Source organism: Arthrobacter sp. ISL-85 (genome assembly GCF_018613675.1).
Lineage (GTDB): Bacteria > Actinomycetota > Actinomycetes > Actinomycetales > Micrococcaceae > Arthrobacter.
In genome coordinates this window covers 1-57,671 of sequence record NZ_JAGGPQ010000015.1, presented here as the reverse complement: position 1 = coordinate 57,671, position 57,671 = coordinate 1, and the positions used below count along the sequence as shown (strand labels likewise).

Below are 57,671 nucleotides of genomic sequence, written 5' to 3'. Positions count from 1 at the left end.
CGGCCGCTGCGTCGGGGCCGTTGCCGTAGGGGGCGGGTACTTCTGCGGACGCGCTGGAATCGGAACTGCTGCTGGAGGCCATGGGAGAAGCGTAGTGCGGTACCCGCCGGACTAGCCACCGCAGGCATCCCGCCAAAAGGTGATTAGCGTCATAGCCGGCGCCCTGTGAGGGGTACCAGGTGTCGCCGGGAACCGCGAGCGTGGGTGACCCGGAGGGCGCGGCAGGTTAATGCTGTGTTACGCACGGCGCAGGCACAAGCATCGGCGCCGAATGATTAGTACAGTGAAGATGAATTGCTGCCGGCTTTCCCCTTTGCGCGGACCCGGAGCATGGACGTTGACCGGAGAAGAGGCCATCATGGACCGCCAGCAAGAGTTTGTCCTGCGCACAATCGAAGAGCGCGACGTACGTTTCGTGCGCCTGTGGTTCACCGACGTCGTTGGGTCGCTGAAGTCCGTGGCGTTGGCACCGGCCGAAGTTGAGGGTGCGTTCGAGGAAGGACTCGGGTTCGACGGTTCCTCCATCGAGGGCCTGGCCCGTGTTTTCGAATCCGACATGCTGGCCCAGCCGGACCCCGCAACCTTCCAGATCCTGCCATGGCGCGGTGAGACGGAGCAGACCTCCAGGATGTTCTGCGACATCCTCACCCCCGATGGCGAACCCTCCGCTGCCGACCCGCGGAACGTACTCAAGCGGACCCTGGCCAAGGCAGCAGACATGGGGTTCACCTGCTACACCCACCCCGAAATTGAGTTCTACCTGCTCAAATCGCACGAGCCGGGCCCGAACGGCGCTCCGGTGCCGGTCGACGAGGGCGGCTACTTCGACCATGTGCCGGGCGGCGTGGCCCAGGACTTCCGGCGCACCGCGGTGACCATGCTGGAATCCGTCGGCATTTCCGTGGAATTCAGCCACCACGAGGCAGGCCCGGGCCAGAACGAAATCGACCTCCGTTACGCTGACGCCCTGCAGACGGCAGACAACATCATGACGTTCCGCACCGTCATCAAGGAAGTGGCACTGCAGCAGGGCACATACGCCACGTTCATGCCCAAGCCGTTCACCGATCACCCGGGGTCCGGCATGCACACGCACTTCTCGTTGTTCGAAGGTGACAGCAACGCGTTCTTCGAGGCCGGAGCAGAGTTCCAGCTTTCCAAGACGGCACGCCAGTTCATTGCCGGCATCCTCAAGCACGCCCCGGAATTCACGGCCGTCACCAACCAGTTCGTCAACTCCTACAAGCGCCTGTGGGGCGGCGGCGAGGCACCCAGCTACCTCAGCTGGGGCCACAACAACCGCTCCGCGCTGGTCCGCGTGCCGTTGTACAAGCCAGGCAAGGGCCAGTCCGCCCGGATCGAGTACCGCGGGATCGATTCCGCAGCCAACCCGTACCTGGCCTACGCCGTCCTGCTCGGCGCCGGCCTGAAGGGCATCGAGGAGGGCTATGACCTGCCGGCAGCAGCCGAGGACGACGTCTGGTCGCTGAGCTCCGCGGAACGCCGCGCCATGGGCCACGATCCGCTTCCAGCCAGCCTCCATGACGCCATCCGCTCCATGGAGGACTCGGAGCTGATGCCGCAGATCCTGGGCGAGCAGGTCTACGAGCACTTCCTGCGCAACAAGCGCGCCGAATGGCAGGACTACCGGCTGCAGGTGACGCCCTACGAGCTGCAGCGCAACCTCGGCATCCTCTAGGTGCCCGGCGTGAGCCTGGCACGCCGCCTGATCGCGGCCGGATTCAGCGATCTGGAGAAGGGCGAGCGGTTCCTAGCCGCGCGCGAACTCGAGGGGCTGGACCCGGACAGGCTTTTTGCCGGGCTGCAACTGGCGGCCAGTCCGGACACCGCCCTGCAGTCGCTGGTCCGGCTGATTGAAAAGCACCCGCAGCTGCGGGACCTGGCGGCCGCCGACACGGAGACCAGCGAGCCGATGTACCGGGTCCTGGGCGCCTCCGAGGCCCTGGGGGAGTTCCTTATCAGGCACCCGGAACACCTGGAGGCCTTCCGGGTCCGGGCCAGTCCCGAGCCCCTCCCCGCCGACCCGGTCCGGCTGCGCGCCACGCTCCTGCAGGCCGTCGGCGCCGACCCCCGCGCCGCACGTCCCGTTGCCGCCGTCACCGGCGTGGACGCTTACGCCGCCCTGCGAACCGCGTACCGGCGCGGGCTGGTGGACCTCGCCGTCAAAGACCTCTGCGCTGCGGATCCGCTGGACTTCCTGCCCTCGGTGGGCGGTGAACTGGCTGACCTGGCCGCTGCCGCCATTGAGGCTGCCCTTGCCGTCTCCCGTGCTGAAGCGGCGGAGCAGCACAGCGCTGCCGACGTCGCCGACGTCGGGCTTGCCGTCATCGGCATGGGCAAATGCGGAGCCCGGGAACTGAACTACATCTCCGACGTCGACGTCATCTACGTGGTGGACCCGGGCAGCCTGGAGGACGCGCACGCCAACACGATTGGCACGGTGCTGGCAAGCGGCATCTCACGGGCCATCTCCTCCGTCGCCAGGGAACCCGGCCTGTGGGAAGTGGACGCGAACCTGAGGCCCGAGGGCAAATCGGGTCCGCTGGTCCGCACCCTCGCCTCCCACGAGACGTATTACGCCAGATGGGCCGAGAGCTGGGAATTCCAGGCGCTGCTCAAGGCCCGTACCATTGCCGGCGACGCCGCACTGGGCCAGGCCTACGAGGAAGCCGTGGCACCGCTGATCTGGAGTTCGGCGGGGCGCGACGGCTTCGTGGAATCCGTCCAGGCGATGCGCCGCCGGGTCACGGAGCACATTCCGCCCGCGGAAGAGCAGCGCCAGATCAAGCTGGGCCGCGGCGGACTGCGCGACGTCGAATTCACCGTCCAGTTGCTCCAGTTGGTGCACGGCAAGGCGGATGAGACATTACGACGGCGGGACACCACCTCTGCGATCGCTGCCCTGTCAGCGGGCGGTTACATCGGCCGTTCCGATGCGGCAGCCTTCGACAACGCCTACCGCTACCTGCGGCTCCTGGAACACCGTATCCAGCTGTTCCAGCTGCGCCGCACCCACCTCATGCCGGTGGCGGAACCGGCGCTGCGCTCGTTGGCCAAAGCCGTGCTGGGCCCGTTCTCCAACGAAAGGCCCAGTCCGGACTCCCTGTTGTCCACATGGCAGCGGACCAAGCGCTCGGTCCGGGAACTGCACGAGCGCATCTTCTACCGGCCGCTGCTTAACACGGCCGCCAAACTGAGCAGCGAAGACGCCAAGCTGACCCCAGAAGCGGCGCAGGGCCGGCTGGCGGCGCTCGGATACCGGGACCCCCGGGGCGCCATGCGCCACATCGAGGCCCTGACGGCCGGTGTAAGCCGCCGGGCCGCCCTGCAGCGCCAGCTCCTGCCGATCCTGCTCGACTGGCTCGCGGAAGGCGTGGACCCCGACGCCGGCCTCCTCGCCTTCCGAAGGGTCAGTGAGGCGCTGGGCACCACCCACTGGTATCTGGGCCTGCTCCGCGACTCCAATGCCGCCGCCGAACGCCTGTGCCACATGCTGTCCAATTCCCGGCTGATCGCGGACCTGCTGGAGGTCTCGCCGGAATCCGTGGCATGGCTGGGACAGGACAAGGACCTGCTGCCCGTGGGCTTCGAAGCCCAATGGCAGGAGATCATCGCAAAGATGTCCCGGCACGAGGACCCGGAAAGTGCCATGCGCCTGATCCGGCTGATCCGGCGGCGGGAAATCCTGCGCATAGCGATCGCCGATTCCGCCGGCCTCCTGGACCAGGACCACGTGGGCAAAGCCCTGGCGGACACGGACCGGGCTGCGGTCCTGGGCGCCCTGCGGGTGGCGGAGGGAATTGTTTCCAGGGCCGGTCCGCTCAAAACCACGGTGCTGGTGGTGGCCATGGGCCGCCAGGGCGGCCGCGAGATCGGCTACGGCTCCGACGCCGATGTCATGTACGTCCACCGCGCGCTGCCGGGCTTCTCCGACGCGGAAGCGCAGGAACAGGCCTCCCGCATCGTGGCGAAAGTGTCCAGCCTGCTTACCCAGCCGCTGAAACCGGCCATCATGGCAGAACGCGTCCTCCAGATGGACGCCGACCTCCGTCCCGAGGGCAAGAACGGCGCCATGGTGCGCTCCCTGGACTCCTTTGCCGAGTATTACCGCCGCTGGTCCCTGATCTGGGAAGCGCAGGCCCTGCTGCGGGCACGCCCCATGGCCGGTGACGATGCCCTGGCCGCTGACTTCCTCAAGCTGATCGACCCCATCCGGTACCCGGAAACTGTGGCGGAGCAGGACGTGCGCGAAATCAGGCGCATCAAGGCCCGGGTGGAGTCGGAGCGGCTGCCGCGCGGCGCCGACCCCGCACGGCACCTGAAACTGGGCCGCGGCGGCCTCAGCGATGTTGAGTGGCTGGTGCAGTTGCTGCAGCTCCAGCACGCTGGCAAACATCCCGAACTGCGGACCACCTCCACGCTGGAAGCCCTCGCCGCGGCCGTGGAACTTGGCCTGCTGGACGCCGCCGACGCCGGGCTCCTTGCCGAGGCCTGGCGGTTGGCCAGCCGCATCCGGTCCGCCAACGTCATCTGGAACGGCAAGGCCTCCGACCTCCTGCCGTCTTCGCGGCGCGACCTTGAGGCCGTGGCGCGCTGGTGCGGTTACGAGCCCGGGCACGCAGCCGCGCTGGAGGAGGACTACCTGCGGGTGAGCCGGCGGGCCCGGGCAGTCTTTGAACGCGTCTTCTATGGGCACTGACTGGGTCTGGCTCATTTCGCTGCGGGACCTGGACGCAGATGCCCGCGCCATCCAGTTCGGCGCCGTCGCGGAGATGTCGCTGCTGCCCGGCCAGGAGCGTTTCGTGGGTGACCCCCTGCGCATGGCCCTGGCAGGACTGGCGGACGAATCACGGCGCCCCTACGTGGTGGAAGCCGGCGGTGAGGCAGTGGGCCTGTTGACCCTCCAGACGGGAGCGGCAGGACTCGCCGGCTGGCCTGACGACCAGTCAGCCTGGCTGCTCCGGGGATTCCTCATCGACGGGCGGCACCAGGGAAAAGGGCTGGGTACCCTTGCAGCTGCCGCTGCTGTGGAAGCTGCCCGCAAACTCACCGCCCGGTGCCAAGGCTCCGAGACCGGCGTCGTGCTGTCCGTCAATGACGAAAATACTGCGGGAATGGCAGCGTACCGCCGCGCTGGTTTCATCGATGCAGGGCCCTACCTGGGCGGCTCCGCGGGGCCGCAGCGGACCATGTTCCAGAGCTTTGCCGCCCCCGGGGCGGCGTAACGCGCCGCACCGCCATTGCGCTCAGCAAGCGTTTGCCCGATTATGTGGATGGCGGTGTTCTTCAACCTTGTTTGGGGGGAAGGCTGGACAGTCTTCGTCTCGGGGGGCATCCGTCAGGGGGTCCGGCTCCCGGTCTCAGCACGTCTGGAGGCGGGCCCCCACCTTCACGGTCTCCGGCCGCGGCCTTGAGCGCCCGGGCAACGCGAAAGGCGGCCACCGGATTGAACCGGTGGCCGCCTTTGCCGCTTCAGGAAGCGGTGGTGCTAGACGGCGTAGTAGAGCTCGAACTCGTAAGGGTTCGGGCGCAGGGACAGCGGGCGGATCTCGTTCTCGTACTTGTACTCGATCCAGGTGTCGATCAGGTCCTGGGTGAACACGCCGCCGGCCTGCAGGAACTCGTTGTCCTCGGCCAGGGCCTCCAGTGCCTCTTCCAGCGTGCCCGGAGCCTTGGGGATGTCTTTGGCTTCTTCGGCCGGGAGCTCGTAGAGGTCCTTGTCGATCGGTGCCGGCGGCTCGATGCGGTTGCGGATGCCGTCGATGCCGGCCATCAGCTGGGCGGCGAACGCCAGGTACGGGTTGGAGGAGGGGTCCGGCGCGCGGAACTCGATGCGCTTGGCCTTGGGGTTGGTGCCCGTGATGGGGATTCGGATACCGGCAGAGCGGTTGCCCTGCGAGTAGACCATGTTGACCGGAGCTTCGAAGCCCTTGACCAGGCGGCGGTAGGAGTTCACCGTCGGGTTGGTGAAGGCCAGCACTGCGGAGGAGTGCTTCAGCAGGCCGCCGATGTACCAGCGGGCGGTGTCGGACAGGCCGGCGTAGCCCTTCTCGTCGTAGAACAGCGGCTCGCCACCGTTCCACAGCGACTGGTGGCAGTGCATGCCGGAGCCGTTGTCACCGAAGACGGGCTTGGGCATGAAGGTCACGGACTTGCCCCAGGCGTCTGCGGTGTTCTTGATGACGTACTTGAACTTCTGCAGGTCATCGGCAGCGTGGGTCAGGGTGGTGAACTTGTAGTTGATCTCGGCCTGGCCGGCGGATCCAACTTCGTGGTGGCTGCGCTCGACCTCGAGGCCGGCTTCGTCCAGGGCAACACACATGGCGTCGCGCAGGTCAGCCTGCTTGTCCGTGGGGGAGACCGGGAAGTAGCCGCCCTTGACCGGGGTCTTGTAGCCCAGGTTGCCGCCCTCTTCCTCGCGGCCGGTGTTCCAGTGGGCTTCCTCGGAATCGATCTTGTAGAAGCTGCCCTGCGGGGAGGACTGGTACTGGACGTTGTCGAACACGAAGAACTCGGCTTCCGGAGCGAAGAACGCGGTGTCGGCGATGCCGGTGGAGGCCAGGTAGGCTTCAGCCTTCTCGGCAACGCCGCGGGGGTCGCGGTGGTAGGGGTCGCCGGTGCGGGGGTTCACGATCGAGAAGTTTAGCGCGAGGGTCTTCTCCATGCGGAAGGTGTCCAGGAACGCGGTGGTGACGTCCGGGATCAGCTGCATGTCAGATTCGGCGATGCCCTGGAATCCGCGGATGGAGGACCCGTCGAAGAGCTGTCCGTTGACGAAGAAATCAGCGTCAACACTCTTCGCGGGGACGTTGAAGTGCTGCTGGACGCCCGGGAGGTCGGTGAAGCGGATATCGACGAACTTTACATCTTCGTCCTTGATGAACTTGAGGACTTCGTCCGCAGTCTTGAACATCTATGCTCCTAACGCATATGTAAATATCTGGCATGCAAGCCATGGGATCCAGCGCAATCCAAAATCAGGGAGAACGCACGGTTGTCCCTGTTGCCTGTACCTGCCGTGGGATTGCTTGAAACTGCTAACAGACTATGGATCCGGCATTTCCCGTCCGTGTCCGCATTGTTTCTGGCAGGTTACAGAATGCCCTGCTACGACCACCGTACCGTCCGTCCACAGTGTGGTCGAGCCGCATCCACAGTGTGGGCGCGCTGCCGCCGCGCCGCTCGGTAAACTTGGACGGTGGTAGATCGCAAAGACATTGGCTCATGGCTCACCGGACCGGATACCTCCGGCATCTCGAAGTATCCGGGGGAGCGCCTGGGCCTGCCGGAGTCCGGTCCCGGTTCCATTGCCCGGGCAGGCAGGCGCATCGTGGCCATCTGCATCGACTGGGGCATTGCACTGCTGATCAGCAACTTTGCCTTTGGTGGCGATTCCTGGGCCACATTGGCGGTCTTCGCCATCGAACAGATCCTGCTAGTGGGAACCCTCGGGTACAGCATTGGCCACCGCATCATGGGCATTGCCGTGATACGGCCGGGAGGCGGCACTCCGGGGCCGCTGGCTGGTTTGGTGCGGGCGGTGCTCCTCTGCCTGGTCATCCCCGCCGTCATTTTCGACCCGGACCAGCGCGGCCTGCATGACAAGGCCAGGAACACACTCCTCATTCGGCGGTAAGGCCCGCGCCGGCGCCCGTCCTATGCGCCAGGCATCTCCTTGGCCCGCCGCTGCCGGCGGAAGGCCGGCGCGTTCGTGACAACCACACCGCCGATCACGATGGCGCCACCCACCAGCTGCGCGGCTGTGTGGACGTGCCCGGCGAGAATGGTGAGGACCGCGGTGAAGACGGTGATCAGGTTGAGGAATACGCCTGCGCCGCCTGCCGGCAGGACCGTCAGGGCGCGGTTCGACAGCACGTAGGACAGTACCGATGGGAAGACGGCGATAAAGAGCAGGGACGCCAACGTACTGTCTGTCGCGGGGAGGGCCAGGCCGCCCGTTGCGAAACGCACCGGGGCGAGCAGAGCCACCGCCACAGCTGCCTGGACGGCTGTAGCCGTAATGGGCGGGATCTTCGGTGCCAGGCGGCCGATGACCGTGTAGGCCGTCCAGACAACCACAGCGCCCACCATCAGCACCTCTCCCGTGCCAAACGCGGTGGTGGCCAGCCGGCCAACATTCCCTCCACTTATGACGATGAGGACGCCCACCAGGGCCGTCAGGACGCCGGCCACTGCCAGAGGCGTCAGCCGTTCGCGGAGGAAGAGCGCGGCCGCCAGCGTGATCAGCGCGGGATTGAACGCGTTGATCAGCGACGCATTGAACGCATCGGTGTGTTCCAAGGCAAAGTACAGGAGAAGGTTGTAGCCGAGCAGCCCGAACACGCCGAGCGCCAGCAGCCACGGCCACGCAGCCAAAACTGACCGCCAGCAGGGCCGCTCCACAAGCTGTGCGATCAGGAGCAGCGGCACCAGCGCGATGGCCCACCGCAGGAAAACCAGGCTCAGGGGGTCGATGCTGTGGACGGCACCAGCGCCCACAACATAGTTGCCCGCCCAGAACAGCGTTGCCCCCAGCAGGGAAAGGATAGCGGCCAGCCGCTTACGGCCCGGGGCGGTCGCGGGCAGCGCTTCCGCCGGGTGCGATGGGCGTGCGCCCAGTTCCTGTTCAACGGGTTCCATGGTGGCGGGCCTGATCCGCTAGGCGCGGCTGGGCTCGAGGGCGGCTGATGGTTCCGCGGTCCGGGCCGCGCTAAGATATCCGCGGCGTCCGGCCCAGCGCTCGAACAGCAGGGTGGCGAACGGGAAGATGGCGGAGGCACCGGCCAGCACGGCCACCAGGAACGGCCAGCGCTGCACCCGCCACAGCATGAGCGCGGCAATCCCGTAGCCGATGAAGAGGGCACCGTGGACAGGTCCTGCCACCTGGACGCCGAACTCCGTGGCGCCGGCGATCCACTTGACATACATGCCGGCCAGGAGCGCCGCCCAACTGCAGGCCTCGGCCACGGCGAGGATACGGAAGGCGCGGATCACTGTTGTCCTGAGGTGCATGGTCTTGTCCTGTCGTGGTTGATGCGCGGGCCACAGGTGGTGAAAGGCCCTGGTGGAGTCGGTGCGGGCACACCAAAAAACGCCCCGGCTGCCGGCAGTGCCGGTACCGGGGCGTTCCACCAGCTAGCGTCCGCGGTTGGGACGGGCCTTGTAGGGATCGATGCCCTTGGGAATGGGAAGCCTGGTGCCCATGGACGCGATGCGCTTGGACACCGTGCTGACCTCAAGTTTGGTCAGTTCGTTCTTCATCTTGCCCATCTGCTTGGCCACCTGGCTCAGCGGCACCTGGCCTTCGCCGCGGCCAGTCTGGATGGTGTGGACAGGAACGTTGGGCAGGATGCGCGCCAGGCGTTTGCGCTCGGCATCGAGCAGCGGCTTCACCCGGTGGGTGGGGCCTTCACTGACAAGGACGACGCCGGGACGGCCCACAGCGCGGAACACGGCATCCTGCGTGCGCGGGTTGACGGCCACAGGCTGTTCTTCGGTGATCCAGCCGCGGCGGAGCGTGCCCAGGGCAGCGCCGGAGGCGCCGGGCTGGTTTTCGATCTGCGCGAAGGCAGCACGCTCGGCGCGGCGGGACAGAATGAAGGTTGCCGCCAGCAGACCGAGCGGAATACCGATGATCAGGCCCGTGATCCAGTTATCCAGCCAGAAACCTACCAGGAAGCTCACGGCCACGACACCCAGGAAGACCGCGAGCATCAGCCACGGAACCATGGGATCGTGGCGGCGGGTCATGGTGAAGACCTCGCCGATCTGCTTGAGCCTGCTGGGCTTCTTGGCTTTGGCTTCCTTCGGCTTGCGCGTGAACATGCTGCGCTTCACCGCGCTTGAGCCCGCGGAAGAGGAGTTGCTGGAGTCAGGGGATTTCGCCATAGTGCCTCAATTCTACGTGACTTAAACCAAAGGGCCGGACGCCGGAATCTTCCGGTGTCCGGCCCGCGGCCACGTTCGAAGGTGAGGTCAGGAGTGGCTGGCGAGGAGGGTGCTGGCTTCCTGGCGGGTGGTGCCGGAGTCCTGGATGCCGTCGGCGATGTGGGCGAGTTCGGCGGGGATGTCGCGGCCTTTTTTGCGCATGGCGGTGGCCCAGAGGCGGCCGGCGCGGTAGGAGGAGCGGACCAGGGGTCCGGACATGACGCCGAGGAAGCCGATGTCTTCGGCTTCGTGCTGGAGGTCCACGAATTCCTGGGGTTTGACCCAGCGGTCCACGGGCAGGTGCCGTTCGGAGGGGCGGAGGTACTGGGTGATGGTGATCAGGTCGCACCCGGCGGCGTGCAGGTCGCGGAGGGCTTCGGAGATTTCCTCGCGGGTTTCGCCCATGCCCAGGATGAGGTTGGACTTGGTGACCATGCCCAGGTTCCGGCCCTGGGTGATGACGTCCAGGGAGCGTTCGTACCGGAACGCGGGGCGGATCCTTTTGAAGATCCGCGGGACGGTTTCGACGTTGTGGGCGAAGACTTCGGGCTTAGAGTCGCAGATCGCCTGGATGTGGTCGGGGTTGCCGGAGAAGTCGGGGATGAGCAGTTCCACGCCGGTGCCGGGGTTCAGTTCGTGGATTTTGCGGACGGTTTCGGCGTAGAGCCAGACGCCTTCGTCTTCGAGGTCGTCACGGGCCACGCCGGTGACGGTGGCGTAGCGGAGGGCCATGGACTGGACGGAGCGGGCCACCTTGGTGGGTTCGAACATGTCCACGGGGGAGGGTTTGCCGGTGTCGATCTGGCAGAAGTCGCAGCGGCGGGTGCATTCGGAGCCGCCGATCAGGAAGGTGGCTTCCTTGTCTTCCCAGCATTCGAAGATGTTGGGGCAGCCGGCCTCTTCGCAGACGGTGTGCAGGCCTTCCTTCTTCACCAGGTTCTTCAGGCCGACGAACTCCGGGCCCATTTGGACCTTGGCCTTGATCCACTCCGGCTTGCGCTCCACCGGGACCGCAGCGTTGCGCTGCTCGATCCGCAGCATCTTCCGGCCTTCAGGTGCCAATGTCACAGTAGAGCTCCTTCAGGGCTCGAAACCAATGCTTCTTCGTGCTTGCGGAATTCCTCTATAAACCGTCCCGCGATGTCCGCGGGATGGATGTCCTTGCCCGTTTCCAGGGACATGGTGGTCACCCCGGCGTCGGTAATGCCGCAAGCAATGATCTGGCCATAGGGTGCCAGGTCATTGCTGCAGTTGATGGCGACGCCGTGCATGGTGACGCCGTTCAGGACGCGGATCCCGATCGCGGCGATCTTGCGGTCCGGGCCTTTGGAGTCGGCCGTGATCCACACGCCCGCGCGGCCCTTGATGCGTTCGGCGTTGATGCCGTAGTCCGCCATGACAGTGATCATGATTTCTTCAAGGCGCTCCACGTAATCCCTGATACCGGAGCGGTTCTTCAGCTTCAGGATGGGGTAGGCAACCAGTTGGCCGGGGCCGTGCCAGGTAAGTTTGCCGCCGCGGTCCACAGGGACGACCGGCGTACCGTCAAAGGGCCGCTCGTGGTCCTCGGTGAGTTTGCCGGCCGTATAGACGGCGGCGTGCTCCAAAAGAAGGACTGTGCTGGGCGCACTTCCGGCGACAACCTTTTCATGGAGTTCGCGCTGGGCATCCCAGCCCTCCATGTAATCAACGAAGTCGGGGGCAAGACCCAGCTGTGAAAACTCAAGAGTCATGGCATCCAGCTTAGACCCCGGAGTCACACCGGCCCGGTTTAGTGTCCAAGCTCACCGGTTGCACCCTTTATGACTGCGGCCCCGCCAGGGGCTGTGGATAACTTCTGCAGCCGGGTCCAAACTGGGCTAGACATGGACCATGGACGATGCAAAGGCACCCGAGGTTCCCGGTTACGACGTCGGCCGGTTGCTGGGGCGGGGTGGCAGCGCGGACGTGTGGCTGGCCAGAGAACAACGTACGGGCAAGGAATACGCACTCAAATGCTTCCGCGCCGCACGAACCAGGACGCACAGCAGGACTGCCGTCACCGAGGAGGACGTGCGGCGGGAGATCCGCATCCTGTCGGTCCTGGACCACCAGCACCTGGTCAGGGCCCACCACGCGTTGCACGTGACGGAACCCGGCAGCGGTACGGCCTTGACCATGGATTATGCTGCCGGCGGTTCGCTGGCGCAGCTGGTGTCCGCCCGCGGCAGGCTCAGCGTAGGGGAGACGGTCACAGTCCTGACGCCCATCGCCCAGGCCCTGGCCTACCTCCACGGAAAAGGCTTCACGCACTCGGACGTCTCGCCGGGAAACGTCCTGTTCACCAGGCACGGAAAACCGATGCTCTCCGACCTCGGCGTCGCCCGAATGCTCGGTGATCCGGGCCCCACCGGGACCGCCGGGACGCGTGGCTTCCTTGACCCCGCCCCGGTCGACGCAGTTCGCGCCGGTCTCCAGCCGGAACGCGATGTGTACTCAGTGGCTGCCCTGGGGTGGTTCTGCCTGACAGGTGAAGCGCCGGGACGTACGGCCGACCGCCCGCCGTTGTCGCTCCTGGTTCCCGGCGTCCCAAAAGACCTCGCCGCCGCCCTGGAGGCAGGACTGAACGATGAGCGGCGGCGTCGCCCTGACGCGCTGGCGCTGGCCACGGCCGTATACCGCAGCGCCGAACCGCAGCCCGTGGACCTCTCCGACGCCGTCCACCCCACTGTCCTGCCTGAGTTGTTGACCCGGCATCACCTTCCGGCTGCTTCAAAGGGAAGCGGGCTGCGTATAAAACTCCAGGCGTTGCGCCGCCGCGCGGCGACATCCCGCTGGTCTGCATCACGGTCACCGGCAGGGAACGCAACGGCGCCACCGGCAGGGAACGCAACGGCGCCACCGGCAGGGAGCGGAACCCCATCGCCGGCAGGGATTAAAACGCTGCCGGGGCCGAAAACCGCTGCTCCTTCCCGCGGAAAACACGTGGACGCGCCCACGGGCGGCCAGGCGCGGCGGGTGCTGCTGCGGTCTGTCCTGCCGCTCCTTGCCGCGGCCGCTGCGGTGGTGTGGTGGCTGTCGGCATCCGCAGGGGATGACAATTGGGCCGGGGGCGCCGGAAACGGGCTGCCACCAGCAGCTGCCCCGGCAACCGCGGCCGGTGCCGGTGGAGCGAACGACGCTGCTGTCCCGGTGGACGCTGCGCGGCAGCAGGCCGAAGCAGCTGATCCCGTGGCAGCTGTGCAGGGACTGGCGGCGGTTCGTGACTTCGCCTTCAGCAGCGGGAGTGTGGAACTGCTGGCGGATGTGAACGCCCCGGGATCACCCGCAGCTGCGGCTGACCAGCGAATTGCCAGCCAATTCGCGACGTCCGGCCAGCGCTTTGCCGGATTCAGCACCACGCTTTCAGGGCTGACAGTGGAAGACGGGGCCACCGAGATGCACGCCGTGGTGCGGGCGGTGTCCGCTACGTCCGGATACCGGACGATGAACGCTGAAGGCACGGTGCTGGCCACGGGAGCACCGGGGGCGCCACAGCTGCTTCGGCTGGTCCTGGTGTCCGTGGATGGGCGGTGGCGGGTCAGTGACATCCTGCCGGGCCATGAGCCTCCCGCGCCATGAACCTCCGGGCCCTGGACGGGCACAGCGGTTGTCGGATTCCCTCGTGCAGGGCTATACGGTACCGGCCTTTCCGGCCACCCAATGGGCAGCGTCTGGCAGGCCCCCGTGCTGCCACGTGAATCCGGCGGCTGTAAGGAGTGCCGGCTCCATCCGCTGGCTGTACAGCAAAAGCTCCTCACCAAGACCGGGCATCACGGTGCGAAGCACAGGGGCCGGAACCCGCAGCACGGCGGGGCGGTGCAGAGCGTGGGCCAGCGCCGCCACGATGGTGTTAACGTCCGCCTGCTCCGGTGCGGCCAGGTTGACGGGGCCCGAGACCGGGGAGTCCAGGAGGAACAGGAAGGCAGCCGAAACATCGGGAAGCGTCACCCAAGGCCAGAATTGGCGCCCGTTGCCGAACGGCCCACCCACACCCAGGCGCAGCAGCGGAAGCAGCTTGCCCAGCGCACCGCCGGAACGGCTGAACACCAGCCCGGTCCGGGGCGTCACCACCCGAACCCCCGGGGGCGCCATCAACGCGGCCTGCTCCCACTCAACACAGATTTGGGACAGGGTGCCGGAGCCCGCTGCGGCATCCTCCCGCAGGACTGTGTTGCCCGCATCGCCGTAGTAGCCCGAACCTGACTGGCTGATGAAAGTCGCCGGTGGCATATCGGCCCGTGCCATGGCCTTCACCAGCGTCCTGGTTGGTCCCAACCGGGAACTGAACAACTCCTCCACGCGCCTCCGCGTCCACGGCCTGTCACCGATGCCGGCACCGGAAAGGTTCACCACGGCGTCAACACCGGCCAACACCCCGGGATCCAGGACGCCGGCCGCCGGGTCCCAGCGGACTTCGGCGGCATTGGCAGGGGGCCGCCGGACCAGCGTCACCACCGAGTGGCCGGCATTGCGGAACGTTGCGGACATGGAAGTGCCAATGAGCCCGGAGGCGCCGGCCATGACGATATGCATGGTCCATCACACCACGGCATCCCGGCCTGTGTACCTCCCGCGGGGCAGGGGAGGGGATGACTATGATCAAACGATGACCTCTTCGAGCTACTTCCGTTTCCCGCATTTGCACGGCGATCTGGTCACCTTCGTGGCCGAGGACGACGTGTGGATTGCGCCCCTGGACGGCGGCCGGGCCTGGCGTGTCTCGTCGCTCCAGCTTCCAGCCCGCAACCCGCGTTTCACCCCCGACGGCAAGCGCCTGGTGTGGAGCGTAGTCCAGGGAACGGCGCCGGAGGTTGTGTCCGCACAGGTGGACGGGGGCGGGTACCGGCAACTCACCTACTTCGGCCACAGCACCACAAAGGTCAAGGGCTTCACCACCGGCGGCTCCGTGGTGGTCACCAGTGCTTTCCGCCAGGCCGAAAGCCGGCACACCCACGCCTACAGCGTTCCGCTTGAGGGCGGGTGGGCCCAGGAACTCCCGTACGGGCCGGTGGAGTCCGTTGCCTTCGGTCCGGAGATTGGCGATGAACGGCCTGTAGTGCTGGCCAGCGTACTCTCCCGCGAACCCGCGTGGTGGAAGCGGTACCGCGGCGGGACAGCCGGAAAGCTGTGGATCGACCGCGACGGCAACGGCGAGTTCGAACGCCTGCTGCCGGACCTCGACGGCAACCTTGCCGATCCCCTGTGGGTGGACGGCCGTATCGCCTTCCTGTCCGACCACGAGGGCTGCGGCAACCTGTACTCGGTCCTTCCCAGTGGAAAGGACCTGCGCCGGCACACCGACCACCAGGACTTCTACGTCCGGCATGCAGCCACGGACGGCAAGCGGGTCATCTTTGAATCCGCCGGCGAACTTTGGGTCCTCCAAGACCTTGGCTCGGACGCGGTAAAGCTGGACATCACCCTTGGCTCCGCCTCACAGACCAGGCGCCCCGCATTGCTCGACGCCGTCAAGCACCTGGGCGCGGTGGCGCCGGATGCGGCGGGCGCCGCCAGCGCCGTGGAGTCGCACGGCACCATCCACTGGCTGCGGCACAAGGACGGTCCGTCCCGCATCATCGAGGCTACCCCGGGAGTCCGTGGCCGGCTGCCAAGGCCGCTCGGGGACGGCCGCATCGCCTACATTGCCGACCACGGCGGTGTGGAAGCGCTGCACATCAAGGACATTGCTGCACCAGTTCCGCACGCCGTTGGGCAGGTGGACGGGCAGGCCGGCGATTCCCGGACCGCTGCCGCCAACGCTCCCGCCAGTGGTTCGGCAGAGGCAGCAGCAACCGGCAGGGAGGAGGCTGAGGCAGTCAGCCTTCCGCAGCCTGTTCCTGCGTCCGGCGCCAACCCACCGGCGGTAGCCCCGGCCCACGTTCCCTCCGATGACGAGCAGCAGGCTGACGTTGCACCACAGGCCGCAGCACCCGCGGCTGACGTCGAGGCAACCTCTGCGGACACGGGGATCACGGTGCCGACGCCGTCGCGTGCCAGTTCACTGGAGGCAAGCCCCGACGGCCGCTGGGTTGCCCTGGGGACCTCCTTTGGCGACGTGTACATCATGGACACCCGCAGCGGAGACCTCTCACGGGTAGCCAGCATCGGGGAAGGCAGCATCTCAGAACTGGCCTGGTCCGCGGACTCGCGCTGGTTGGCCTGGTCCGAGCCGGTCACGTCCTTCGGTTCGCGCAGCCGGCTGCGCCTGGCCACCGTGGACCGGCTCGACGCCGACCCCGTGGAGGTAACCGACGGCCGCTTCCGTGACGCCTCCCCGGCCTTCACGCCTGACGGAAAATTCCTTGCCTTCCTGTCCAACCGCAGCTTCGACCCCGTGTACGACGGACATTCGTTCGATCTCTCCTTTCCCAGCCCCATCAAGCCATACCTGGTGGCACTCGCGGCTGAGACGCCGTCGCCCTTTGGCCCTTCGGTTGATCCCGCGGGGAACCCCGAAGCAGACGGGGATGGCCCGGAGTCAGGGGAAACCAAGGAAATCCCCGTGCGGGCTGTCAAGGTGGACGCGGACGGCCTGGCCCACCGCGTGATCAGCGTTCCCGTGCCGCAGGGCAACTACAGCTCGTTGAAGGCTGTTGATGGTGCTCTTCTGTGGCTCGACTCCGTCCTGGCCGGCGTGACTGGCGACGGGAAGGCCAGCCAGGAGGACAAGGACGCACGTCCCAGCCTGGTCCGGTACGACATCGCGCGGCGCAAGCAGGCCACGCTGGTGGATGCCGTGGACAGCTATCGTCTTTCCGGCGACCGCAGCAGGGTGGTACTTGTCGCTGACAAGCAGGTGACCGTGGTTCCGTCGGACGCCAAGGCGGACGAGGAATCCGGGAAAGTGGTCAAGGTGGACCTGGGCCGCATCCGCGTGTTGATGGATCCGCTCAGCGTTTGGGGACAGGCATTCGACGAGGCCTGGCGCCTGCAGCGCGACTTCTTCTGGACCGAAGACATGGCCGGCCAGGACTGGGAATCCATCCATGCCCGCTACCGCCCCCTGGTGGAACGGCTGGGCTCGCATGATGACCTGGTGGACCTTTTGTGGGAACTGCACGGCGAACTGGGTACATCCCACGCGTACGTGCGCCCCGCCGCGGTGACCGAACGCGGCAGCCGGGGGCAGGGAAGGCTCGGCGCCGACCTCGCCCACAGCGCCCGCGGCTGGGAAATCACCCGCATCCTGGCCGGCGAGTCCTCGGACCCGCTGGCCACCTCCCCACTCACCAGGCCGGGCGTCGGTGCCAAGGCGGGGGATGTCCTGCTGGCCATTGACGGCGTCCCGCTGTCCGAAAACGTCACCCCTGCCATGCAGCTGGTGGGAGCCGCCGGCCGCGCCGTGGAGCTCACCCTCCTCAACGGCCCCGGACATGCCGGTGCTGAAGGCACCCAGCGCCGGGTCGCCGTCGTGCCCGTCAAAGATGAGGAGCGCCTGCGGTACCAGGAGTGGGTGGCCGGCAACCGGCGGACCGTCCGCGAGGCCTCCAATGGAACCTTCGGCTACCTGCACATCCCGGACATGATGGCCAACGGTTGGGCCCAGCTCCACCGGGACCTGGACACGGAAACCGCATTCGATGGCCTGATCGTCGATGTGCGCCGCAACCGCGGTGGACATACTTCCCAGCTTGTCGCCGAACTCATCGGCCGCAAGGTCACGGGATGGAGCATGCCGCGCGGGGAGAAGCCACGCACGTACCCGCACCACGCGCCACGGGGTCCCGTGATCATCCTTGCGGACGAATTTGCAGGCTCCGACGGCGACATCATCACCCAGGTGTCCAAGCTGCGGGGCATCGGCCCCGTGATCGGAACGCGCACCTGGGGCGGCGTAGTGGGCATTGACAACCGGTTTGCGCTGGCGGACGGCACCGGCGTCACCCAGCCACGTTACGCCAACTGGTTTGGCGGTGGCGTCGGCTGGAGCGTGGAGAACTACGGCGTCGATCCGGACATTGAGGTGACCTACCCGCCGCACGCGTATGCCGCGGGACGCGACCCCCAACTGGAGTACGGCATCGGGGCGCTGAAGGAAATGATCCAGGAACTGCCCACCGACCGGCCCCCGGCGCGCTCCGGTTACCGCCGGTTGAAGCCCGCGCCGCTGCCGGCCCGCCGGCACGAAGGCTGACCCCGCCGGCAACAACGAAGGCCCTGCCCGCCCGGATGTCCGGGAGGGCAGGGCCTTTGCTGTTGTGCTGGGTGGTGCAGCCTAGGACTGCAGCGTGGCGTCGAGGGTGATCTCGATGCCGGCCAGGGCCTGGGATACGGGGCAACCCTTCTTCGCGGCCTCGGCGATGCGCTGGAAGTCTTCCTGCGAGATGCCGGGGATGCGGGCGTTCAGGGTCAGGTGGCTGCCGGTGATGCCAGTGCCGGGCTGGAAGCCAACTTCTGACTTGGTGTTCACTTCCTCGGGCGTAAAGCCTGCCTGGCTGAGTTCGTGGCTGAAGGCCATGGAGAAGCATGCCGAGTGGGCAGCGGCGATCAGCTCTTCAGGGCTGGTCTTCCCGCCGGCAGCTTCGGTGCGCGCCTTCCAGGTGACCTCGAAGGTGCCCAGGCCGGAGCTGTCCAGGGTGGTGTTGCCCGAGCCTTCAGTCAGGCTTCCGGTCCATACGGTGTGGGCGTTGCGTGTTGTAGCCATGTCTCTCCTCGACGTCGGTTCGATCCGGGTCCGGCATCCGCGGCCGGGCCCACCGTTTCCCATCCTAGGGATCCGGCCCCCGCCTTGCACGGATAATCCGCTCTCAGAGGATTATGACCGGGTGGCCGAACCAGGGCGGTTACTGCCAGATGGTGGCGATGGCGATGTTGATCAAGGCCAGGCCGCCGACGCCATGGGCCACGCCGGTGGACACGGGCTCCCCGTTCTTGACCTTGCGAGTTCCGATAACGGCCAGGACTGCAACCACAACGGCGATGACGAACTTGATGCCCAGCTTGGCGTAGTTCAGGTCGCCGAAATGGGCAGGATCCTGGTTGTGCAGGACGGGCAGGATGCCCATCATGGCGATGCCGGTGAGGAGCTGCAGGAAGGCGCCGTCACGCTGGCGCGGGTGCACCGTAGGGGTCCGCATGGTGGCGATCCAGTAGCCCACGATCATGGCGGCGCCTACGACGTGCAGGAACACCAAAATGTTGAGGAGAATAGTCATGGCTTCAGCTTAGCCAGTGTTTTCTACGCTGCGTAGCAAAGCCACGCGGGCGGCCATGCCCGGCCGCTGGCGGGCTGCTTGTGGTTAAACCGCGACGGCGGCCCCGGCTGGGGGAGGTATCCCACCCTTGCCGGCGCCGCCGTCGTTGATGTCCCGGAGAGGTTACAGTCCCAGGTCTGCTTCGAACGCGCCTTCTTCGAGGCGTGCCTTCAGGGTCTGGAGGAACCGGCCCGCGTCAGCGCCGTCCACCAGGCGGTGGTCGTACGTCAGCGACAGGTACATCATGGAGCGGATGGCAATCGAGTCATCGCCGTTTTCGTCAGCGACCACAACGGGGCGCTTGACGATGGCGCCGGTACCCAGGATGCCAACCTGCGGCTGGTTGATGATCGGGGTGTCGAACAGGGCGCCCACCGAACCGATGTTGGTGATGCTGAACGTGCCGCCGGACAGTTCGTCCGGACCGATCTTGCCGTCGCGGGTACGGGACGCAACATCGGCGATCTTACCGGCCAGCCCGGCCAGGTTCAGGTTGCCGGCGTCGGCGATGACCGGAACCAGCAGGCCCTTGTCGGTGTCGACGGCGATCGCCAGGTGCTCGGCGTTGTGGTAGGTGATTTCCTGCTTGTCCTCGTCGTACGCAGCGTTGAGCTTGGGGTGCTGCTTGAGGGCCTCCGCCACTGCCTTGGCGATGAACGGCAGGAAGGTCAGCTTGGTGCCGTTCTGGGCCTGGAACGAGTTCTTGGCCTTGAGGCGGAGCTTGGCCACCTTGGTCATGTCCACTTCGTGGACCTGGGTCAGCTGCGTGGAGACCTCGAGGGACTCGCGCATGCGGCGGGCGATGACCTGCCGGATGCGGGGAGCCTTCTGGGTGGTGCCGCGCAGCGAGGAAACCTGTCCTCCGCCGGCCGCCGGGGCGGACGCAGCAGGGGCTGCGGCCGGAGCGGCTGCGGGAGCAGCCTTCGCTTCAGCGGCGGCAATGACATCCTGCTTGCGGATGCGGCCGCCAACTCCGGTGCCGGACAGCGAAGAAATCTCCACGCCGTGCTGGTTGGCCAGCTTGCGGACCAGGGGAGTGACGTAGCCGGACTCGGAACCTGAGGCCGGTGCGGCTTCCCGGGCTGCCGGAGCAGCAGGGGCCGGGGCGGGGGCAGCCTGCTCGGGGGCCTGCTGTGCAGGTACCGCCTGGGCCGGTGCGGTCTGTGCGGGTGCCGCCTCCGCGGGTGCGGTCTGTGCGGGAGCCGCCTCCGCCGGTGCGGGCTTGGGGGCTTCCTGCTGGGGAGCTGCGGCCGGTGCCGGTGCAGCCTTGGGAGCTGCGGCAGCGGGAGCGCCGGAGCCGATGACTGCGAGCACGGAACCAACCTCGGCGGTTTCGTCTTCGTTGACCTTGATTTCCTGGAGGGTACCGGCAACGGGGGACGGGATCTCGGTGTCCACCTTGTCAGTGGAAACCTCGAGCAGGGGCTCGTCCACCTCGACGGAGTCGCCAACGGCCTTAAGCCAGCGGGTGACGGTACCTTCGGTGACGCTCTCGCCAAGGGCGGGGAGGGTTACCTCGTGGCTTTCGCCACCGCCGGCCGCGGGAGCTTCCTGGGCCGGGGCTTCCTGGGCAGGAGCCTCCTGGGCCGGTGCTGCTTCAGCGGGCGCTTCCTGGGCGGGAGCCTCCTGGGCCGGTGCCGCAGTGGGAGCTTCCCCGGCGGCCGCGGAGCCGCCGCCGGAGCCGTCGCCGATGCGCACCAGCGGCGCACCTACCTCGGCGGTCTCATCTTCAGCGACCAGGATTTCTTCAATCACGCCAGCTACAGGAGAGGGGATTTCAGTGTCTACTTTGTCGGTGGAGACTTCGAGCAGCGGCTCGTCCACCTCTACCCGGTCACCTACCTGCTTGAGCCAGCGGGTGACGGTTCCTTCGGTGACACTCTCACCGAGGGCGGGCAAGTTAACGGATTCAGACATGTCGTCCCCGTTCTCCTTATTGATCTTTAGTGCGAATGATTGCTGCCTTGTTGGAAGCCTAGTGCACCCGGTCTGTGCGACCGGGTGCACCTGGCCTGGTAATGCTGGGGGAACTAGCCGTGCAGCGGCTTGCCGGCCAGCGCCAGGTGGGCTTCGCCGAGGGCTTCGTTCTGGGTGGGGTGTGCGTGCACCAGCTGCGCCACATCCTCCGGGTAGGCTTCCCAGTTCACGATCAGCTGGGCCTCGCCCACCTGCTCGCCCATGCGGGCACCGATCATGTGGACGCCCACCACGGGGCCGTCCTTCTGGCGGACCAGCTTGACCAGGCCGGAGGTGCCCAGGATGGAGCTCTTGCCGTTGCCGGCCAGGTTGTATTCCTGGGTCTGCACCTGGTCTTCACCGAACTTTTCCTTGGCAGCCTTTTCGGTGTAGCCGACGGTGGCGATTTCGGGTTCGGAGTAGGTGACCTTGGGGATGTTGATGTCCTCGACAACCACCGGCTTGAGGCCCGCGATTTCCTCGGCCACGAAGATGCCCTGCTGGTAGCCGCGGTGGGCCAGCTGCACGCCGGGGACGATGTCGCCGACCGCGTAGATGTTGCCGACGCCGGTGTGGAGGCGCTCGTTGGTGATGACGAAGCCGCGGTCGATGGTGACGCCGGCTTCCTCGTAGCCCAGGTTCGCAGTGACGGGGCCGCGGCCCACGGCGACCAGCAGCAGGTCCGCCTCGAACGTCTTGCCGTCCACCAGGGTGACCTTGACGCCGTCGTCATTCTGCTCCACGCCCTGGAAGAAGATGCCGGTGGAGAACTTGATGCCGCGCTTCTTGAATGCCCGCTCGAAGTTCTTGACGATGGTGGCGTCCTCGTTGGGAACGAGGGAGGGCAGGCCTTCGACGATGGTGACATCCACGCCGAACGACTTCCAGACCGAGGCGAACTCGACGCCGATGACGCCGCCGCCCAGGATGATGGCGCTCTTGGGGATGAAGTCCATGGTCAAGGCCTGGTCGGAGGTAATGACCTTGCCGCCGATTTCCAGTCCAGGAAGGGTGCGCGAGTAGGAGCCGGTGGCCAGGACGATGTTCTTGCCCTTGTACGCGGTGCCGTTCACCACGACGGTATCGGTGCCCTGCAGCTTGCCTTCACCCTCGATGACGGTGATGCCCTTGGATTTGATGAGACCCTGCAGGCCCTTGTACTTGCCGGCGATGATGCCGTCCTTGTACGCGTTGACAGCATTGATGTCGATGCTGTCGAGGGTGACATTCACGCCGTATTTGGCGGAGTCACGGGCGTGGTCGGCGAGCTCTGCGGAGTGCAGCAGGGCCTTGGTGGGGATGCAGCCGTTGTGGAGGCAGGTGCCGCCCAGCTTGCCCTTCTCCACGAGGCCGACGGTGAGGCCGAGCTGTACCGCACGCAGCGCAGCAGCGTACCCGCCGCTGCCGCCACCGAGTACCAGGATGTCGAATTCTTGCGCAGTTGCCTGATCGGCCACTAAAACGCTCCCTCGCGTGAACGATGACGCGATCGTCGCGCATCATCTGGTCTTGGAACTTGCACTGCCGTGATTATGTCAGCAGGGCAACTCTCTTGCATTTGTGACTACCGTGGTTCACCTTAGCGAACCACCTATCCATGCTCCACCCTGGCACTGCCTTTGTGGAGCGCTTGTGTCCAGTGTCACGCGGCTCTGTGGTACAGGGATCACCTGCCCGCAAAGCCGCGTGGCACCGGCGCTACAGCCCGTGCCTAGGCGGCGGCCAGGATGTCCTCCACGTAGGCAACCAGAGTTCGGACGGTGCATCCGGTGCCCTGCTTGTGCGTGTAGCCGTAAGGGCTGCCGTTATTAAAGGACGGTCCCGCAATGTCGATGTGCGCCCAGGGAATCTGCTCGCCTGCCTTGTCCTTACCCACGAACTCGCGCAGGAACACGGCAGCGGTCATCATGCCGCCGTGCCGTTCGCCGATGTTCGCCAGGTCCGCCACCTGCGAATCCAGGGTGGGGCGCAGTTCCTCCGGCAGGGGCATGGGCCACACCAGTTCACCGGCGCGGTCCGCTGCTGCCTTGAGCGCATCGGTGACGCTCTCGGATCCCATGATTCCTGCGGTGCGGTTGCCCAGTGCGATCAGCTGCGCGCCGGTAAGGGTGGCGACATCGATGATGGCGTCCGGGTATTCGCGGCTGGCAGCGACGATGCCGTCCGCCATGACCAGCCGGCCTTCGGCGTCGGTATTGAGGACTTCCACGGTCTTGCCGCCGAACATGGTCAGGACGTCCGCGGGGCGTGAGGCGCCACCGCCGGGCATGTTCTCCGCGATGCAGAGCCAGGCAGTCGCCTTTACCGGCAGGCCCAACCCGGCGAGGGCCAGGACAGTGTTAAGGACGACGGCAGCGCCCGCCATGTCGCTCTTCATGTCGCCCATGTTCAGGGCCGGCTTGAGGGAGATTCCGCCGGTGTCGAACGTGATCCCCTTGCCGACCAGGGCGATCTTGGCGGTCGCCTTGGCGGGGGCGTACTCGACCTTAACCAGGCGGGGTTGCCGGGTGGAGCCCTTGCCCACGCCCATGATGCCGCCGAAACCCTCCTTTTCAAGTCGCTTCTCGTCCCAGACTGTGACCTTGACGGGCAGGCCCTTGGCCAGTTCCTTGGCGGCCTCCGCGAACGATTCCGGGTACAGGTGGCTGGGCGGGGTGTTGACCAGCGAGCGGGTGTGGTTCACGGCCTTGGCCACCAGCCCGGCACGCTTAAGGGCGGCGTCCAGGTCCGCGCTGCCGGCCAGGTCGGTGAAGATGACCGCATTGCGGACAGGATCCTTGAGTCCGTCCGCAGAGGAACGGAATTCGGTGAAGGAATAGGCGCCCAGTGCGGCGCCCTCGGCGACAGCCGTGACGTCCTGCGCTGTCGCCGTCGGGAACGCCAGGGTGACCGTGGCCATGCCGGCCAGCTGCCGGACCGCCGACCCCGCGGCCCTGCGGAGTGCCTCGCCTGTGAGCGACCCCGTGGCGGGAACCTTGCCAACGCCGGCGAGGACCAGGATGCCGGCACCGGTTTCGGGCAGGCCCGGCAGGCGGACCAGTTGGTCGGCAGCGCCGGTCACTCCGAGTGCCTTGAGCGAGTCTCCGAGTGCCTCCGCGGACTTCGCCGTCAGCGGGTTGTCCAGCAGGACGGGCCCGTCAGTGCCCTGCCCCACCCCGATGACCACTGCGTCGCTGGGGCTCTTCTTCAGGTCCCGCGAGACGGTACTAAGGTTGACTTCAGTATTCTTGACCACAGGGATGAGTCCTCAATTCTCGAAACGTTTCGGGCAGGGATGCATGTTGGGCGCTCTGCCATGGTGGCCCGGATCCGGCCGTTCCGGACGGTCACCGGGTGGGTGCAGGCCCGCCTGGCAGGCCAGTTCCGATCGTAGCCCTTCCCTGGCGCCCCGGGAGAATTTCCTGAGAGGTGCGCCACACCGCCGGGTGGAATGCCCCGTGCCCGCGCAGCGTTATGAATGATGTCCACCCGCACCCTGAAAGGAACATGCCGTGCTTGAACGGATTTCCGGCTCCCTGCTGGACCCCGACGCGCTCTATGCCAGCAACATCGAGCTGTTCCACAGCCCCGAACTCCAGGGGCTGAACCTGGTCATGGGTTTCACCGGTTTCGCCGACGCGGGACACGTGGTGAAGCAGATCAACGCCGAACTGCTGGACACCCTCGAAGCCAAACCCGTAGCGGTCTTCGACGCTGACCAGCTGATCGACTACAGGTCCCGGCGGCCGCACCTGAGCTTCGTGGAGGACCACATCCAGGACTACCAGGAGCCCCGGCTGGCCCTCTACCGCCTGGTGGACGGCCTGGGGAAGCCATTCCTCCTGCTGGCTGGTTTCGAACCCGACCTGCAGTGGGAGCGGTTCGCCCGCGCTGTGGTGAACATCGTGGAGAAACTGGATGTCAACCTGGTTACCTGGATCCACTCCATCCCCATGCCCGTACCGCACACCCGCCCCGTAGGCGTGACGGTGCACGGGAACCGGCCTGAGCTGATTGAGGGCATCTCGGTGTGGAAGCCCACGGTCGAAGTTCCTGCCGCTGTGGGCCACATCCTCGAACTGCGCCTTGTGGAAGCCGGACGCAATGTTGCCGGGTATGTCATCCACGTCCCGCACTACCTGGCCGAAGCCGAGTACCCGACCGCCGCCGTCGCCGGCCTGGAATACCTGGGTGCAGCGACGTCCCTCATGCTGCCCACCGACCGGCTCCGCGAAGCGGGCCGCGAAGTCAGCCGCCAGATCGCCGAGCAGATCGAGGCCTCCGAGGAGGTCCAGCAAGTGGTTTCCCGCCTCGAAACCCGGTACGACGAGAAAGCAGACGGCATGGTGCGCCGGTCGCTCCTGGCCAACGAGAATGACGAGCTTCCCGACGCCGACGACATCGGCGCCGCCGTGGAGGCCTACCTGGCCAGGGAGAACCCGGGGCAGTAGCCCGGCGTCACAGCTGCGGGTGCGCGCGCCCTGGACGGGCATAATGAAGTGGTGACTGCACCCCGCGCCTGGCTTATCTGGACAATTGGAATTTTCGGGTACCTGGTGGCCGTGGCGCAGCGTACCTCGTTCGGTGTGGTGGGACTCGAGGCCACGGAGCGGTTCCACGCCTCGGCGTCCGCTATTTCCTTCTTTACCGTCCTGCAGCTGCTGGTCTACGCAGGTCTCCAGATTCCCGTGGGCCTGCTGGTGGACAGGCTCGGATCGCGGGCCATGATCGCCGGCGGTGCAGTCCTGATGGGACTCGGACAGCTGCAGCTGGCCTTCGCCGAAAGCATCCCCGGGGGAGTTCTGGGCCGCGTCCTGGTGGGCGCCGGCGATGCTATGACCTTTATCTCAGTGATTCGCCTCATCCCGCTGTGGTTCGCGCCCGCCCGGGTCCCGCTTGTCACGCAGCTGACTGGCATGTCCGGCCAGTTGGGGCAGCTGTTCAGCGTCCTGCCGTTCGCTCTGGTCCTGCACCTGTCCGGCTGGACCCCTGCCTTCCTGATGCTGGCCGGTATGTCAGCGCTCGCCGTCGTGCTCGTCGTCCTGCTGCTGCAGGATGCTCCCCCGGGCACGGAGCGGCCGCACGCCCGGCAAGGCCTCCGGGCCACAGGGGCCTCGCTGGCCCGCGCCTGGAGGCAACCCGGGACACGGCTGGGGATGTGGAGCCATTTCACCATCCAGTTCAGCGGCACCGTCTTCGCCATGACCTGGGGCTATCCGTTCCTTATCTCGGCACAGGGCCTGGACGCCGGTACCGTTGCCGCCCTGATGGCGCTGTACGTCGCTGCTGCCATGGCGGTGGGCCCCTTCATCGGGCGCTTCGTCTCGCGCCACCCGCTGCGCCGTTCCACCATGGTGCTGCTGATTGCTGCCGGCACCGCCGCCGCCTGGGCCGCCGTGCTGCTGGTGCCCGGCCGCGCTCCGCTGTGGCTGCTGGCCGGATTGGTGGTGGTCCTCGCAATCGGTGGCCCAGGCTCCATGATCGGCTTCGACTTTGCACGGACCTTCAATCCCGCGCACCGGATCGGCACCGCCACCGGGATCGTCAATGTTGGCGGCTTCATCGCGGCCTTGGTGTCCATTTTCCTCATCGGCCTGGTGCTTGACGTCCTCTACGCCACCGGATTCTCGCAGGGGGTGCTGTACGGCCTGGCCCCCTTCCGGCTGGCACTAAGCGTCCAGTTCGTGCTCCTGGCGGTGGGCGCCGCCGCCATCCTGGCCTCCCGGCGGAAGGTGCGGCGGCAGATGGCCGACCAGGGGATCGTGGTGCCTCCACTGCGCAGCGCCCTGGCCCGGCAGCGCCGCGAAAGCCTGGCGCGCCGCCGGCAGACCACCCCCACCGACGACTGAGCCTGCCCGGCTTTAGCTGTTCTTACCGGCACTGTTCCTCCACCGTGCCATTTACCCACATAGCGGAATCCAGCACTGCCCGCTGCCCGGCCAGCGGCGAATGCTGGAGCCATGACAGCTTCAGATCGACTAACAGTCCGCGGGCCGGAAGACATCCTTGGCTTCATTCCGCACTCGTTGGGGTACTGGCCCGCCTCCAGCCTGGTGGCCATGACGCTGCACGGCACCAGGCTCGGCGCCACGTTGCGGCTCGACCTCCCGGGCCGGGAGGCACAGGCAGACCAGGCCGCGTTCGCCCGGGCCGTCCGCCGTTACCTTGCGTCGGACCATGACGCTGACGGCGCCTTGCTGGCCGTTTTCACCAGCGACGCCGCCATGGTTCCCCCGTCCGCTTACCGCCGCCTGATCTCGGTGGTGCAGTCAGCACTGGCCCAAGGCGGGATGCCCGTCCGCGATGCCTGGTTGGTGGGGGATGAATATTGGCGTGACGCGTTGTGCTCCGATACTTCCTGTTGCCCGCTTCCGGGGCGCCCCGTGCAGCAGATCAGGGACAGCATGCTGAACACTGAAATGGTTTACCGGGGCAGCAGCGTTGGTCCAGCGCCAAGGGCAGGCGGCGGCCCGGCACCAGCGGTTCCCGCCATGCACCTGGCCGCCGTCCTTGAGGCGCAGGCTGGCTGGGAGGAGGAACTTGGCGGGAGGTTCGGATCCAGGACGCAGTTCAATGCCGTGCTCGATTTTTGGGAGATGCTGCTGGACCGGTCCCAGGCCGGCCCATGGATGCCGGACGTTGACCGCGACGCCTTCCTCCGCGCCACGCTGCTCTGCCCCACCTGGCGCGACGCGGTGCTGGTGATGGCAGCGGCCGGCAGGAACGCTGCGGAGGCCGGTGCCGAACAGTTCGGCGTGCTTCGGGACGGCGGCGGGGACGGCGACGGGATCCCGGTGGTCTCGCTGCCGCTGCTGCCTCCGGTGGAGTTCGCGCGCCGCCGCTTTGCGAGGAGTGGCCGGATGGCCGAAGCGGCGGGGACTACGGCCGGCCGTCCCAACGACTTGCGCCAGGCGCGGGGAACCGGGAGGACTTCTGGCTCCGCTCCTGCCGGCTACGGCGAGGTCCTCATGGGGATGGCGCCCGAGGTTCCCGACTGGCAGGGCCTGGACGCCCTGGACGGGATTCTTGGTCAACTGGCTGTGCTGGGTGGGCGCCCGGCGGCCGCAGCACTGACCCTTCAGGGCTGGGTCGCGTGGTGCAGGGGCCGCGGGTCTTACTCTGCTGCCTACCTGAACCAGGCTCTTGAGCTCGAACCGGGCTACCGCCTCGCGGAGCTTTTGCTGGACCTTGTAGGCAGGGGAACGCTCTGCGGCTGGGCTGCGCGGAAGGACGCGGCCTGGCAGAAGTTCCGGGAGGAACCCGGAGGGGAAGGAACGGGGGAGACAGCGGCCCTTTGAGCGGAGGGGAGCCACGCTGGGGGATCGGCGGAGGCAACCCCGGCACGGGCGGTCCTTGAAAGGCAGTGGGAACGGATGGCAGCAGGAGAGGCCGGATCCGGGCAAATCATGAGACAATAGATGCCGAGACCCGGTTGGGTCCGTGTATCGAGTGCTTGTAACCGTCCCCGCAAGGGAACATTACAGCCGCTCCGGGAGTTGTCTTAAGTGACTCTGCCGGCCGTGGTGGCGCTAGGTTTTCATCACGGACTTGACAGGGTCATAGTGGTGTTGCCCGTATGGTGATTCCACAGACCACCGCTAGAAAGGTTTTCTGTGACCCCGTCTTCCACGAAGAAGGATTCCGCCGCCCAGGACGTCTTGTCCCCTGAGGAGAAGCAGGCCGCGACCAACGCCAAGCGGGCAGCCACGCGGGCAGCCAACAAGGCGTCGGCCGGCGAAGCTGGAGCGGACGGCAAGCGCGAGCCCAAGAAGCGTGGGCCCAAGCCCGGCGCCAAGGCTGCAGCAGCGGCCGCGGGAAAGAACGCCGACGACGATGACGCGGCCGGAGAAGTCGAGGAAGACCTCGACGAGACCGCACTCGAAGGCGCCGAAGTCGTCGAGGAGGATGCCGAAGCTGACCCCGTAAAGGGCGCAGCCGGCTCCGGCACGGGCTTCGTCTACTCCGACGCGGATGACGACGACGCTCCTGTGCAGCAGGTCATGTCTGCCGGCGCCACGGCTGACCCCGTCAAGGACTACCTGAAGCAGATCGGCAAGGTGGCACTGCTCAACGCGGAGCAGGAAGTGGACCTTGCGCTGCGGATCGAAGCCGGGCTGTTTGCCGAGGAGAAGATCGCCGCCGACGACGGGTCCATGGATCCGAAGTACAAGCGTGAACTTGAGTTCATCATCCACGACGGCAAGCGCGCCAAGAACCACCTGCTGGAGGCCAACCTGCGCCTGGTGGTTTCGCTGGCCAAGCGCTACACCGGCCGCGGCATGCTGTTCCTGGACCTGATCCAGGAAGGCAACCTGGGCCTGATCCGCGCCGTGGAGAAGTTCGACTACACCAAGGGCTTCAAGTTCTCCACGTACGCCACCTGGTGGATCCGCCAGGCCATCACCCGCGCCATGGCCGACCAGGCACGCACCATCCGCATTCCGGTGCACATGGTCGAGGTCATCAACAAGCTGGCACGTGTCCAGCGCCAGATGCTGCAGGACCTGGGCCGCGAACCCACGCCCGAGGAACTGGCGCTGGAACTGGACATGACGCCCGAAAAGGTTGTCGAAGTCCAGAAGTACGGCCGCGAACCGATTTCGCTCCATACGCCCCTGGGCGAGGACGGCGATTCGGAGTTCGGCGACCTGATCGAGGACTCCGAGGCCGTTGTCCCGGCTGACGCCGTGAGCTTCACCCTCCTGCAGGAGCAGCTGCACTCGGTGCTGGACACCCTCTCCGAGCGAGAGGCCGGCGTGGTGGCCATGCGGTTCGGCCTGACGGACGGACAGCCGAAGACTTTAGACGAAATCGGAAAGGTCTACGGCGTCACCCGCGAGCGGATCCGCCAGATCGAATCGAAGACCATGTCCAAGCTCCGCCACCCCTCCAGGTCGCAGGTGCTGCGGGACTACCTGGACTAAGTCTCCAGCAGGACCAAACAGGGGCCGTCCCGAATCCACTGCCAGTGGATTTGGGACGGCCCCTGTTGTCTTCGGCCCCCTGTTGTCTTAGTGTCTGTCGCGTTCGGCCGTGGCAAGGGCACGATCCGATGGGTTTTCTTAAACGCCTGCGGGGCCCTTCCGTGGCGGAAGGGCCCCGCAGGTTTTGTTGTTACCGATGCCTCATCTAGTCGATTTCCACGGCAGCTTTCTCGTGAAGCTTTCCCGTCTCATCGTGCCAGTCGGAGCTCAACGGCTTGAGCGTCGCCTCGACTGCACGGGCATGGTGGCCGCAGAACAGCAGCTCACCGCCGGAGGACTCGAGTACAACCCGCACATATGCCTGGGCTCCGCAACGGTCGCACCGGTCGAGTGCGTTGAGTGTGCGGTCTGCCACTGCTGTTGTCATGTCGGCCTCCTTAGTAGATCAGTACATCTATATAACCAGCATTCGTATCCAAACCATCGCAAGGATGGGGCAAGTTCGCTGTGCGCGTATCCACAAGGTTCGGTCAAGAATGGCCAAGTTCCGCCGGTCACGGGGGCTGGTGGTGCGCCGCACAGGCGCCGGTGGGTGTGGCAGGCGGCTGTCACCGCCGCTGCCGACTAGTCTGGAAGGTGCGGTTCCAGCGCCGCATTGACGTCCCTGAAGGAGTTCATCACCCGTGGCACCAAGCTCTGAGTACACCGCCCGGCACCTCTCCGTCCTGGAAGGCCTCGAAGCCGTCCGCAAGCGCCCGGGCATGTACATCGGCTCAACCGACTCGCGCGGCCTCATGCACTGCCTCTGGGAAATCATCGACAACTCCGTGGACGAGGCCCTGGCCGGGTTCGGCCACGACATCCGCATCATCCTCCATGCGGACAACTCCGTGGAGATCCACGACGACGGCCGCGGCATCCCCGTCGACAAGGAGCCCAAGACGGGACTCACCGGCGTCGAGGTGGTCTTCACGAAGCTGCACGCCGGCGGTAAGTTCGGCGGCGGCTCCTACACCGCCTCCGGCGGACTCCATGGTGTGGGCGCCTCCGTGGTGAACGCACTGTCCTCCCGCCTGGACGTAGAGGTGGACCGCGGCGGAAAGACGTACAAGATGTCCTTCCGACGGGGTGAACCCGGCCGCTTCAAGGACACTGGTTCCAGGCTGGATCCGGCAGCGCCGTTCACGCCGTTCGTCAACGACTCTGTCCTCGACGTGGTGGGCAAGGCCAAGCGCGGTGTCACCGGCACCAGGATCCGCTACTGGGCGGACCGGCAGATCTTCACCTCCGACGCCAAGTTCTCCTACGAGGACCTGGTTGCCCGTGCACGCCAGACCTCCTTCCTGGTGCCCGGCCTTAAGCTCACGGTGCGTGACGAGCGCAAGGTCCCCGGGACCCCGGGCGAAGCCGGCCCGCACGAAGAGGTGTTCCACCACGACGGCGGCATTTCCGAATTCGTCGAGTTCCTTGCTGCCGATCCGGCGGTCACTGACGTCTGGCGGCTGCATGGGTCAGGGAAGTTCAAGGAGACGGTGCCGGTCCTGGACGAACGGGGGCACAGCCAGCTGGCCGAGGTTGAGCGTGACTGCGAGGTGGACGTGGCGCTCCGCTGGGGGATCGGCTATGACAGCACGGTGCGGAGCTTCGTGAACATCATCGCCACGCCAAAGGGGGGTACCCACCAGTCAGGCTTCGAACAGGCACTGATCAAGACCTTCCGCAAAGCGGTGGAGGCCAATGCCCGCAAGCTCAAGGCCGGCAATGACAAGATCGAAAAGGACGACATCTTCGCCGGACTGACTGCAGTGCTGACCGTCCGGCTCGCGGAGCCACAGTTCGAAGGCCAGACCAAGGAGATCCTCGGCACCAGTGCGGTCCGCGCGATCGTGGCCAAGGTGGTGGAGAAGGAGATCTCCGCCAAGCTGTCGGCCAGCAACCGGAACGACAAAGCGCAGTCCGCGCTGCTGCTGGAAAAGATCGTCAACGAGATGAAGTCCCGCATCTCGGCCCGCGTGCACAAGGAGACCCAGCGGCGCAAGAACGCGCTGGAAACCTCCTCGATGCCCACCAAGCTCGCTGACTGCCGGACGGACGACGTCGAACGTTCGGAACTGTTCATCGTGGAAGGCGACTCGGCGCTGGGTACGGCCAAGCTGGCCCGCTCCTCGGACTTCCAGGCCCTGCTGCCCATCCGCGGCAAGATCCTCAACGTCCAGAAGGCATCGGTGGGGGACATGCTCTCCAACGCCGAGTGCGCGGCCCTCATCCAGGTGGTGGGTGCAGGCTCCGGCCGCAGCTTCGACATCAGTGCCGCCCGCTACGGCAAGGTGATCCTCATGACCGACGCCGACGTGGACGGTGCCCACATCCGGACGCTGCTGCTGACGCTGTTCTTCCGCTACATGCGGCCCATGATCCTGGAGGGAAGGGTGTTTGCCGCGGTTCCGCCGCTGCACCGGGTGGAGGTCATCAACGCCGGCCAGAAGGCCAACGAGATGATTTACACCTACTCGGAGGCCGAACTTCACGTGCTGCTGGCCCGCCTGGCCAAGGAAGGCAAGCGGTACAAGGAACCCATCCAGCGGTACAAGGGCCTGGGGGAGATGGATGCCGAGCAGTTGGCCGAAACCACCATGGACCCGCGGCACCGCACGCTGCGCAAAGTGGGAATCGAAAATGCGCAGCAGGCGGAAGAAATTTTCGACCTGCTGATGGGCTCGGATGTGTCTCCGCGCAAGGACTTCATCATCGCCGGCGCGTCCAGCCTGGACCGGGAACGCATCGACGCCTGATGCCCGGCGGGCGTCGGGCCGTGGCTGGCGCCGCCCCGGGCGGCGTCAGCCGAGGAGCCCGGGAACCACCAGCAGCGCGGTGGGCAGTGCAAGCAGCAGGACGCAGCCGGCCATGACCGCACTGCGGACGGCGGCAGGAAGCGGGGGCTGGGGAGTCAGGAGGCGGCTGACCCGCGAAGCTGCGGTACGGACGGCGTCCGAGCCGGGTCCGCCTGATGCCGCTTCAAGTCCGGAGAGGGCCAGGGTAGGCGAGGAAGGCCGGACATCACCGGCGCCGGCACCCCCCGCTGAACCGCTTGCCACGATGGCGATGGCCTTGATGAGGGTGGCTTTGCTCTCGGTCCGGAGGGCGACGTCGTCGGCCAGCATCTCGATCAGCGAGTTGACCGACTCCTGCGCCAAACGCGTGGTGGGCAGCCAGGGAAGGGCCTGCCGCCAGGCTGCGAAGGCCCAAAGCAGCAGGTGGTGCCGCTGGCTCAGGTGGGCGTTCTCATGGATGAGGACGGCACGCAGTTCGGCCGGTTCGAGCGCCGCCATCAGGCCGTCCGACAGGACGGTCACGGAGCGGGCGCCGCCCGGAAGGCAGTAGGCGACAGGGGAGTCGTGGCTGATGACGAGCGTTCCGGCGTTCTGGCCGGAAGGCGAAGCCAGGAGCGCGAGCAGTTCGCGGTGCCGGCGCCGCTGCCGCTGGATCTTGTAGTACGTCAGCAGCAGCGTGAAGACCAGGTGGGCCGTGAGCAGGGCGGCAGTGGACAGCGCGAAGATATGCCAGAACCCCAGCGCGGTGGTGGGCGCATTGAAAAGCACCATCCCGGCAAGGGCGCGCAGTCCCGCGATGAGGTTGTCGCCGACAGGTTCCAGGCCGTAGACCAGCATGGCGCCGATCATGGACAGTCCACCTGCAAGCGCGATTGCCTGCCACAACAGCATTGCCGTGAAGGGCGACCTGGCCGGCCACTGCGCCCGAGACAGAAGTATTGGCACGGGCCAGGCAAGGATGATCGCAAGGACCGCCAGCAGGTACGAGGCCCAGAACATGGTGTGTTAGAGGTGGCCCAGCAGTTTGCGCAGCGTCTCGGCTTCACCTTCGGAGACAGACCCAATGAAGCGGGCCAGGACGGCCTCGCGGTCCGGGGCTGAACCAAGGACCTCATGCATGAGTTCGGCGGTGTGGTCTGCACGGCTGGACACTGCCTGGTAGCGGTGCGGGCGGGTGCCGCGTTCGCGTTCCACCAGCCCTTTCTTCTCCAGGCGGGAGAGGACGGTGAGCACCGTAGTGACGGCCAGTTCCTTGCCTTCGTGGCCCGGTCCGCCCCGTGCCGCCGACGTTCGGGCCAGCTGGTCCCTCAGGGTATTGGCCGTAGCCGCTTCCTGGCCCGCCCAGAGCAGGTCCATCACTGACCGTTCCAGTTCACCAAGACTAGCCATTTCACATTCCTTTATTTCCCCGCACCGTACGCCCTGGCGCGCCCGGTGACCTCGTGCTGTCGTTCAACTACAGAACTAAATTTACCCCGAAACCGCCGAAGCTTCTACATGGGGTAGAACATGTGGCGCCCCGCGGCCCAGTGCGCGATCCTGGGGGAGGGTGATCGGTTTTCGTCCCCCGCCGACCATGTTCTACACTGTGTAGAAGTTATAGTTCTACGAAGCGTAGAAAACTGCATTTGCTCACAGTTGGGACTGCCATGGACGCCTTGGAAATCGCACGCTGGCAATTTGGTATCACCACGGTGTACCACTTCATGATGGTGCCCCTGACCATCGGCCTGGGCCTCGTAGTGGCCGTTATCCAGACGGCCTGGTACCGCACCGGCAAGCCCGAGTACCTGCGCATGACAAAGTTCTGGGGAAAGCTCTTCCTCATCAACTTCATCATGGGCGTCGCCACCGGCATCGTGCAGGAGTTCCAGTTCGGTATGGCCTGGAGCGAGTACAGCCGCTTCGTGGGTGATGTCTTCGGTGCGCCGCTGGCCCTCGAGGCCCTCCTCGCTTTCTTTGTCGAGTCCACCTTCCTGGGCCTGTGGATCTTCGGCTGGAAGCAGCTCAAGCCCGCCATCCACCTCGCCTGCCTCTGGGTGGCCGTCATTGGATCGGCGCTTTCGGCCTACTTCATCATCGTGGCCAACAGCTGGATGCAACACCCGGTGGGGGTCGAAATGATCAACGGCCGGCCCGTCATGACCGACGCCTGGGCCGTCTTCACCAACAACACGGCCCTCGTGGCCGTCCCGCACACCCTGTTCGGCGCCCTCGCAGTGGCCGGCGGCTTCCTCCTGGGCATCGCCTGGTACCACCTGTGGCGGAGGCGGCACGACGGCGTTGACACAGTAGGTGCCGACGGCCGGGTCATCCCCGGGGAAGACGCCCGGATCCCCGGCCGCGACCGTGCCGACCACAAGGTGTGGATCCGGTCCCTGCGCATCGGCGCCGTGGTGGCCATGATCTCCTTCGCCGGCACCGCCGTCACCGGCGACCTGCAGGGCAAGCTGATGTTCCAGCAGCAGCCCATGAAGATGGCCGCGGCCGAGGCGGCCTGCCACGACGGCACGGGCTTCTCGGTCCTGAGCATCGGCAACGTGGGATCCAAGAACTGCGACGACGTAGTGGCCGTGATCGAAGTTCCGGGCATCCTGTCCTTCCTGGCCAAGGGGGACTTCACCACCGAGGTCCAGGGCGTCAACAGCCTGCTGCCCGAGTACAAGGCCAACTACGGAACCCACCTGCCGGACAACCCCATCTACGGCGAGCGCGCCGGCCAGGAAATCCAGTACGTGCCCGTCATGGAGGTCACCTACTGGGGCTTCCGGATGATGATCGGCTTCGGCGGCCTCGCCGCCCTCGCCGCACTCGTGGCCCTCTGGCTCACCCGCAAGGGGACCGTACCGGAGGCAAGGTGGCTCATGCGCCTGGCAGTCTTCGGCATCCTGGCCCCCTTCGGGGCCAACGCCGCCGGCTGGATCTTTACCGAGATGGGCCGCCAGCCGTTCGTGGTGGCCCCCAACCCTGATCCCAGCGGCATTGACCAGGTGTTCATGTTCACCGCTGCCGCCGTGTCGCCGGGTGTTTCCGCAGGGGAGTTGATCACCTCGCTGGTTGCCCTGACAGCCGTATACGCCGTCCTCCTGGTGGTGGAAGTGAAACTGCTGGTCACGTACATCCGCGGCGGCGTGGTGTCCGCCATGCCGGAGCTGGGCCACGCACCGGCGGACGAGAACGAGGATGAAACGCCCGGCGCCGGCGGCAACGGGGACACTAAACCGGCCGACGACGTCCTGGCCTTCGCCTACTAACCGCATCCGGTTCCAAAGACCGAGCAGAGGAAACACACAATGGAACTGCTTCCCACCATTTGGTTCATCGCCATCGCGGTGCTGTGGACCGGCTACCTCTTCCTGGAGGGCTTCGACCTCGGCGTCGGGATGCTGATGAAGCTCTTCGCGCGCAACAACACCGAGCGCCGCGTCCTGTTGAACACCATCGGACCCGTCTGGGACGGCAACGAGGTGTGGCTGCTGACCGCCGGCGGCGCCACCTTCGCTGCCTTCCCGCTCTGGTACGCGTCCTTGTTCTCCGCGCTCTACCTGCCCCTGCTGGTGGTCCTGCTGGCCCTGATCTTCCGCGCCGTGGCGTTCGAATACCGCGGCAAGGTGGACACCGACAGCTGGCGGAACCGGTGGGACTGGGCCATCGCCCTGGGTTCCTTCTTCGCCGCCTTCGGCGTAGGTGCCGCCCTGGCCCTCACCACCACCGGCCTCCCGCTGAACGCCAACGGTGACCGCGAAGGCGGCCCCCTGGCCTGGTTCAGCGGCTACGCCCTGCTCGGGGGGATCGCGGTGGTGGGTTTCTCGCTGCTCCACGCTCTGGCCTTCCTGGCCCTCAAGACGGACGGGGAAGTCCGGCACCGGGCACGCCAGTGGTTCGTGCGCCTCCTGCCGGTCCTGCTCCTCCCGATCGCTTCGTGGGCCCTCGCCATCCAGTTCATGGAAGGCAAGCCCTGGACCTGGGCCGCCGTCATCCTGGCCGTCGGTGCCGCCGTCACTGCCTGGCTGCTGGCCCGGGGCGGTTCCGAAGGCAGGGCCTTCCTGGCCCTGGGTGCCTTCCTGGTCCTGGGCACGACATCCATTTTCGGGGCCGTGTTCCCAGTGGTGCTTCCCTCCACGCTGGACAGGGCCTTTGACCTCACCATCTCCAACGCCTCCTCCTCGGACTACACCCTGGGGCTGATGAGCATCGTGGCGGCGTTTGGGCTTCCACTGGTGATCGCCTACCAGGCCTGGACCTACTGGGTGTTCCGCCGCCGCGTCAGCGCCGCCCATATCCCGGCAGCCCACAGCTTCCTCCCGGCCGTGGCCGCCAAGGCGTTCACCACCAAGGGCTGACATGCGGCCCACCTTTCCCGCCGGCCCCGCAACCCGGTCCGCAATCTACTGGCTGGGCCTGCTCGCTGCGCTCAAGGCCCTGTCCCTGGTCCTCATCGGCCAAGCGGTGGCCTCCGTCCTTGCCGGCCTCGTTGCCGGGGACCCTGCCTGGGCGCAGCAGATCGCGGCAGGCCTGGCCGGCGTCGTCCTCCGCTCCCTGACGGTCTGGGGACAGGCAGTCGCCGCGCGCCGTGCGGCACTGGGCGTCAAGGAAGAGCTCCGGGCCGAGCTCCTGCAGCGGGCCCTGCGCACCGGCGTGCGCGGCGCCGGCCCGGGCGACGGCGGCCTGGCGGTCCTTGCGACCCGCGGCCTGGACGCCCTGGACAGCTACTACACCCAGTTCCTTCCCGCGCTGGTCAACTGCGCCGCCGTTCCGCTGCTGCTGGGGGCCCGGATCCTCTTCGCGGACTGGGTCAGCGCACTGGTCATCGTGCTGACGGTGCCGCTGATCCCGGTGTTCATGGCATTGATTGGCCGGTACACCGAGGACAGCGTTCGCCAGGCCCAGGCCTCGCTGGCACGGCTGTCGGCGCACATGCTGGAACTCGCCAAGGGACTGCCGGTCCTGGTGGGGCTGGGACGTGCCACCGCCCAGCGCAAGGCCCTGGAGGAGATCTCCGAGGAGTACCGCTCCCGCACCATGGGCGCCCTGCGGACCGCTTTCCTGTCGGCGCTGGCCCTGGAACTGATCGCCACCATTTCAGTGGCCGTGGTGGCCGTCTTCATCGGCGTCCGGCTGGTCCACGGCGACATGCCGCTGGAAGCCGGGCTGCTGGCGCTCCTCCTTGCCCCGGACTGCTACCTTCCGCTGCGGGAGCTGGGCACCGCCCACCACGCCAGCGACGACGGCAGGGTGGCGCTCGCCGAAACAGCCGCCGTGACCGGAGCCCCCGAGGCAACACCCCTGCCCGCGGCCAAGGCCGGCAGGCCGGGCGCCCCGCTTGAGGTCACCGGACTCTCCGTGACATACGCCGGACGGTCCGGAGCCGCCGTCGGACCCCTTTCGTTCACCGCACCGCAGGACAGGATCACCGCCCTGGATGGCCCCAGCGGCGCCGGCAAGAGTACCGTGCTGGGCGTCCTGGCGGGGACCATCGGCCACGGCGGCGGAACGGGCGGCGCAGGGACCAGCATTACCGGATCCATCAGCGGCCTGGACCGAAGCGCCGTGGCCTGGGTGCCGCAGCACCCCGTCATGGTGGCCGGGACCGTCCTGGACGAGGTGCTGCTGTACCTCTCACCGGACCCCAGCCACGGTCCCGACAGGTTCACAGCTGAAGCGGCTGCCCGCCGCTGCCTGGAACGCGCCGGAGCCGGGCACCTGGCAGCAAAGCACCAGGCGGAGCTGAGCCCGGGCGAGCTGCGCCGCGTGGCACTGGCCCGCGGCCTTGCCAAAATCGACGCCGGTGCCACCCTCCTGCTGCTCGACGAGCCCACCGCACACCTGGACGACGCGTCCGCGGTCATCGTCGAGGACGCCATCCGCCGGCTCCGCGGCCAGGTCACCGTGATCCTGGTGGCCCACAACCAGCGCACCCGGCAGCTCGCGGACCTGCTGGTTCCGGTTTCGCCGGCAGCCCGGGTCACCGCTGAAGCGAAACAGGACGGCGGCGCCCCCGCCGACCTGCGCGGCCGTCCCGCGTTGCTGCCCGCCGGCTCAACAGGAAGCCGTGCAGCAGAGGGGGACGCCGACGTCGGCAGCGCTTTCACGGACGAAGCAGGTGACCTCCCCGTGGGCAAGCCCGGGCAGGCCACCCCCGGAGCCTGCCGGCTCCTGGCCGCACTCCTGGCACCGGTCCGGGGCAAGTTCGCGGCCGCGGCCTTCGTCGGCACCCTGGCGGCCGTCTTCGCCGTCGCGCTTTCCGGCCTTTCCGGCTGGCTCATTATCCGCGCCAGCGAGCAGCCGCCCATCCTGTACCTCCTGACCGCCATCGTCGGCGTCCGGTTCTTCGGCATTGGCCGGGGGGTGTTCCGCTACTGGGAGCGGCTGCTGCTGCACGACGCCGTGTTCGCCGCACTCACCCGCCTCCGCGGCCGGCTCTGGGAGTCACTGAGCCGCAGGGCGCTGTCACTGCGCCGGCTCCTGCAGGGCGGCAACGTGCTGGGCACGGTAATCGACGACGTCGACACCATCCGCGACCTCCTGCCCCGCGTAGTCCTGCCGCCCGTCACGGCCGTTGCCGTGTCCGTCCTGGCCGTGGCCGCTACCGGCATCCTGGTGCCTGCCGCCCTTCCAGCCGTGGCCGGCGCGGCCATCGGCGGCCTAATGCTGGCTCCTGCCGCTGCCTTGTTCGGTGACCGCAAATCCGCCGCCGCCGAGCAGTCCCTGCGCTCCGGCGTCCTGCGTCGGGTAGCCGCTGCCCTCGATGCCCGGGCCGAACTGCACGCAAACGGCGTTGCGCCCCGCGTGCTTGATGCACTGCTGGCGGAGGACCGGGAGGCCACCCGTGCGTCGCAGCGCTCCGCCTGGGCGGATGGGCTTGGCCATGCAGTGGCTACCGCGGCTTGCGGTACGGCTGCATTGGCGGCCGCGTGGCTGGCGGGCCCCGGGGTTCTCACAACCCAGGTAGCCCCGGAAACGGCGGCCGTGGTGGTCCTCCTGCTGCTCGCGCTGGTGGAACCCTACGCAGCGATGACGACGGCGGTGCGCCAGTTCCCTGCGCTGCGTTCCGTCATGCGCCGGGTGGGGGAGTCGGGGGCCCTTGAGGGGGCCAGCGAAGCCGGCGATGGCCTGCAGCCCGTTCCGCGTAGGGCCGGCGGCGCGCCAGGCGTTGAGCTCGTGGACCTGGCCGCGGCCTGGCCGGGCGGCTCCGCGGTCTTCTCGGGCGTGGATGCCGTGGCAGCTCCCGGGCGCTGGCTGGCGGTCACCGGACCGTCCGGTTCCGGGAAATCCACGCTGCTCTCCGTGCTGCTGGGCTTCCTGCCGCCCGCGGCCGGCCAGGTGAAGGTTACTGGCCGGGCTGCGTGGTGCCCGCAGGAGGCGCACCTGTTCGATTCCACCATCAGGGGAAACCTGTTGCTGGGACGGCCGGCAGCAAACGGCGCACCGCCGGTTATGGACGACGAGCTGGAGGCCGTCCTGGCCGCCGTCGGACTTTCCGCGCTGGTGGGCCGGCTGCCGTCGGGGCTGGACACCCGGATCGGTCCGGGCGGCGCCTTCCTGAGCGGCGGCGAGCGCCAGCGCCTGGCCGTGGCGCGGACCCTGTTGACCGGTGCGGAAGTCATCCTGCTGGATGAGCCCACCGCCCACCTGGATGCGGAATCAGCGGCCGCCATGCTGGCGGACCTGCGCGCGGGACTACGGGACCGCACCGTGGTGCTGGTGACGCACAACCCCGCTGACATCCACCCCGGTGATGCCCGGCTGGAGCTTTCGGCCTCCGCCGGACAGCCCCGGGGATCCCTGGCGCCGTCCCGCTAAGCCCGTTACTGCGGCCTCGCCGCCACGCACGGGGGGCAAGGGGCCCAGCGTCAGCCGTCGACGTCGTGCAGGTGGTGGACCACGTCGTGCAGGAAATACTGGGCGAGCGTCAGGACGGTGAACTCCGAGCCGTTGCTGCGCAGCCCCTTGCGTCCCCAGTCATCTTCGGGGACGCCGGCGAAGGACTCTGCGGCCTCGTGTCCTTCCGCCGCCAGTTCCGGGCCCACCACGGACGGGTCCGCATTCGCGTAGTCCTCCTCTACGGCTGTCAGGTCCTGGTCCCAGTCCGCGAAGCGGGCGGCATCTTCCACGAGCATCAGGTTCAGCCGCTGGTTGAATAGGGAGAAGACGTCCCGCACGTGGCATGCGTACTCGAGCGCCGACCATGTCTGGTCGTCGGGGCGCTGCGCCGCGTCCGGCCGGCGGAGGACGGCCAGCCAGCGGGGAATCATGCTTTCGATGCTCCCGGGAACCGTGGCCGGCGTGGCGGAGGAAGCGTCGAAGGAGCATTCCGGGCAGGGGCGCGAGAGGACCCAGGTCCAGTCCTTGGCATCAGGAACGATAGGCATGGGAGCAGTCTAAGGCGTGCGGTGGAGCGCAGCAGCGCTTCAGGCCGCGCCGCCACGTCAGTCCTCCGCCGGCGGCGCGTTAGTCCTCTGCCGGCGGTGCGTCCGGCCACGCCATGGCCGGCCCCACGGCTTCCACGGCCTGGGAGAGCGGGACGCCCGAGCCGTCGCGGCGGCCGTGCTCCTGGGGGAGCGACCGCGCCACTCCGGCGGCGGAGGAAGCCTTGGCCGGCCCATGCCCTGCCCAGGCGAGCAGCAGCATGTCCTCGCCCTTGAGGAACCGGTGCGCCCGGACCCCCGCGGTGGCACGTCCCTTGGCCGGGTACTCGGAGAAGGCCGTGACCTTGGCAGTGCCCGGGGCCGTCCCGGGGAGGGCGCCGTTGGTGCCGGCGATGGTCACCACGACGGCGGACTCATCCTTGGGCTGGACGGCACCGAAGAAGATCGCCTGGTCACCCGCGGCCAGTTTGATCCCCGCCATGCCCCCGGCAGTGCGCCCCTGGGGACGGACGACGGCGGCGGGGAACTTCAGTAACTGGGCCTCCCGGGTGAGGAACACCAGTTCGGCGTCGTCGGCACCGGCCGGAGCCACGCCCACCACGAAGTCCTTGTCCTTGAGGGTGATGACTTCCCAATCTTCGCGGTTCAGGGGGTAATCCGGCTGGACGCGCTTCACCACGCCCTGGGCCGTGCCGATGGCCAGGACCTCGTCCAGCCGCACGAAAGCCACCAGGGACTCACCCTTCACCAGGGTGAGGAATTCCCTGGCCGGGACGCCTCCGGCCAGGTTGGGCAGCCCGGCCATCGGCGCAAGCACCGGCATGTCCATGACCTGCAGCCGGAGCATGCGGCCCTGTGAGGTGACGGCCGCGATTTCGCCGCGGGCTGACGTCTTCACCACCGAGGCGTAGACGTCGTGCTTGCTGCGCGGGCCTGCCTCGGCCAGCGGCTCCTGGTTGCTGGTGCGTGCCACCTGCCCGGAGGCGGTGAGGATGGCCCAGCACGGGTCGTCCGCAATCTCCAGGGACAGCGGCGCGGCCTTGCCCTTTTTGCCGTTGGCCCCCGCGAGTTCGGCAGCCGCTACGGTGGGGGACACGGCCTCGGACTCCAGCAGCACGGTGCGGCGCGGGGTGCCGTGTTCCTCCGCTATCGCGGCGAGCTCGTCGGAGACAACGGTGCGGAGCAGTTCCTCGGAGTCCAGGATGGCCTGCAGCTCCGCGATCTCGCGGCGAAGCTCGTCCTGCTCTTTCTCCAGTTCGATCCGGGAGTACTTGGTGAGCTGGCGCAGGCGCAGCTCAAGGATGTAGTTGGCCTGGACCTCGGTGAGGTCATAGATGGACATCAGGCGCTCGCGGGCTGCCGCGGCCTCGTCCGAGGACCGGATGATCTGGATGACCTCGTCGATGTCCACGATGGCGATGAGCAGGCCCTCCACCAAGTGGAGGCGGTCCTTCTTCTTCCCAAGCCGGTAGACGGTCCGGCGGCGGACCACGTTGATCCGGTGGTTGACGTAGACGGAGAGCAACTCCACCAGCCCCAGCGTCTGCGGCTGGCCGTCCACCAGGGTGACGTTGTTGATGCCGAAGGAGTCCTCCATCGGCGTGTACCGGTAGAGCTGCTGGAGGACCGCGTTCGGGTTGAAGCCGTTCTTGAGTTCAATGACCAGCCGCAGCCCGTGCTTGCGGTCCGTCAGGTCCACTATGTCGCTGATGCCCGTCAGCTTCTTGGCGTTGACGGCATCCTTAATCTTCTCGATCACCTTCTCCGGGCCCACCATGTACGGCAGTTCGGTGACCACCACGCCGGTGCGGCGCGCGGAGAGCTGTTCCACCTCCACCTTGGCGCGGGTCTTGAAGGATCCGCGGCCGGTGGCGTACGCGTCCCGGATGCCGTCCAGGCCTACGATCCGGCCGCCACTGGGCAGGTCCGGGCCCGGGACGAAGCGCATGAGGTCATCGAGGGTGGCATCCGGGTTCGCGATCACGTGCCGGGCCGCGGAGATGACCTCCACCAGGTTGTGCGGGGCCATGTTGGTGGCCATGCCGACGGCGATGCCGGTGGCGCCGTTGACCAGCAGGTTGGGGAAGGCGGCGGGCAGGACATCCGGCTGGGTCAGCTGGTTGTCGTAGTTGGGGACGAAATCCACCACGTCTTCATCCAGGTGGTTGGTCAGGGTGAGTGCGGCCGCCGCCAGCCGGGCCTCGGTGTACCGCGGTGCCGCAGGGCCGTCGTCGAGCGAGCCGAAGTTGCCGTGCCCGTCAATCAGCGGAAGGCGCAGCGAAAAGTCCTGCGCCATGCGCACCATGGCGTCGTAGATGGCGGCGTCACCGTGCGGGTGCAGCTTGCCCATGACCTCGCCCACCACACGGGCGCTCTTGACGTGGCCGCGGTCCGGGCGCAGGCCCATGTCGCTCATCATGTACAGGATGCGGCGCTGAACCGGCTTGAGCCCGTCGCGTGCGTCGGGGAGGGCCCTGGAGTAGATCACCGAGTACGCGTACTCCAGGAAGGAGCCCTGCATTTCGGACGTCACATCGATATCGACGATGTTTTCCGTGTAGCTGTCGTCCACGATGGGTTTTGAACTTTGCCGGCGGGCCATGGGGTGTGGTGAATCCTTCTGCGGTTACTGCGCAGCCTTAGGGTGTGCTGCGATAGTTTTTGGCTAGGCTAAGCCTATGGTGGATCAGCCCGGGGACGGCGAATATCCGGAACATTGGGAAGCCGATGTCGTCCTGCGTGACGGCGGGACAGCACACCTGCGGCCCATCCACCCGTCGGACGCGGACGCCGTCCAGGCCTTCCATACCGGGCAGTCGCAGAATTCAATCTACATGCGCTTCTTCGCGTTCAAGGCCAGGTTGTCCGCCAAGGAGCTCAAGCGCTTCACCGAGGTGGACTACAAGGACCGGGTAGCGTTCGTGATCACCATCCACGGCGAAATCATCGGCATCGGACGCTACGACCGCCTCACCGATCCCACGGAGGCCGAGGTCGCCTTCAACATCGCCGACGCCCACCAGGGGAGGGGAATCGGCTCCATCCTGCTGGAGCACCTTGCGGCCGCAGCGCACGAAAACGGCATCCGGAAGTTCACCGCGGAGGTCCTGCCGGAAAACCGCAAGATGCTGATGGTCTTCTCCGACGCCGGCTACGACGTCAAGCGCCACTTCGACGACGGCGTCGTCAGCCTGGAGTTCAACGTCGACCCCACCGAAAAATCCCGTGCCGTGATGGAATCCCGCGAGCACCGCGCGGAGGCGAGGAGCGTCCGGGAGCTGCTGGCGCCGTCGTCCGTTGCCGTGATCGGTGCCAGCCGCAAGTGGGGGACCGTGGGGTACCAGCTGCTCGAACACATCATCGAAGGCGGTTTCCACGGCCCCGTGTACGCCATCAACCCGGAAGCGCTGGAGCTGGCAGGCATGATGTCCTACGGCAAGCTCTCAGAGGTACCCGAGCCCGTCCAGCTGGCCATCATCGCCGTGCCCTACGAGGAAGTCGCCGGCGTGGTGGAAGAATGCGCGGCGGCGGGCGTCAAGGGCGTGGTGGTCGCCTCCGCAGGCTTCGCGGACGACGGCGAACGCGGCCTGCTGCGGCAGCGCGCCCTGGTGCGCCAGGCCCGGGCCAACGGGATGCGGGTGATCGGGCCGGCGTCGCTGGGCATCGCCAACACCCACCCGGACGTGTCACTGAACGCCTCCATGGCGCCCACCATGCCGCTGCGCGGCAGCCTGGGCCTGTTCAGCCAGTCGGCGGCCATCGGCGTCTCGCTTTACGCCGCCTCCAGCCGCCGCCGGCTGGGTGTCTCCAGCCTCCTCTCAGCCGGCAACAGGGCTGATGTCTCCGGCAACGACATGATGCAGTACTGGGAGGACGACGCCGATACCTCCGCCGTGGGCCTTTACCTCGAATCGATCGGCAACCCGCGCAAGTTCTCCCGCATCGCACGGCGGCTGGCCCGCACCAAGCCGGTCATCGTTGCCAAATCCGACACGATGGGGCTGCGCCTGCCACCCGGCCACGCCGTTCGGACCACGCAGGCGCCGGCGGGGGCGCTGGACGCCATGCTGCGCCAGTCCGGGGTGATCCGCGTCGAAACCGTTGAACAGCTCGTGGACGTGGCCCAGGTGGTGTCAGGCCAGCAGCTGCCTGCCGGGCCCGACGTCGCCATTTTCAGCAACTCCCAGGCGCTGGGCAACGTGGTGGCGGACAGTGCCGCAGCGCATGGGCTGGGCGTGGCGCAGGTGGTTTCCGGGCTCGACCTGGACGCCGGCCAGTCGGTGGCCCTCCCCGCCCTGCGGACGGCCCTCCTTGAGGCACTGGCCTCGGACGCCGTGCACGCAGCCGTCGCCGCACTGTTGCCGGCCCGCGGGCTGACCGCCGACGCGGTGGCGCAGGTCCTTGCGGAGTGCTCAGTAAGCGCAGGGAAGCCGGTGGTGGCGGCTTTCACCGGGATCCTGGACCCCGCCATCCACGTGGAAGGCCTGGTGGGCACGGACGGCTGCACCGTCCCCTGTTTCTCCAGCCCCGGCGCCGCCGTGGCCGCCCTCGCCGCTGTGGTCCGGTACGCGGAATGGGCCGCCCGCGACCAGGGGCACTTCCTGGAACCTGCAGGCTGCGACCCCCGGCAGGCGGCGGCTGAGCTCGACGACCTGCTGCACGATGTCACGGGCGAACAGCTCAAGCAGCTGGACCCGGCGGCAACCGCTTCCCTGCTGGGTCATTACGGGATCTCCGTCCTGCCTTCGGCACCGTTCACCACGCCCGATGAAGCGGTTGCAGCCGCCGACTCACTCGGCTGGCCGGTGGTGTTGAAAACCACCGAGCCTACCCTGCGCCACCGGCTGGACCTAGGCGGTGTGCGGCTTGGCATCGAGGACGCCGAATCGCTGCGCCTGAACGTGCTGCAGATGCGGCGCGCGCTCGCCGCCTACGGGGACCCGGCGCTCGAAGTCCAGGCCATGGCGCCGGTGGGGCAGGCCTGCACGTTCCGGGCCATTGAGGATCCGTTGCTGGGTCCGGTCATTTCGTTCGGCCTCGCCGGCGACGCCGTCAACCTCCTGGACGACTGGTCGCACCGGGTTCCCCCGCTCTCCGCGGCGGACGTCCATGATTTCATCCGGGCGCCCCGGGCGTCCCGGAAGCTCTTCGGCTACCAGGGCCTGCCTGCAGTTGACGTGGAGGCCCTGGAGGACCTCGCCGGCAGGCTCGCCTTCATGAAGGACAACCATCCGGAGATCGCTCTGGTGGAGTTCAACCCGGTCCTGTGCGGTACCGCGGCGGCCACCATCCTCGCCGCTGACGTGCGGATCGGCAACGCGGCGCAGCGCACGGACAGTGCCCGCAGGGCCATGCGGGGCTGAGCCGGTTAGCAAGTGGCAGGACGATCTGTGAAAATGGGGGCATGAGCTTCCAGCCTCCCGCGTCGGCGCCCGAAACGCCCGGCAATGAAAACCAGGCAGTCCGACAGCACAGCTCACACAATCACGGAGCCCAGGGCCAAAGCCTGGAGGACGCGCTGCAGAAGGCAGGGTTCTACCCGCGCCTAGTGTCGGACGTCGTTGACGATGCACTGGACGGCAGGGACTGCGTGGCCCACCTGGTGCACCTGGAAACCCACTTCGACCGGGCAGAGGTGCGGCGCCACATCACCGTCCTGGTCCTGACAGCGGACATGCTGGTCATCACGCACGTGGACGACCAGCAGCTGGACGAGGCAGGGGAGCAGACCGTCGCCCAGATCTCCACCGAGTCCGTTCCCGTGGCCCAGATCAGGTCCGTGGTGCTCAGCTACATGTACGCGCAGCCGCAGAACTACAAGCCCTCGGACCCCGTCCGGGAACTGACGCTGTCCATCGCGTGGTCCGGCGGCCAGCGCTTGGATATGGGCCCCGCCAGCTGCGGCGATCCGCAGTGCGAGGCCGACCATGGCTACACCGGAACCATCGCGCAGGAGGACATTGTGCTCCGTATCAGCGCCGAGGCGGACGGGCTCCAGGCCGTGCAGGACGCGAAACTGTTTGCCAGGGCCCTGCGGGCGGTCAACACCGGTTCCGCTGCCGCCGTATCCCACGCCCAGTCCATGGCGCCGAGGCCGCGCTCGGGAGTGTTCGGCAACAGGCTCAGCCGCGGGCACCAGCAGCGCTGAGATGCCGGAAGACCGCCCCCACGCCGCACAAGCCCCCGGACGCACTCCCGACCTTCCGCCCGCCCCCGCTTACGGGCACCGTTCCATCGCTGAGGTCCTGACCAGCGCAGCTGCCAGCCTTGGCGTGGAAGGATTCAGCAACACCCTGGGACTCCCGGCTGCGTCAAGGGTCTGCGTGGTACTTGCGGACGGGCTGGGCCGGAACCTCCTCAAGCAGAAATCCGCGCACACGCCCTTCCTGCGTTCGGTGCAGCAGGCCGGGCAGGGTGATGTTCCCGTGTGGCTGGACTCCGCCTTCCCTTCCACCACGGCTGCGGCACTGTCCAGCTTCGGGACCGGGCTCCCTGCCGGTCAGCACGGCATGGTGGGGTACGACGTCCTGGACCCGGACCAGGACAAGGTGGTCAACCTGCTGGGGAACTGGGATCCCGGCGTCGACCCGTCCGCCTGGCAGCCATTCCCCACAGTGTTTGAGCGGATCGCCCACCAGGTGGACGTCAGCACCGTCAGCCTCGCCCAGTTCGACGGCTCTCCCATGACCCGGGCCGCACTGCGGGGCGGCAGGTTCATCCCGGGGGCAACGGCCCATGCCCGGACTGCGGCCGCTGCCGACGCCATGGCAGCCTCCGGCCCGTCCCTGATGTACTTCTACGTCAACGACCTCGACAAGGCCGGCCACCGCCACGGCTGCCGCTCCGAGCAGTGGGAGCACCAGCTGGAAGAGCTCGATGCCACGGTCAAGCGGCTTAACTCCGGCCTTCCCGCCGGCACCACCATCCTGCTCACGGCAGACCACGGGATGCTGGACGTGGCCGAACCGCAGCGGATCGATTTTTCCACGGACCCTGCCCTGGTGGCGGGCGTCCGCCATACTGCAGGTGAACCGCGGATGGTGCACCTCTACCTGGAAGAGTCCCACCTGACGGACGCTGGCCGGGAGCGGCTGGTGGCCGCCTGGAAGGGGCGGTTCGGTGACCGCATCTGGGCCTTCACCCGCGGCGAGGCCCTTGCCGGCGGACTTTTTGGTGACGTCCGGCCGGCTGTTGAACGCAGGATAGGCGACGTCATGATCGCGGCGCGTGACGCCGTCGCGCTTTACGATGGCCGGCGCATGCGGCCAACTGCCATGGAGGTGGTGGGCCAGCATGGCTCGCTGAGCAAGGCCGAGCGTGAGGTCCCGCTGCTGTGTTTTACGGCCGAAGGAAGGAACCGCCGGCGTGGCTGAGCTCATCTTCTTCTCCGGCACCATGGACTGCGGAAAGTCCACTCTGGCCCTGCAGATGGACTACAACCACCGGGTCCGCGGCCGGGGCGGGGTGCGGTTCAGCCGCAACGACCGTGCCGGTGAGTCCAGGATCTCCAGCCGGCTGGGCTTGGAGACGGACGCGGTGGAGGTGCTGGACGGCACGGATTTCTGGGAGGAAGTCATGCTCCGCCGCACCCGGGGCCAGCGTGTTGACTACCTGATCTGCGACGAAGCCCAGTTCTACACCCCCGAACAGGTGGAGCAGTTGGCCAAGGTGGTGGATGAAATCGACGTCGACGTCTTCGCGTTCGGCATCACCGCCGACTTTCGCACCCGGCTGTTTCCCGGCTCACAGCGCCTGATCGAACTCGCGGACCGGGTGCAGGTGCTCCAGGTCGAGGCCCTGTGCTGGTGCGGGCGCCGGGCCACGCACAATGCCAGGACGGTAGACGGCGTCATGGTCACCGAGGGTGCGCAGGTGGTGGTGGGCGACGTGGACATGGTGGCCGAGGCTCCTGTCCCGGAGGCCGGGCACGTTCCCGTGGTGGGGTACGAGACGCTGTGCCGGCGCCACTTCATGCGGCGGGTAACGGCGCACGGCGCCTCGTTGATGGCACAGCAGGACCAACTGCTGCCGTTCGAGGTGGATGCCTGCCTGTGGCACGGCTCCGGTGGACCCGGGGAAAGCCGGGGGACAGGCAGCGAGGCCTGACCTGTGAGCGGCGTGCCGCTATTGCGAACGCCGAACAGCTGCACGGAGGGGAAGGACCAGAAGCCGGCCCACCCCCGTCAGGGCAAGAAGAACGGTGAATGCGGGCCATCGGCGAAGGGGAGATTCCGCTCCGGCGTGCCCGTCAGAGCAGGCTGGGTTGACTGGTGAGGATGTAGTCCACGGCCGCAGGGCCAGTCATTCGGAGCTTGGGCCAGATGTAGCAGTGATTGTCCTGGCGCCTGGATAGACCCAGCTTGGACATCGCAGACTGGAACGACTCGTAAGATGCAGCCGGCCGCTGTCCGAGGTGGCACCAGCTGAGGTACACCCCGTACAGCTGGTCTTCGGTGAGCCCCTGATCTCTTGCCGTGTCTGCGGCGATGCAGTTCTGGATAAAACGGGTGTAGTCGGAGGTTTCCATCTCTGTTTCCTGCTTTCCTCGACGCTTGGAAGCTGTTGATACCCCTGCCGCGGCTTTCTACAGCCGCCTACGCAGTCAGAATCTATGTCGTGCCGGCGTGAGTGGCGCTGGCGACCAGGCCGGGACTGCCGCCGTGGTCCCGGATGAGGGAAACGGCCATGCGTTTGGCCAACACGGCTGCCTCTTTGTCTCCTTCCACCGCGGAGATGATGGAGCCCTTTGTGAGGATGTGGCAGGACCGGGCAAACACGTCTGGCTGGGAGAGGCCGGCCTCCTCTGCCAGGGCCTGCATGAAGGCCCGCACCTGTGCCAGATAGCTGATGGAGGCCTGCCCCAGTGGATGCGCGGGACCCATTTCCAGCATGGTGCTCACAAAGGCGCAGGCCTGAAAGCCGTCCTGGCGGAACCACCCGTCCAGGACATCGAAAATGATGAGCAACTGGCTGGTCGGGTCATTGGAGCTTCTTCTGCATTCGGCGATGATCGCCTCGACGGTCAGGTCCTGGTGGCAGTGTTCCAGGAAGGCAAGCACTAGTTCATCTTTGGAGGCGAAGTGTGCGTAGAACGTGGCCTTGGCGACCTCAGCGCGTGAAATCAGCTCAGCTATGCCGACATCGCGGATGCCCCGCTGGGCGAACAACTCGTACGCGGCGGCCAATATGCGGTCCCGCGCGCCGGCCTGAGCCTTCTGCGGAGGGAAAGAGGGGTCCGCGGGGTCAGCTAAAGAGCAAAGAGCGAGTTCGGTCACCAGCTAGACACTACACCAAGACCAGACTGACCGGTCTGTACGGCGCCGTGATGCCGGTACGAGCGCTGCCGGCGGGGGGGGGGGTAGGTTCCCTGGTCTGGGCCGTGCAGGTCCAGGAAGTCGTCTCGGTGTAGGAGAGGTACGGCCGGCCAGGTGTGTGAGGATCGCAGGTCCAGCTCGGCGCGGCATAGTGGCACACGGCCTTGGTTGCCGCCCGCGCCCTTCGTGACCCGACCGCTGACTGAGAGACGGGAGATGATCGCGGCGTGAATGTCAGACCCTCCCACGATGATGGGTCTATGGGGAAAGCGGCGGCGGTGAAGGCGTTCGGGGATATCCGTGTTGCCCTTGCTGTGTTGAATGCTGAGGTGGACGGTTCTGGGTCGGTGCCGTTTTCGGGGGCTGATCCGTTGGCTGGTTTGGTGGATGGTTGCCTGGACATTCTCGCCGGTGCCCGGGAGGTGGAAGCCGGGTTCGCGGCTCTGAAAGCGAAGGCTGCGGTGGGGTACGCGGACAGTGCCGATGCTGTTGCCGGGCCGGATGTGCCGGTGCGGGCGCAGGAGATGGCGGTCGCTGCGGAGATCGGGTGCGTCCTGGCTTTGGGGCCGCGGGCCGCGTCGTCGTTTCTGGCCACCTCCTATGCAGTCACACGGACGTTGCCGCGGACCCTGGCGGCGTTGCAGGCCGGGGTTCTGTCCTGGAGCCATGCGGTGGTGATGGCCGATGAAACAATGAGCCTTGACGCGGCGGGGGCGGCGGCGTTGGAAGCCCATTTCCTGGACCCGGACGCACCGGACCCGGCCCGGGGGTGCCCGGTGGGGCAGATGCCGGCGCACCGGTTCAAGGCCAAGGCCCGGACCTGGCGGGAGCGCCACCATGCCGAGAGCGTTGAAGCCCGGCACGCGAAGGGGGTCGCTGACCGGCGGGTGGAGTACCGGCCGGACCAGGACGGGATGGCGTGGCTGTCGGCGTACCTGCCCGCTGCCCAGGCCCTTGCCGGGTGGAACCGGCTCACGGCTATTTCGCGTGCCATGCAGGGACCGGAGGAGTGCCGCGGCATGCCGCAGTTGCGGGCCGACATCTTCGCCGACGCGGTTCTTGGCAGCGGTGCCACGGACACCGGCGACACCGCCGCCGGGATCCTGGAAGGAACAGGTTTCCAATCGTCGCCGATCCGGGCGCAGGTTTTGGTCACGGTCCCGGTGATTTCCCTGCTTGGCCTGGCAGATGAGCCGGCGATGCTGGATGGGTACGGCCCCATCCCGGCCTCGATGGCTAGGGACCTGGTGGCGGGCGGTGCAGGATCGTTTTACCGGGTGTTGGTGGATCCGCGGGACGGGGCGCCGTTGGAGATCGGGCGGTCGAGTTACCGGGTGACCGGGCCGATGCGGGCCTGGCTGCGGATGCGGGACGGTAAGTGCCCGTTTCCGGGTTGCAGCAACAACTCGCTGGACAACGACGCCGACCACATCCTCGCCTGGGCCAAAGGTGGCACAACAGGCATCTCGAACCTGGGACAGCCCTGCCCGAAACACCACAAACTCAGACACACCACGGGCTGGAGACCCACCCTGGCCACGAAGAATGAACCGCCGGGTTGGATCTCGCCATCAGGCCGGCACTACGCGAGCGAACACCAGGACTGGGAACCGCCCCAATGGCCCGAGGGAGTGCTGCCCGGTGAACGGAGCCAACCTGAAGAAGGAAACCGTTCCGAGGGCGGAAGCGTGCGCCAAGAATGGAAACTCCTCGAACAACCAAGTCTGCTCGAGGCAGCCCTCGTTCAGCAGCTCGCCTCGTGACAGTACAAAAAGCGGTCCGCCCTCTTCCGCCTGGCGGTGCGTGCTGAATGTGTCGACATCCGGCCGTCAGCTGGCTGTCAGTCCACCCGGCGGTAGCGGATATGGGTGGCCAATGGCGAGTGGAGCACCTCAACGGGTTCGAAGCCGAAGGATTGGATCCCGTCAAAAATCCGTTCACCTGAACCAAGCAGCACCGGAGCGATGTCGAGCGTGAGCTCGTCAACCACGCCGGCGGCCAGTGCTTGGCGGACGGTCGAAGCACCGCCGGCGATGTCCACGCCTTTGTCGCCTGCAGCGCGGACCGCAGCAGCATAGGCGGCATCGAAGCCATCAGTGACAAAGTGGAAGGTTGTCCCGCCCTCCATCTGGATCGGGTCATGCGGGTAATGGGTCAGGACGAAAACCGGCGCGTGGTACGGGGGTTCCTGGCCCCACCACCCGTTCCATTCCTCATCCCAATCGCCGCGGACGGGGCCAAACATGTTGCGGCCCATCACATACGCCCCCCGCGGGCGCATGAGCCACTCAGCCGCAATCCCGTTGGCCTCGTTGGCGCGGGGATCGCCGATGTGCCAGCCGTGCAGTTCAAGTCCCCGTTTGCCGAGCGGGTTCTCGCGGCTCTGGTCAGGCCCGGCGACGAAGCCGTCCAAAGACATCGACATGTGGCAGGTGGTGTTCGGCACAGCAAACCTCCCGGGGTGATTGCAGCTTCTGACCGATCGAGTGCGGCGATACTAGCATGCAGGGGAAGGCAGCAACGCCCCCCGAGCGAAGGAAGAAGGCGCTTCTAGTCGCTTCGCGTGCCGAAAACGATCTCATCCCAGGACGGGACGCTGGAACGCTTAGGCCGTGCAGGCCGTTCCGGTGACTCCGTCTCAGGCAGCTGTCCGGTTGAGGGGGACGCATCGTTTTGCTTGGATGCCGGGCGGCGGGGATTGCTGCCCAACAGCTCATCCAACCCGGCTCCGCCCGACGTGCCGGAGCCCGCACCAGGCGTGGAGGCGGAGGGCTTTTGCGGGGACGCTGCAATGGTGATTTCCCGGGTATCGGTGCTGACGCCGTCGTGCAGCCGCAAGGCGTCATCGTGGGCGTCCCGGTGCGGCGGAATCAGGCTCAGCCTCGACAGCATGGACGGCCTTGCGTCCCTGCGCCGGACGAAGGAGTCCCCCTGGTGGGCTGCCGGTGCTTCCGGCTGGCCGTCCTGCGGTTCGGTGTCTTCCGGTTCAGATTCCGCCATCACCTCGGAAGGCCGCGGGTGGGCGGCCGGGACCCCATGTGCCAGCAGCAGGGCCAGGGCGTCGTCCGAATCCTCATCCACGCCCAGCCGCTGGCCGCGCCGTGACCGGAGCATGTCCAGAAGACCGTCGGATTCCTTGCCGGAGTCCTGTGTGGCACTTGCCTGGCCCCCGGGGGATGCCTTGGAGGAGTCCGCATCTGTCTCAAAATCGAACGGGCGGTCTGAGACCGCCGTGAGTCGGCGCGCGGGAACGGGACCGTCCAGCGGTTCGAGTTCGCTCAGCTGCTGTGCCCAGCGGTTGGTGTTCTGCAGTGACTTGCGTCCGGGGCTGAATGTCCAGAGCGCTGGCGGTTCTTCCCCAATTCCGGAGGTCCCGCCGGGCTTGGCCTCAAAGCTTGCCGAGACAGTCCATGTGCCGTCCTGGCGCCGCCACGAGTCCCATTCCACCGTGCCGGGGTCGATGCCGTGCGCGGAAAGACGATGGGCCACCATGTCGTCCAGCGTTGCCGGGTTATCGCCGAACGCGGACCGGTAGACGTCGTGGCCGGGGGAGGGCGCCGCGACTTCAACCTTCCGGGCCTGCTGCGCAACGTACTCGCGCTCCGCCAGGACTGGGCCTTCGTAGCGCTCCACCTTGGCCAGGGGCATCCCGGACAACTCCGCGACGTCGGCAGCGGTAGCACCGGCACGGATCCGCGCCTGGATATCCCTGGGAGACATGGGAACGGCAGGCCGCTCCGTCCGTGCTTTGGCCGTGGAACGGCTGGCCGTCCTAAGGGCCTCGTCGATTGGCAGCTGGAACATCTCGCCGCCGGCCCCGCTCAACAGGAGATGCGTCCCGTCGTCGTGCACGCCTACAAGCCGTAGATCCTGCATACAAATCCTCCACCCTGGCATTACTATCAAGCGAAACTCTGCCACCCAGCAGCGCCGAATTGGCTCAAGAAGCAGGGCGCGCCGTGATTTTCCGCTGGATCCGGGCCCGAAAGGGGTATGCCGGCAACGTCAGCGCCGGCCCAGGGCCGCCGCCAGCCGCTCCGGATGACGGGTTGAGGCCAGCCAGTACGGGGTGCGGTCCGCGGGGTCGGTGATCTCGATTTTTACCACGGGATCGATCCAGCCGCGGATGCACAGGTAGGCCAGTCCGTTCAGCCGCGTGCCGCGCTCCGCTGTGGCCTCGCCGGAAGTAAATTGCTGCACTCCGCCCACAAAGCGGCGTTCGATGGTGGCCCTACCAACAGTGAGGGCGTCCGCCGTGACGGTGATGGCCGGAGTGGAAAGGATAAGGAGGACCGTGATGATGGCCAGGAGCACCAGCGCCGCGATGTAGCCTGCCGTCATGCTGATTGGTGCAAACACCAGGATTCCAGCTGCCGAGACACCGGCTGCGATAACCCAGATCCAGGCGTTGGGCCATAGCTTCTCCCGATAAACAACGGGGGCCCCGGTGGAGGGCGTACTTGGAACGGACGCGGGCGAGCTTGATTCGGGCATAGCCCCAGCTTTCCACCTTTGGTCCGCTATTTCACCTTGAAGCCAGCCTTGCGGCGGCCCCCTTGGCCCAGGCTACTTAGCACCGATTCGGGGGCGCGGGTTAGAGTGAGTGACTGTGACTGATCATCCCGCCACGGTAGGCCTTGTCCCGGACCCAGCATCACCCGCCCCTGTGGCCCCCACCCTGCAGGTCCAGTTGAAAATGCTGGATCCGGAGCTGGAAGCGCCGTCTTACGCGCATCCTGGCGACGCGGGCGCAGATCTCCGTGCCCGCGAGGACGTGGTCCTGCTGCCGGGGGAGCGCAAACTGGTGCCCACCGGCGTCGCCATTGCACTTCCTGACGGATTCGTGGCGCTGATCCACCCCCGCTCCGGCCTGGCCACCAAGCACGGCCTCACCATCGTCAACGCTCCCGGCACCGTGGACGCGGGCTACCGGGGCGAGATCTCGGTAACCCTGCTGAACACTGACTCATCCCAGCCAATAGAGCTGCGGCGCGGCGATAGAATTGCCCAAATGGTCATCCAGCGGGTGGAGTACGCCCAGTTCATTCCTGTCAGCGAATTGAGCGGTTCCGTGCGCGGCACGGGCGGCTTCGGCTCCACGGGCGGTTTCAACGTTCCCGAAGCCTGACCCAGGGACGCACCCGCTGCCGCGCCAGCAACGCACGACGACGGGACTTCCACGGTTCCCGCCGGCACCACTTTAGAACTGGCACATTTTCAGGATTAAGGAGTCACCCATGGTCTTTGGGCTTGGCAGGAAAGCAAAGAACGAAGAGCCGGCGCAGCCGGCCGACGAGCTGACGATCGCGGAGGCCGGAGAAGGCGAACCGGGCACCGCCGCCCGCCGCCAGGACGGCCCCTTCGACGAGGCAGAGATCAGCAGCCGTGACGGCTTCGTGGACCTCGGCGCCCTGCTGATCACACCGAGCGAGGGCCTTCAGCTCCGTCTCGAAGTGGAAGAGGCAACGCAGCGGGTGGTGGCAGTGACCCTGGACCTGAACGGCTCCAGCCTCCAGCTGCAGGCCTTCGCCGCTCCGAAGACAGAGACGCTGTGGGACGAGATCCGGGAACAGATCGGGCAGTCGGTCGGTGCGCAGGGCGGCCAGGTTGAAGAGGTGGAAGGTGCCTTCGGCACCGAACTGGTGGCCAAGCTGCCCGCCGGGCTCCCCGACGGCAGCCAGGGCTACCGTGTGGCCCGCTTCATCGGCGTCGATGGCCCCCGCTGGTTCCTGCGCGGGGTCCTGGGTGGACCCGCGGCGCTGGAACGCCCGGCCGCCGAACCGCTTGAGGCCCTGTTCCGCCAGGTCGTCGTGGTCCGCGGCGACAGCCCCATGCCCCCGCGCGACCTTCTGCAGCTGCGGCTCCCGAAGGACGCTTCAGCAACTCCTCCGCCCGCCGCGCCCACCCTGGAGGAGCCCGAACGTGGTCCCGAAATTACCCAAATCGGCTGAGTCCCGCCAGAATGGGCCTGCGCATTCCTTACGTGGAATCACGCCCTTGGACCAACTTCCGGACCGTGGCCGCGTCTTGTGCCAGGGGCACATTGAATCCGTGACGTTTGTTCCTGCTGACCGGACAGCAGAATTCAGCGCCATCGTTTCGGAGGACGACGCCGTGCGTCCGGCGGGTCCGCAAAAGGGCAGGCCCCCACGGCTCCGCGTCGTCTGGCTGGGCCGCCGCCGCGTACCGGGCATCGAAGCAGGTGCGGAAATCCGGGTCGAGGGAATGCTGGCCCGCGGCAAGGACATGCCCACCATCTTCAATCCCCGCTACGAGATTCTGTCCCGCCAGGAGAACGAATGACCGCGTACCCTCCCGAACAGCCCACGGGCCCCGAGAACCCCGGCAGGAACGGGCAGCAGGGCAAACCCCAGGCTGCAGGTCCATCCCCGGTTGCCGGTCTCGCCGCCGAGTATGCTGCCAAAGCCGGGCTCCACCGCACCCACGACGGACGGGTGGACGTGCTGAAGAGCGCGGGCGGAGTGCAGGGCATCGCCGAGAGCATCGTGCCCGGCCTCGTGTTCCTGGTGGCCTTCACCATCACCCGCGAGCTCTCACTGTCCCTGATGGCCGCCCTGGCATCGGCAGCCGGGTTCACCGTTGTCCGGCTGGTGCAGCGGCGTCCCCTGACCCAGGCGCTGGCCGGCATCGTCGGCGTCGGCATTTCCGCCTGGCTGGCCAACACCACCGGCAAGGCGGAAGACTTTTACCTTCCCGGTTTCTTCACCAACGGCGCCTACATCCTGGCGATGGTCCTCTCCATCGCGGTCAAGTGGCCCGTGGCGGGCCTCCTCTTCGGCTTCATCCGGAACGAGGGCGTGGAGTGGCGCAAGGAGTCGGCCCGGGTCAAGGCCTACCGGCTGGGCACGTGGATCATCGTGGCGGTTCTGGCGCTCCGGCTCATCGTCCAGGTGCCCCTCTACCTGATGGGTACCGACGGCCTGGCCGCACTCGCCACCACCCGCCTCATCATGGGCGCGCCGCTGTACATCCTTGGGGTCTGGGTGGCCTGGCTGGTAACGCGGCCGGCTCCGGCCGAAGCTGAAGCCGGCGCGGACCAGACGGACTAACGCCGAAGCGGCCTGACACCCCCACCACCTGGCACCAAGCCGCCTAGACGATATGGGTGAAGGAG

At 67.0% G+C, this 57,671-nt stretch carries 46 protein-coding genes (1 of these 46 running past the window's edge); 23 read left to right on the top strand and 23 right to left on the bottom strand.

The genetic code is table 11. The features are described from left to right. On the bottom strand, nucleotides 1-82 hold the 5' end (the start) of the coding sequence (gene panB, locus J7I84_RS11210; protein WP_214944502.1) for a 3-methyl-2-oxobutanoate hydroxymethyltransferase. Its footprint begins 809 nt before the window's first position; only the first 82 of its 891 coding nucleotides appear in the window; it begins with the start codon at nucleotides 80-82; its stop codon lies beyond the left edge, outside the window. A gap of 276 nt (nucleotides 83-358) precedes the next feature. On the opposite strand from panB, the gene glnA (J7I84_RS11205) reads away from it, so the two are divergent. Genes glnA (J7I84_RS11205) through J7I84_RS11195 form a run of 3 tightly spaced genes read left to right on the top strand, consistent with a single transcriptional unit; the run spans nucleotide 359 to nucleotide 5,246 of the window. After that, entirely contained in the window at nucleotides 359-1,699 is a 1,341-nt protein-coding gene (gene glnA, locus J7I84_RS11205) for a type I glutamate--ammonia ligase (RefSeq protein WP_141160830.1), read from the top strand. A 9-nt stretch (nucleotides 1,700-1,708) separates the two neighbouring features. Next, nucleotides 1,709-4,720, top strand: coding sequence for a bifunctional [glutamine synthetase] adenylyltransferase/[glutamine synthetase]-adenylyl-L-tyrosine phosphorylase (locus J7I84_RS11200; RefSeq protein WP_214944500.1), 3,012 nt, complete (start codon nucleotides 1,709-1,711; stop codon nucleotides 4,718-4,720). Next, nucleotides 4,710-5,246: a GNAT family N-acetyltransferase gene (locus tag J7I84_RS11195; protein ID WP_214944498.1), complete on the top strand. Its 537-nt coding sequence runs from the start codon at nucleotides 4,710-4,712 to the stop codon at nucleotides 5,244-5,246. Before J7I84_RS11200 ends, J7I84_RS11195 begins: the two co-directional genes overlap by 11 nt. A gap of 263 nt (nucleotides 5,247-5,509) precedes the next feature. Here J7I84_RS11195 and glnA (J7I84_RS11190) read toward each other — a convergent pair whose 3' ends face one another. Then, nucleotides 5,510-6,934 (bottom strand): type I glutamate--ammonia ligase, encoded by a 1,425-nt coding sequence (gene glnA / locus J7I84_RS11190; RefSeq protein WP_214944496.1) that lies wholly within the window; start codon nucleotides 6,932-6,934, stop codon nucleotides 5,510-5,512. Between the two features lie 285 nt (nucleotides 6,935-7,219). On the opposite strand from glnA (J7I84_RS11190), the gene J7I84_RS11185 reads away from it, so the two are divergent. Then, nucleotides 7,220-7,657: an RDD family protein gene (locus tag J7I84_RS11185; protein WP_214944494.1), complete on the top strand. Its 438-nt coding sequence runs from the start codon at nucleotides 7,220-7,222 to the stop codon at nucleotides 7,655-7,657. A gap of 20 nt (nucleotides 7,658-7,677) precedes the next feature. Here J7I84_RS11185 and J7I84_RS11180 read toward each other — a convergent pair whose 3' ends face one another. The 5 genes from J7I84_RS11180 to lipB all read right to left on the bottom strand — a co-directional run bounded on the left by J7I84_RS11180 (nucleotide 7,678) and on the right by lipB (nucleotide 11,681). Next, the gene (locus J7I84_RS11180; RefSeq protein WP_214944492.1) at nucleotides 7,678-8,661 is read right to left on the bottom strand and encodes a DMT family transporter; all 984 of its coding nucleotides are present in this window, start codon (nucleotides 8,659-8,661) and stop codon (nucleotides 7,678-7,680) included. A gap of 18 nt (nucleotides 8,662-8,679) precedes the next feature. After that, nucleotides 8,680-9,033: a DUF3817 domain-containing protein gene (locus tag J7I84_RS11175; RefSeq protein ID WP_214944490.1), complete on the bottom strand. Its 354-nt coding sequence runs from the start codon at nucleotides 9,031-9,033 to the stop codon at nucleotides 8,680-8,682. Nucleotides 9,034-9,156: 123 nt separating this feature from the next. Further along, nucleotides 9,157-9,909 (bottom strand): DUF4191 domain-containing protein, encoded by a 753-nt coding sequence (locus tag J7I84_RS11170; RefSeq protein ID WP_214944488.1) that lies wholly within the window; start codon nucleotides 9,907-9,909, stop codon nucleotides 9,157-9,159. A gap of 87 nt (nucleotides 9,910-9,996) precedes the next feature. Further along, complete coding sequence (gene lipA, locus J7I84_RS11165) at nucleotides 9,997-11,016, bottom strand: lipoyl synthase (RefSeq protein WP_214944486.1); 1,020 nt, start codon at nucleotides 11,014-11,016, stop codon at nucleotides 9,997-9,999. Beyond that, on the bottom strand, nucleotides 11,013-11,681 hold the full coding sequence (gene lipB / locus J7I84_RS11160) for a lipoyl(octanoyl) transferase LipB (RefSeq protein WP_214944484.1): 669 nt from the start codon (nucleotides 11,679-11,681) through the stop codon (nucleotides 11,013-11,015). The genes lipA and lipB overlap by 4 nt, the downstream gene beginning before the upstream one ends. Before the next feature lie 139 nt (nucleotides 11,682-11,820). Here lipB and J7I84_RS11155 point away from each other — a divergent pair, with 139 nt between their 5' ends. Then, on the top strand, nucleotides 11,821-13,548 hold the full coding sequence (locus J7I84_RS11155; protein WP_214944482.1) for a serine/threonine-protein kinase: 1,728 nt from the start codon (nucleotides 11,821-11,823) through the stop codon (nucleotides 13,546-13,548). A 51-nt stretch (nucleotides 13,549-13,599) separates the two neighbouring features. On the opposite strand, the gene J7I84_RS11150 is transcribed toward J7I84_RS11155, so the two are convergent. Beyond that, nucleotides 13,600-14,502 carry a TIGR01777 family oxidoreductase gene (locus J7I84_RS11150; RefSeq protein ID WP_214944480.1) on the bottom strand — a complete coding sequence of 301 codons (903 nt, stop codon included), beginning with the start codon at nucleotides 14,500-14,502 and terminating at the stop codon, nucleotides 13,600-13,602. A 73-nt stretch (nucleotides 14,503-14,575) separates the two neighbouring features. Between J7I84_RS11150 and J7I84_RS11145 the strand changes: the two genes are divergently transcribed. Next, nucleotides 14,576-18,103, top strand: a complete 3,528-nt coding sequence (locus J7I84_RS11145) for a S41 family peptidase (RefSeq protein WP_214944478.1) — start codon at nucleotides 14,576-14,578, stop codon at nucleotides 18,101-18,103. 81 nt (nucleotides 18,104-18,184) lie between these two features. Here the strand turns inward: J7I84_RS11145 and J7I84_RS11140 are convergent, their stop codons facing one another. The 5 genes from J7I84_RS11140 to J7I84_RS11120 all read right to left on the bottom strand — a co-directional run bounded on the left by J7I84_RS11140 (nucleotide 18,185) and on the right by J7I84_RS11120 (nucleotide 24,354). Continuing rightward, entirely contained in the window at nucleotides 18,185-18,613 is a 429-nt protein-coding gene (locus J7I84_RS11140; RefSeq protein WP_214944476.1) for an OsmC family protein, read from the bottom strand. Between the two features lie 139 nt (nucleotides 18,614-18,752). Further along, nucleotides 18,753-19,124: a hypothetical protein gene (locus J7I84_RS11135; RefSeq protein WP_214944474.1), complete on the bottom strand. Its 372-nt coding sequence runs from the start codon at nucleotides 19,122-19,124 to the stop codon at nucleotides 18,753-18,755. 162 nt (nucleotides 19,125-19,286) lie between these two features. Further along, a complete protein-coding gene (sucB, locus tag J7I84_RS11130; protein WP_214944472.1) occupies nucleotides 19,287-21,080 on the bottom strand; it encodes a 2-oxoglutarate dehydrogenase, E2 component, dihydrolipoamide succinyltransferase in 1,794 nt (597 codons plus the stop codon). A gap of 113 nt (nucleotides 21,081-21,193) precedes the next feature. After that, a complete protein-coding gene (gene lpdA / locus J7I84_RS11125) occupies nucleotides 21,194-22,576 on the bottom strand; it encodes a dihydrolipoyl dehydrogenase (RefSeq protein WP_214944470.1) in 1,383 nt (460 codons plus the stop codon). 254 nt (nucleotides 22,577-22,830) lie between these two features. Next, nucleotides 22,831-24,354, bottom strand: a complete 1,524-nt coding sequence (locus J7I84_RS11120) for a leucyl aminopeptidase (RefSeq protein WP_214944468.1) — start codon at nucleotides 24,352-24,354, stop codon at nucleotides 22,831-22,833. 256 nt (nucleotides 24,355-24,610) lie between these two features. On the opposite strand from J7I84_RS11120, the gene J7I84_RS11115 reads away from it, so the two are divergent. The 4 genes from J7I84_RS11115 to J7I84_RS11100 all read left to right on the top strand — a co-directional run bounded on the left by J7I84_RS11115 (nucleotide 24,611) and on the right by J7I84_RS11100 (nucleotide 30,022). Then, complete coding sequence (locus tag J7I84_RS11115; protein ID WP_214944466.1) at nucleotides 24,611-25,549, top strand: proteasome assembly chaperone family protein; 939 nt, start codon at nucleotides 24,611-24,613, stop codon at nucleotides 25,547-25,549. A 51-nt stretch (nucleotides 25,550-25,600) separates the two neighbouring features. After that, a complete protein-coding gene (locus J7I84_RS11110) occupies nucleotides 25,601-26,947 on the top strand; it encodes a nitrate/nitrite transporter (RefSeq protein WP_214944464.1) in 1,347 nt (448 codons plus the stop codon). 111 nt (nucleotides 26,948-27,058) lie between these two features. Further along, the gene (locus tag J7I84_RS11105; RefSeq protein WP_214944462.1) at nucleotides 27,059-28,396 is read left to right on the top strand and encodes a DUF4192 family protein; all 1,338 of its coding nucleotides are present in this window, start codon (nucleotides 27,059-27,061) and stop codon (nucleotides 28,394-28,396) included. Between the two features lie 315 nt (nucleotides 28,397-28,711). Continuing rightward, nucleotides 28,712-30,022: an RNA polymerase sigma factor gene (locus tag J7I84_RS11100; protein ID WP_311381126.1), complete on the top strand. Its 1,311-nt coding sequence runs from the start codon at nucleotides 28,712-28,714 to the stop codon at nucleotides 30,020-30,022. Nucleotides 30,023-30,227: 205 nt separating this feature from the next. On the opposite strand, the gene J7I84_RS11095 is transcribed toward J7I84_RS11100, so the two are convergent. After that, nucleotides 30,228-30,449: a hypothetical protein gene (locus J7I84_RS11095; protein ID WP_013600696.1), complete on the bottom strand. Its 222-nt coding sequence runs from the start codon at nucleotides 30,447-30,449 to the stop codon at nucleotides 30,228-30,230. A gap of 256 nt (nucleotides 30,450-30,705) precedes the next feature. Here J7I84_RS11095 and J7I84_RS11090 point away from each other — a divergent pair, with 256 nt between their 5' ends. Next, nucleotides 30,706-32,814, top strand: coding sequence for a type IIA DNA topoisomerase subunit B (locus tag J7I84_RS11090; protein ID WP_214944460.1), 2,109 nt, complete (start codon nucleotides 30,706-30,708; stop codon nucleotides 32,812-32,814). A 45-nt stretch (nucleotides 32,815-32,859) separates the two neighbouring features. Here J7I84_RS11090 and J7I84_RS11085 read toward each other — a convergent pair whose 3' ends face one another. Both J7I84_RS11085 and J7I84_RS11080 read right to left on the bottom strand, forming a co-directional pair. After that, nucleotides 32,860-33,852: a M56 family metallopeptidase gene (locus J7I84_RS11085; RefSeq protein WP_214944458.1), complete on the bottom strand. Its 993-nt coding sequence runs from the start codon at nucleotides 33,850-33,852 to the stop codon at nucleotides 32,860-32,862. Nucleotides 33,853-33,858: 6 nt separating this feature from the next. Further along, nucleotides 33,859-34,242 (bottom strand): BlaI/MecI/CopY family transcriptional regulator, encoded by a 384-nt coding sequence (locus tag J7I84_RS11080; protein ID WP_214944456.1) that lies wholly within the window; start codon nucleotides 34,240-34,242, stop codon nucleotides 33,859-33,861. A 260-nt stretch (nucleotides 34,243-34,502) separates the two neighbouring features. Between J7I84_RS11080 and J7I84_RS11075 the strand changes: the two genes are divergently transcribed. The 3 genes from J7I84_RS11075 to cydD are packed head-to-tail and all read left to right on the top strand — an operon-like array spanning nucleotide 34,503 to nucleotide 40,656. Continuing rightward, a complete protein-coding gene (locus tag J7I84_RS11075) occupies nucleotides 34,503-36,107 on the top strand; it encodes a cytochrome ubiquinol oxidase subunit I (protein ID WP_214944454.1) in 1,605 nt (534 codons plus the stop codon). Nucleotides 36,108-36,146: 39 nt separating this feature from the next. Next, nucleotides 36,147-37,196 carry a cytochrome d ubiquinol oxidase subunit II gene (gene cydB / locus J7I84_RS11070; RefSeq protein ID WP_214944452.1) on the top strand — a complete coding sequence of 350 codons (1,050 nt, stop codon included), beginning with the start codon at nucleotides 36,147-36,149 and terminating at the stop codon, nucleotides 37,194-37,196. A 1-nt stretch (nucleotide 37,197) separates the two neighbouring features. Beyond that, the gene (gene cydD, locus J7I84_RS11065; protein ID WP_214944450.1) at nucleotides 37,198-40,656 is read left to right on the top strand and encodes a thiol reductant ABC exporter subunit CydD; all 3,459 of its coding nucleotides are present in this window, start codon (nucleotides 37,198-37,200) and stop codon (nucleotides 40,654-40,656) included. 50 nt (nucleotides 40,657-40,706) lie between these two features. On the opposite strand, the gene J7I84_RS11060 is transcribed toward cydD, so the two are convergent. Then, nucleotides 40,707-41,225 (bottom strand): DinB family protein, encoded by a 519-nt coding sequence (locus J7I84_RS11060; RefSeq protein ID WP_214944448.1) that lies wholly within the window; start codon nucleotides 41,223-41,225, stop codon nucleotides 40,707-40,709. Nucleotides 41,226-41,304: 79 nt separating this feature from the next. Beyond that, complete coding sequence (locus tag J7I84_RS11055) at nucleotides 41,305-43,824, bottom strand: DNA topoisomerase (ATP-hydrolyzing) subunit A (protein WP_214944446.1); 2,520 nt, start codon at nucleotides 43,822-43,824, stop codon at nucleotides 41,305-41,307. A gap of 76 nt (nucleotides 43,825-43,900) precedes the next feature. Here J7I84_RS11055 and J7I84_RS11050 point away from each other — a divergent pair, with 76 nt between their 5' ends. The 4 genes from J7I84_RS11050 to J7I84_RS11035 are packed head-to-tail and all read left to right on the top strand — an operon-like array spanning nucleotide 43,901 to nucleotide 49,328. Then, on the top strand, nucleotides 43,901-46,585 hold the full coding sequence (locus J7I84_RS11050) for a bifunctional GNAT family N-acetyltransferase/acetate--CoA ligase family protein (RefSeq protein WP_214944444.1): 2,685 nt from the start codon (nucleotides 43,901-43,903) through the stop codon (nucleotides 46,583-46,585). Between the two features lie 41 nt (nucleotides 46,586-46,626). Then, nucleotides 46,627-47,370, top strand: a complete 744-nt coding sequence (locus tag J7I84_RS11045; RefSeq protein WP_214944442.1) for a DUF5998 family protein — start codon at nucleotides 46,627-46,629, stop codon at nucleotides 47,368-47,370. Between the two features lies 1 nt (nucleotide 47,371). Then, nucleotides 47,372-48,595, top strand: coding sequence for an alkaline phosphatase family protein (locus tag J7I84_RS11040; RefSeq protein ID WP_214944440.1), 1,224 nt, complete (start codon nucleotides 47,372-47,374; stop codon nucleotides 48,593-48,595). Next, nucleotides 48,588-49,328 carry a thymidine kinase gene (locus tag J7I84_RS11035; protein ID WP_214944438.1) on the top strand — a complete coding sequence of 247 codons (741 nt, stop codon included), beginning with the start codon at nucleotides 48,588-48,590 and terminating at the stop codon, nucleotides 49,326-49,328. The genes J7I84_RS11040 and J7I84_RS11035 overlap by 8 nt, the downstream gene beginning before the upstream one ends. A 142-nt stretch (nucleotides 49,329-49,470) precedes the next feature. On the opposite strand, the gene J7I84_RS11030 is transcribed toward J7I84_RS11035, so the two are convergent. Further along, nucleotides 49,471-49,749, bottom strand: a complete 279-nt coding sequence (locus tag J7I84_RS11030; RefSeq protein WP_214944436.1) for a hypothetical protein — start codon at nucleotides 49,747-49,749, stop codon at nucleotides 49,471-49,473. An 82-nt stretch (nucleotides 49,750-49,831) separates the two neighbouring features. Beyond that, nucleotides 49,832-50,497: a TetR/AcrR family transcriptional regulator gene (locus J7I84_RS11025; protein ID WP_214944434.1), complete on the bottom strand. Its 666-nt coding sequence runs from the start codon at nucleotides 50,495-50,497 to the stop codon at nucleotides 49,832-49,834. A 299-nt stretch (nucleotides 50,498-50,796) separates the two neighbouring features. Between J7I84_RS11025 and J7I84_RS11020 the strand changes: the two genes are divergently transcribed. Beyond that, nucleotides 50,797-52,299, top strand: a complete 1,503-nt coding sequence (locus tag J7I84_RS11020) for an HNH endonuclease signature motif containing protein (protein ID WP_214944432.1) — start codon at nucleotides 50,797-50,799, stop codon at nucleotides 52,297-52,299. A gap of 77 nt (nucleotides 52,300-52,376) precedes the next feature. Here the strand turns inward: J7I84_RS11020 and J7I84_RS11015 are convergent, their stop codons facing one another. The 3 genes from J7I84_RS11015 to J7I84_RS11005 all read right to left on the bottom strand — a co-directional run bounded on the left by J7I84_RS11015 (nucleotide 52,377) and on the right by J7I84_RS11005 (nucleotide 55,030). Then, the gene (locus tag J7I84_RS11015; protein WP_214944430.1) at nucleotides 52,377-52,961 is read right to left on the bottom strand and encodes a dihydrofolate reductase family protein; all 585 of its coding nucleotides are present in this window, start codon (nucleotides 52,959-52,961) and stop codon (nucleotides 52,377-52,379) included. A gap of 125 nt (nucleotides 52,962-53,086) precedes the next feature. Then, entirely contained in the window at nucleotides 53,087-54,412 is a 1,326-nt protein-coding gene (gene sepH / locus J7I84_RS11010) for a septation protein SepH (protein WP_214944428.1), read from the bottom strand. Nucleotides 54,413-54,541: 129 nt separating this feature from the next. Further along, nucleotides 54,542-55,030, bottom strand: a complete 489-nt coding sequence (locus J7I84_RS11005) for a DUF3093 domain-containing protein (protein WP_214944426.1) — start codon at nucleotides 55,028-55,030, stop codon at nucleotides 54,542-54,544. A gap of 115 nt (nucleotides 55,031-55,145) precedes the next feature. Between J7I84_RS11005 and dut the strand changes: the two genes are divergently transcribed. The 4 genes from dut (at nucleotide 55,146) to J7I84_RS10985 (ending at nucleotide 57,606) form a co-directional block, all read left to right on the top strand. Next, nucleotides 55,146-55,664 (top strand): dUTP diphosphatase, encoded by a 519-nt coding sequence (dut, locus tag J7I84_RS11000; protein WP_214944424.1) that lies wholly within the window; start codon nucleotides 55,146-55,148, stop codon nucleotides 55,662-55,664. A 109-nt stretch (nucleotides 55,665-55,773) separates the two neighbouring features. Beyond that, entirely contained in the window at nucleotides 55,774-56,487 is a 714-nt protein-coding gene (locus tag J7I84_RS10995) for a DUF3710 domain-containing protein (protein ID WP_214944423.1), read from the top strand. Nucleotides 56,488-56,587: 100 nt separating this feature from the next. Next, complete coding sequence (locus J7I84_RS10990) at nucleotides 56,588-56,839, top strand: hypothetical protein (RefSeq protein ID WP_311381125.1); 252 nt, start codon at nucleotides 56,588-56,590, stop codon at nucleotides 56,837-56,839. Then, entirely contained in the window at nucleotides 56,836-57,606 is a 771-nt protein-coding gene (locus J7I84_RS10985; RefSeq protein WP_214944419.1) for a DUF3159 domain-containing protein, read from the top strand. The genes J7I84_RS10990 and J7I84_RS10985 overlap by 4 nt, the downstream gene beginning before the upstream one ends. Nucleotides 57,607-57,671 lie beyond the last annotated feature (65 nt).

Coding starts and splice junctions, on each gene's coding strand:
- lipB (WP_214944484.1), bottom strand. CDS start 11,681: ATGACTCTTGAGTTTTCACAGCTGGGTCTTGCCCCCGACTTCGTTGAT.
- J7I84_RS11150 (WP_214944480.1), bottom strand. CDS start 14,502: ATGCATATCGTCATGGCCGGCGCCTCCGGGCTCATTGGCACTTCCATG.
- J7I84_RS11085 (WP_214944458.1), bottom strand. CDS start 33,852: ATGTTCTGGGCCTCGTACCTGCTGGCGGTCCTTGCGATCATCCTTGCC.
- J7I84_RS11075 (WP_214944454.1), top strand. CDS start 34,503: ATGGACGCCTTGGAAATCGCACGCTGGCAATTTGGTATCACCACGGTG.
- glnA (WP_214944496.1), bottom strand. CDS start 6,934: ATGTTCAAGACTGCGGACGAAGTCCTCAAGTTCATCAAGGACGAAGAT.
- J7I84_RS11180 (WP_214944492.1), bottom strand. CDS start 8,661: ATGGAACCCGTTGAACAGGAACTGGGCGCACGCCCATCGCACCCGGCG.
- sepH (WP_214944428.1), bottom strand. CDS start 54,412: ATGCAGGATCTACGGCTTGTAGGCGTGCACGACGACGGGACGCATCTC.
- J7I84_RS11030 (WP_214944436.1), bottom strand. CDS start 49,749: ATGGAAACCTCCGACTACACCCGTTTTATCCAGAACTGCATCGCCGCA.
- J7I84_RS11105 (WP_214944462.1), top strand. CDS start 27,059: ATGACAGCTTCAGATCGACTAACAGTCCGCGGGCCGGAAGACATCCTT.
- J7I84_RS11170 (WP_214944488.1), bottom strand. CDS start 9,909: ATGGCGAAATCCCCTGACTCCAGCAACTCCTCTTCCGCGGGCTCAAGC.
- J7I84_RS11055 (WP_214944446.1), bottom strand. CDS start 43,824: ATGGCCCGCCGGCAAAGTTCAAAACCCATCGTGGACGACAGCTACACG.
- J7I84_RS11145 (WP_214944478.1), top strand. CDS start 14,576: ATGACCTCTTCGAGCTACTTCCGTTTCCCGCATTTGCACGGCGATCTG.
- cydD (WP_214944450.1), top strand. CDS start 37,198: ATGCGGCCCACCTTTCCCGCCGGCCCCGCAACCCGGTCCGCAATCTAC.
- J7I84_RS11140 (WP_214944476.1), bottom strand. CDS start 18,613: ATGGCTACAACACGCAACGCCCACACCGTATGGACCGGAAGCCTGACT.
- J7I84_RS11195 (WP_214944498.1), top strand. CDS start 4,710: ATGGGCACTGACTGGGTCTGGCTCATTTCGCTGCGGGACCTGGACGCA.
- J7I84_RS11135 (WP_214944474.1), bottom strand. CDS start 19,124: ATGACTATTCTCCTCAACATTTTGGTGTTCCTGCACGTCGTAGGCGCC.
- J7I84_RS11020 (WP_214944432.1), top strand. CDS start 50,797: ATGGGGAAAGCGGCGGCGGTGAAGGCGTTCGGGGATATCCGTGTTGCC.
- J7I84_RS10985 (WP_214944419.1), top strand. CDS start 56,836: ATGACCGCGTACCCTCCCGAACAGCCCACGGGCCCCGAGAACCCCGGC.
- J7I84_RS11015 (WP_214944430.1), bottom strand. CDS start 52,961: ATGTCGATGTCTTTGGACGGCTTCGTCGCCGGGCCTGACCAGAGCCGC.
- J7I84_RS11040 (WP_214944440.1), top strand. CDS start 47,372: ATGCCGGAAGACCGCCCCCACGCCGCACAAGCCCCCGGACGCACTCCC.
- glnA (WP_141160830.1), top strand. CDS start 359: ATGGACCGCCAGCAAGAGTTTGTCCTGCGCACAATCGAAGAGCGCGAC.
- J7I84_RS11155 (WP_214944482.1), top strand. CDS start 11,821: ATGGACGATGCAAAGGCACCCGAGGTTCCCGGTTACGACGTCGGCCGG.
- J7I84_RS11175 (WP_214944490.1), bottom strand. CDS start 9,033: ATGCACCTCAGGACAACAGTGATCCGCGCCTTCCGTATCCTCGCCGTG.
- cydB (WP_214944452.1), top strand. CDS start 36,147: ATGGAACTGCTTCCCACCATTTGGTTCATCGCCATCGCGGTGCTGTGG.
- J7I84_RS11060 (WP_214944448.1), bottom strand. CDS start 41,225: ATGCCTATCGTTCCTGATGCCAAGGACTGGACCTGGGTCCTCTCGCGC.
- J7I84_RS11050 (WP_214944444.1), top strand. CDS start 43,901: ATGGTGGATCAGCCCGGGGACGGCGAATATCCGGAACATTGGGAAGCC.
- J7I84_RS10995 (WP_214944423.1), top strand. CDS start 55,774: ATGGTCTTTGGGCTTGGCAGGAAAGCAAAGAACGAAGAGCCGGCGCAG.
- sucB (WP_214944472.1), bottom strand. CDS start 21,080: ATGTCTGAATCCGTTAACTTGCCCGCCCTCGGTGAGAGTGTCACCGAA.
- J7I84_RS11080 (WP_214944456.1), bottom strand. CDS start 34,242: ATGGCTAGTCTTGGTGAACTGGAACGGTCAGTGATGGACCTGCTCTGG.
- J7I84_RS11045 (WP_214944442.1), top strand. CDS start 46,627: ATGAGCTTCCAGCCTCCCGCGTCGGCGCCCGAAACGCCCGGCAATGAA.
- J7I84_RS11005 (WP_214944426.1), bottom strand. CDS start 55,030: ATGCCCGAATCAAGCTCGCCCGCGTCCGTTCCAAGTACGCCCTCCACC.
- J7I84_RS11095 (WP_013600696.1), bottom strand. CDS start 30,449: ATGACAACAGCAGTGGCAGACCGCACACTCAACGCACTCGACCGGTGC.